Genomic DNA, 54427 nt, shown 5'->3' on the forward strand with positions numbered 1-54427 from the left:
CGCTGACACTCACGCTCACCGAACGCCGCATCGGCGTCGTCGGCCTCAACGGCTCCGGCAAGACGACCATGGCGCGGATGATCAACGGCCTGGTCAAGCCGACCACCGGCACCGTGACGGTCGGCGGGCTGGATACGGTGACGGACGAGGTGGCCGCGCGTGGAAAAACCGGCTTCATCTTCCAGAACCCGCAGCACCAGATGATCCTGCCGATCCTCGCCGAGGACATCGCCTTCGGCCTGAAGAACCGCAAGCTCGGCAAGGCGGAGATCGCGGAAAAGACCGAGGCCGTGCTGGCGCGATTCGGCATTTCGCACCTCGCACGCCGCCGCGTGCACGAGCTTTCCGGCGGAGAAACGCAGCTCGGCGCCATTGCCAGCGTGCTTGTCACCGGCCCGGACCTGCTCATCCTCGACGAGCCGACCAACCAGCTCGACCTGAAAAACCGCGCGCTGATCGAACGCACCATTGCCGGCCTGCCGGAACAGGTGCTCGTCATCACGCATGACCTCGCCCTGATCGAGAGTTTCGACCGCGTGCTGGTGTTCCACGAGGGCCGGCTGGCGGCCGACAGCGGACCGGCAGAGGCGATCCGCACCTACCGGGAGATCGCCGCGTGCTGAACGGGCTCGACTTCGACGGCGATTCGGTTCTCCACCGCATGCCGGTGCGCGGCAAGCTGATCGCGCTTTTCGTGGCGGCGATCGGGCTCTTCCTCACCGCGGACCTGCGGCTTCTCGTCCCGGCGCTGGTGTTGTCGGCCGCGCTCTACCTCTCGACCGGGATCGGCCCTCGCGAGGCGTTCCGGCGCGTGCGCTTCGTGCTGTTCACGGTTCTTCTCGTCGCGGCTGCGAACTATCTGTTCCACTCGCTGCACGAAGCACTCGCCGTCTTCTGCCGCCTCTCCACGCTGGTCCTGCTCGCCGCCGCCATCACCGCGACGACGGGCATTTCCGCCTTCATGAACGAGATCACCCGGCTGCTGACGCCGCTGGAACGATTCGGTTTCGTGCGGGCGGCGGATGCCAGCCTGGCGGTCGGCCTCGTCATCCGTTTCGTGCCGGAAATCTTTGCCCGCTATGGCGAAATCGCCGATGCCCACAAGGCGCGCGGCCTGCCGGTGCGGCCGCTCACCACCCTCGTGCCGTTGATCATCCTGACGCTGAAGGATGCGGATACGATCGCCATGGCGATTGACGCGCGCGGATTTCGGCGGCACTAACCCATTTATGTCCATTCGGGAAAGCTGACATGACCACCAGAGACATCGTCCTCGTCGCCCTCTTCGCCGCGATCATCGTGGTGCTGGGCCTGCTCCCGCCGATCACGCTCGGCTTCATTCCGGTGCCGATCACCGCGCAGTCGCTCGGTGTCATGCTCGCCGGCTGCATTCTCGGCGCCAGGCGCGGTGCGGCGGCGGTGCTGCTCGTGCTGCTGCTGGTCGCGATCGGCCTACCGGTTCTCTCCGGCGGTCGCGGCGGCCTTGCGGTCTTCGCCGGCCCGGGAGCGGGTTATCTCATCGGCTTCGTTCCCGGCGCCTTCGTCTGCGGCCTGATCGCCGAGCGCTTCGTCAGGGAGGAACAGGGCGAACTCACGCAGTTCCTCGCCTTCCTAGCTGCTGCCGTCGCCGGCGGCATCGCCGTGGTCTACCTCTTCGGCGTTCCGTGGCTCGCCTATATGAGCGGCAAGGCCTTCTTCGAGACGACGCTGGCAGCCCTCGTATTCCTGCCGGGCGATCTCATCAAGGCCTTCGTCGCCATGCTCGCCGGCCGCGCGGTGCTCGCCGGTTATCCGCTGCTTCCGCAGCGCGCCTGAGCCGATGCCGCTGGCCGGTGCCCTCGAACGGCACGCCGCGCAACATCCAGAAAACCCGGCCTTCCACCTGGAGGACCGGGTTCTGTCCTACGCGACGCTCGTCGCCACCGCGCGGCACCTGCATGCGGCCTTCGCCGGCCTCGCGCCATCGGGCCGAAGCGCCATCGGCCCGGAAAACCGGCTGGTCGCGCTCGTCACCGGCAACCATGCCCTCTTCCCCGCCGCCTTCGCGGCTGCAACAGCCGGAAACACCTGCGCCGCCCTGATCGATCCGCATTTGCCGGAGGCAGTCCGCCGGCGGCTCCTCGAAAAGCTCGACCCCGACCTGATCGTCATCGCCGAAGGGGCGGAGCTTCTCGCCCACAATCCGCGGAGCGGCGCGACCCTCGTCCTCGCCGAAAGTGCCGCCTTCGACGCACCGCCGCTGCCGGAAGGCCGCGACGACGACCCGTTCCTCATCGTCTTCACCTCCGGCACGACGGCCGATCCGAAGCCGATCATCCGCGACCGCCATTCCTGGCGCATCAGCCTTGCCACGGGCGCGCCCTTCTTCGGCCTCGATGCCACGACCAGCACCTATGCCCCCGGCCCGCTGGCCCACGGCCTTGCGCTCTATGCGATGACGGAGACCCTGCTTGCCGGCGGCGCCTTCCATTCCGCCCGGCATTTCGATGCGGCGCAGGCGCTGGAGACGATCCGCACAGCGGACATCCGCCGGCTCGTGCTGGTGCCGACCATGCTGCGCCGGCTCTGCGAGGGCGCGCCCGTCGATACCATCGCGGCCATCACGGTTGCCGGCGCAAAACTGACCGCGGCCGACCATGCGCTCTGCGCCGCGCATTTCCCCAAGGCGGCCGTGCGCGAATATTATGGTGCCTCGGAGCTCGGCTTCGTCACGGTCACCGCGCCGGGCGACCCCGCCTCCTCCACCGCCGTCGGCACGCTTTTTCCCGGCGTGCGGCTTTGCGTGCTGGACAAGGATGGTAAGGCGCTTGCCGCGGGCGAAACCGGCACGATCTTCGTCGAGAGCCCACTTGTCGCGACCGGCTATCTCGGTGCCGGCGACGGCGCGGGTCTCGCCCGCTTCGGCGCGCTCGCGACCGTCGGCGACCTCGGTTTCCTGGAGGCGGATGGCACGGTGCATCTGCTCGGCCGCGCCGGCGGCATGGTCCTCTCCGGCGGCAACAATATCTATCCTTCCGAGGTGGAAGCGGCCCTGCTCGGCCTTCCCGAAATCCGCGCCGCCCATGTCTTCGGCGTCGAGCATGCGGATCTTGGCAGCGAGCTTATCGCGGTGATTGAGCCAAGCGGGAAAGACCTGACGCCGGAGAGCCTGAAGGCGGCGCTGGCAAAAACGCTGCCGCGCTACAAGCTGCCGCGCCGGCTCTGGCTGTGCCGCGCCATGCCGGTGACGCCCTCCGGCAAGGTCGAGGCGAAGACGGTGCGGCAATGGGTGGCGGAGGACAGCGATGCGCTCGAACGGTTCTACTGATCCCGCCCGCATCCCCGTTATCGCGGCCGCCTTCCGCACGCCGATCGGCCGCGTCAACGGCACGCTCGCCGCCATCGAGCCGGCAAGCCTTGCAGCACCTCTGATCCGCCGCATCCTCGCCGAGACCGGGCTTTCGCCCGCGGCGGTGGACGACGTGATCCTCGGCAATGCGGCCAACAGCGCCGGCAATCTCGCGCGTCTGGCAGCGCTGGAGGCGGGGCTTCCCGTCTCCGTGCCCGGCCTGACGGTGGACCGGCAATGCGGCTCGGGGCTGGAGGCGATCATGCTCGCCGCCCGGTTGGTGCAGGCGGGTGCCGGGCGCTTTTATCTCGCCGGCGGCACCGAGAGCTCAAGCCGTGCCAACCTGCGTTTTCGCCCGCCCGCAACAGCCGGCGGAGAGCCGCAACCCCTGCGCCGCGCCCGCATGGCGCCCGATACGGTCGGCGACCCGGACATGGGCATCGCCGCGGAAAACGTCGCCACCCATGCCGGCATCAGCCGCGAGCGGCAGGATGCCTTCGCGCTGGAAAGCCATGTTCGCGCGGTGGCGGCGGCGAAGGCCGGGCGTTTCGATCGCGAGATCGTTCCGGTGGAAACGCCCGCCGGGCTGGTTTCCCGCGACGAATGCCCGCGGGAAAACACGTCGCTGGAAAAACTCGGCGCGCTGAAGCCCGTCTTCCGGCCCGATGGCACGGTGACCGCGGGCAATGCCTGCCCGGTCAATGATGGCGCTTCGGTCGTGCTGGTCACCTCGCTTGTGGCGGCGCAGGCGCTCGGGCTTGAGCCCCTGCTCGAAATGGTCGACAGCGCGGTGGCCGGCGTCGATCCGAACCTGCTTGGCCTCGGCCCCGTGCCGGCCATCGCAAAACTCGCCGCGCGCAATGCCGGGCTCGATGCAACGAGAATACCCTTCGTCGAATTCAACGAGGCCTTTGCATCGCAGGTGCTGGCCAGCCTCGATGCGCTCGGCATCGACCCCGCGCGCGCCAACCGCGACGGCGGGGCGCTGGCGCTCGGCCATCCCTATGGCGCGTCCGGCGCGATCCTCGTCACGCGGCTTTTTGCGCAAATGCGGGGCGTCGAGACGGGGGCGGAGGGCGTTGCCATGATGGGCATCGGCGGCGGCATGGGCATTGCGGCGCTGTTTCGAAAATTGTGAGGGTGAGATGAAAAATTATTCCGGCGGCTGCCTGTGCGGCGCCATCCGTTTCGAAGCGACGGGACCTGCGGAGAAGCCGCATACCTGCTCCTGCCGCTTCTGCCAGCAGCATACCGGCGCGCCGACCGCTGCCTGGGTGGAGTTTCCCGCCGAACGTCTCGCCTGGACGGGCGCAAAACCCGCGACCTGGCGCTCCTCGGACTATTCCAGCCGCGCCTTCTGCCCGGCCTGCGGCAGCTCCATCGGCGCGATCGACGACGAGCCGGTCGTGGCCCTGCTCATCGGCGGTTTTGACGATCCGTCCGATCGGGCGCTTCAGCCGCAATACCATTCCTTCGAGGATTGCCGGCCGGTATGGCTAAAGGTCGAGACGGCTTCAGGCGAGGAATGATTTCAGCCAGTCGCGCACCGGCTGCGGCACGTTGACGGGCTGGCGTGTCGAGGGATCGACCGCCACCCAGACGATTTCCAGATCCGCCACCGCTGCACCTTTGGAAGAGATCGCGACGGCGAAGCTGAGCGAGGTGGCGCCGATGCGCGTGACCGACACCTTGAAGCGGACCAGATCATCCAGCCGCAGGCCGCGATGGAAGGTGCAGCCGGATTTGCGCACGAAATAGACCGGGTCGTCCCGACCCTCGGGCCTTTCGCGCCAGAGGCCGGCGACGGCGGCCTCGGCATGGGCGTAATAGGCGGCATTGTGCATGTGGCCGTGCATGTCTATATCGCGAAAGGGTATGCGGACCTCGCTCACCGTGATGTCTGCCGTCTGTTCCACGTCGACCCCCGGGATAAAACCATGCTTCGTGCCGTTGTTAGAGCGTTCGGCGATCCCCGGCAAGTGATCGCCCTGGAAGAGGCCGAGCGCGTGGCCCCCGGCCCGGGCGAAGTCGAAATCCGCATCCTGCGCGCCGCCATCAACCCTTCCGACCTCATCCCCATCACCGGCGCCTACCGCAGCCGCACCACCCTGCCCTTCGTGCCCGGCTTCGAGGGGGTCGGGGAGATCTTGCGTCTTGGCGAGGGCGTGGGTGGACAGCCATACCCCCCTCTGTCCTGCCGGACATCTCCCCCTCAAGGGGGGAGATTGGATGGGGCACCGTCTCGGTCATCTCAGGCGTTGCAAGAGGGGAAAGAGCCTTCAAGCTTGCCAATCTCCCCCCTTGAGGGGGAGATGTCCGGCAGGACAGAGGGGGGTGAGCCGTTGGCCGAAGCCGCCAATGGAGTGGGCTTCGCAATCGGCCAGCGCGTGCTGCCGATTGGCATGAGCGGTCTTTGGCAACAATATCTCGTCCGCCCGGCGGACCGGTGTTTTGCGGTGCAGGATGATCTTTCGGACGACCAGGCTGCGATGGCCTATGTGAACCCGCTGACGGCGTTCCGGCTGGTCGATGCGGTCCGTGAGCACTTCGGCAATACAACGGGCCAGCGCGTCGGCGTGACCGCGGCGGCCTCTGCCATTGGAAAAATGCTGCTGGTACTGCTTGCGGAAGCGGGTTTCCAGCCAGTCGCCCTTGTACGCAGCCCGGCGACGGCTCTGCGACTGGCGGAAAGCTTTTCCGGCGAGATCGTCGCGCAAGCGCCGCTGCCGCCGCTTGATGCGGTGCTTGATGCCGTCGGCGGCGAGCCGGGCAATGGGCTGTTCCGCCATATCCGGCGCGGGGGCGCCTTCGTGCAATATGGCGCGCTGAGCGGGGCGCAGCTCGATCCGATGCTGGTGGCCGCACGGCGCGACGAGGTCGCCTTCTCCTTTCTGTGGCTGCGCAACTGGGTGCATTCTGCGTCCCGCGCGGCGATCGAAGCGGCGTTCGAGGATAGTTTTGCGGGTATCCGCGCCGGCCATCTCGGCTCTGCCGTCGATGGCGTCTTTGCGCTCTCGGACCTCCCCGCGGCGCTAGCCCGCCAGGACGACCCGTTGCGCGTCGGAAAACTGCTCCTTGCGCCGTGACGGTTGAAAAGGCGTGGACACTCGCCCATTTCCCGTGGACCTCGCCAACCGCAATAGGTAGCTTCCGGCCATGACGACGTTTCTCTTCGAGAACCCGATCTTCCTCGAGCACCACACGCCGGAGGGCCACCCGGAGCGGTCGGACCGTATCCGGGCGATCAACCTCGCGCTGGAGCATGAGCGCTTCTCGCCGCTCGTGCGCGAGAAGGCACCGCAGGCGAACGAGGATTTCGTGCTGCTCGCCCATCCGGAAAGCCACCTGCGCGCCGTCATGGACGAGATGCCCGAAGAGGGCATCAACCAGGTCGAGGCGGATACCTATGCGAGCCCGGCGAGCCTACAGGCCGCGCTGACCGGCATCGGCGGGGCGATCGGGGCGATCGACGCGGTCTTTTCCGGCAAGGCGGACAATGCCTTCGTCGCGGCGCGCCCGCCCGGCCACCATGCCGAGCGCAACAAGGCGATGGGTTTCTGCTTCTTCAACAATGCCGCGATTGCCGCCCGCCATGCGCAAAGGGCGTATGGTGCGGAGCGCGTCGCCATCGTCGACTGGGACGTGCACCACGGCAATGGCACGCAGGACATTTTCTTCGACGACCCGTCCGTGCTGTTCTGCTCGACGCACCAGATGCCGCTTTATCCCGGCAGCGGCGCGAAGGACGAGACGGGGGCCGGCAACATCGTCAACGCGCCACTTTCGGCCAATGACGGCAGCGACCATTTTCGCGAGGCTTTTCGCTCGCGCGTGCTGCCGCGTGTCGCCGATTTCCGACCGGACGTGATCATCATTTCCGCGGGCTTCGACGCCCACCACCGCGATCCTCTGGCGCAGATCAACCTCGTCGCCGACGATTTCGACTGGGCGACGGCGAAGATCATGGAACTTTCCGAAAAATCGGCGAACAACCGGGTGGTCAGCCTGCTGGAAGGCGGCTACGACCTCGAAGGCCTCGCCGAATCCGCCGCCACCCATATCTACCGCCTGATGAGAGGCTGACCATGACCAACGCCGCCCCTGCCGCCGCCGCCCCGGATGTCTCCGCCCTCACCTTCGAACAGGCCGTCGAGGAGCTGGAAAAGATCGTTGCAGCGCTGGAGCGCGGCGACGTGCCGCTCGACCGGTCTATCGAGATCTACGAGCGCGGCGAGGCGCTGAAGAAACATTGCGAGACACTGCTTTCGGCCGCCGAAAACCGCATCGAAAAGATCCGCCTCGACCGCGCCGGCAAGCCGCAGGGCACGGAGCCGCTCGACGGGGCCTGATCCTTATAGTTGGTCTGCGATCGCGGCCTTGTCGATGATCGACCAGACATTGCGGATGCGCCCCTCCTGAAATTCATAAAAGACGTTTTCGCTGAACGCGACCTTCCTGCCATTGACGGGGAGGCCGAAGAGTTCGTCTACGGGCGTGCAATCGAACAGCAGGCGGCTGGCAATGCGCGGCGGGTCCGCCATCAGGAAATCTATGTTGAAACGAAGGTCAGGGATCGCCCGAAAATCGCCTTCCAGCATGGTGCGGTAGCCTGACAGGCCGATGCGCTTGCCGTTGTAGTGCGCGTCCTCATGCACGAAATTGCCGAGGTTCGGCCAGTCCTGTGCGTTCAGGCAGGCGATATAGCCGTGGTAGAGCGCCGAGAGATCGTCCTTCGTCATGCATCCGTTCCTGTGTGCCTGCCCTCAATATGGGGCAACGGGCGGCGAAAGCCAGACGGGCTGAAAGCTTGACCACAGCGTCAACAGGATCGCGCTATCCGCCTCGCCCGCCGCCCGCTAACATCCGCCCATGAACCAATGACAGGAGGGCGTGATGAGCTTTTTTCCCGGCAAGGACCCGGAGGCGGGTGACGCGGCGGCCTGCGATGCGCTGGAGCATCTGATCATTCCGCGCACCAGCGATATCGGCGGGCTTGCGGTGCGCCGCGCGCTGCCGACGGCCAAACGCCGGCTCGTCGGGCCGTTCATCTTCTTCGACCGCATGGGGCCGGCGCTGTTGCGGGCGGGCGATGCGATCGACGTCAAGCCGCATCCGCATATCGGGCTCTCCACCGTCACCTATCTCTTCGATGGCGAGATCAAGCATCGCGACAGCATCGGCACCGAAATGGTGATCGCGCCCGGCGACGTGAACCTGATGACGGCGGGACGTGGCATCGTGCATTCCGAGCGCTCGCCGGAAAACCTGCGCGGCAGGCCCATGTCGATTTCCGGGCTCCAGACCTGGCTGGCGCTGCCCGACAGCCATGAGGAGATCGCGCCTGTCTTTGCCCACACCACGAAGGCCGAACTTCCCGCCTTCTCGGCCGATGGCATAACCGGACGCACCATCATCGGCCGCTATGAGGGCCATGCCTCGCCCGTCGATGTGCCGACGGACACGCTCTATGTCGACCTGACGCTTGCGCCCGGTGCTGCTGCACCGTTGCCAGCAGAATGGGAGGAGCGCGCGGTCTATGTGCTCTCCGGCACGCTGGATGTGGCCGGCGATCTGTTCGAGGCGGACCGGCTGCTCGTGTTCCGCGCGGGCGACGCGATCACGTTGAAGGCGGGGCCGCAGGGCTGTCATATCATGCTGTTCGGCGGGGCCGCGCTCGGCTCCAAGCGCTACATCTGGTGGAACTTCGTTTCCTCCTCCAAGGAGCGCATCGAGCAAGCCAAGGAGGAATGGCGAACCGGCCGTTTCGACATCGTGCCCGGCGACGAAGAGGAATTCGTGCCGCTGCCTGCCGGGTGATGCATAGTCACAAAGGTATATGAGATGAGGACGCAAAGGAGCGGCATGCTCCGTTGCGCGCTCACGTCTTGGCAGATTCGCTCCTGCTTCCACCGTCATGCTCGGGTCAAGCCCGAGCATGACGGAGGAGAGGTGGACTTGACACATCCATAGCCACGCAGCTATACGTTATTCATAGTCATTGAGGTATGGATCAAGTGGCCGAAGCGCATGACATGCTGTTCCGCACGCTGGCGGACCCGACCCGGCGCGCGCTCTTCGAGCGGCTGTGCCGCGAGGGCGAAAAGACCGTGGGGGCGCTGACGGCCAAGGCGGGCGTCTCGCAGCCGGTCGTCTCCAAACATCTGAACCTCCTCAAGCAGGCAGGCTTTGTGCGCGACCGGCACGAGGGACGCCAGACGCATTACAGCGCCCAGCTCGGTGCGCTCGCGCCGCTCGTCGACTGGACCAGCCAGATGGCGCGGTTCTGGGAGACGCGCTTCGACGATCTCGAAAATTTGCTGAGGAGAATGGATCAATGAGTGACGCAACACCCGAGACGCGCGCCGTCGTCGTCGAGCGCGAGATCGCCCATCCGCCGGAAAAGCTTTGGCGCGCGCTGACGCAGCCGCATCTCATCTCGGAATGGCTGATGAAGACCGACTTCGCGCCCGTCGTCGGCCATGATTTCACGCTGCGTGGCGATTGGGGTAGTGTCGATTGCCGCGTGCTGACGGTCGAGCCCGGCAGGATGCTGAGCTATACGTGGGATCATGTGCACGACGACCCGGCCTTCGACCTTAGGAGCGTGGTGAGCTTCACGCTGACGCCGACGGCCACGGGAACGCATCTGCGCATGGAGCAGACCGGCTTCCGGCCGGAGCAGAAGCAGGCCTTCGGCGGCGCACGCCATGGCTGGCAGGAGCACTTCACGAACCTGGAGCGGGTTCTGGCGGGACTTGCATAACGCGGAGCGGGGATCATGACCGGCGAGACCACCAAGAAGGCGCCCAGGAAGCAGGCCGGGCAGCCGGTCCTGCTTTCGGGCGGCAATCCGCAGATTGCCAAGGGTTATGGCGACGGGCCGATTCAGGCCTATATCGCCGCCATGCCGGGCTGGAAGAGCGACATGGGCCGCCGGCTCGATGCGCTGATCGAGAAAACCGTGCCCGGCGTGTACAAAGCGGTCAAGTGGAACTCGCCGTTCTACGGCATCGAGGGTGACGGCTGGTTCCTCGGCCTGCATTGTTTCAACAAATATATCAAGCTCGCCTTCTTCCGCGGCACGGCGCTCGATCCGATGCCCCCGGTCGCTTCCAAGACCGCAGAGACGCGCTATTTCCACATCCACGAGGAAGGCGTGCTCGACGAAGCTCAGCTTGCGGACTGGATCCGCCAGGCAAGCCGGCTTCCCGGCGAGCGCATGTGACGAACGAAAAAGGATGGCAACCATGGACCAGGCCAAGAGTGAAACGGAATCCCCCTCCCGTCTGATCGACAAGAGGATCGAGGAGCTTCCCGACTGGCGCGGCGAAACCCTGGCCCGGTTGCGCGCCATTATCAAGAAGGCCGATCCCGACATTGTCGAGGAATGGAAGTGGCGTGGCGTTCCGGTCTGGGAGCATGACGGCATCATCTGCACCGGCGAGACCTACAAGACGGCGGTGAAGATGACCTTCGCCAAGGGCGCATCGCTGCCCGACCCGGCCCACCTGTTCAATTCCAGCCTGGAGGGCAACACGCGCCGCGCCATCGACGTGCACGAGGGCGAAGCGATCGACGAGGCGGCGCTCACCGCGCTGGTCCAGGCCGCCGTCGCCCTGAACACGGCGAAACGCCCGAAGAAGACGTAGGAATCACGACAAATTGAGCGCGGGCGGCCGGCGTCCGCAAAATGCCCCAATTGCCCGGGAGAACTCGGGCAGTGCGTCGGTTTGTGCGGTATCAATCCGGCGAAATACGCTCTAGACTTGCCGAAACGGTTGAAATCGCGCGCCGCATTCTGCATGTGACAGGCTAACGCGGTCAAAGCCGCATGCCCGGGTCGGGCTCCACAGCGGAGTTTTCGGCACGCGGGCGAGAACACGAGGCATGAGAGTGACACAAGCACCCGCCACACCGCTGCTCGACAAGGTCCACATTCCGGCGGACCTGAAGGCCGTGGACGATCGCGACCTGCCGCAGCTGGCCGCCGAACTGCGCGCCGAGATGATCGACGCCGTGTCGCGCACCGGCGGGCATCTGGGCGCGGGCCTCGGCGTGGTCGAGCTCACGATCGCCATCCACAAGGTGTTCGACACGCCGAAGGACCGCCTGATCTTCGATGTCGGCCACCAGTGCTATCCGCACAAGATCCTGACCGGCCGGCGCGACCGCATCCGCACGCTCCGCCAGGAAGACGGCCTGTCCGGCTTCACGCGGCGCGCCGAAAGCGAATACGACCCCTTCGGCGCCGCCCATTCCTCGACCTCGATTTCCGCTGGCCTCGGCATGGCGGTTGCGGCCGATCTTTCCGGCGAGAACCGCAATGTCATCGCCGTCATCGGCGACGGCGCCATGTCGGCCGGCATGGCCTATGAGGCGCTGAACAATGCCGGCGCGCTCGATGCCCGCCTCATCGTCATCCTCAACGACAACGACATGTCGATCGCCCCGCCGACCGGCGCCATGAGCGCGTACCTTGCGCGCCTTGCCTCCGGCCGCACCTATATGGGCTTCCGCGACCTCGGCAAGAAGCTGACGGCCTATCTCGGCAAGAAGGTCGACCGCGCGATCACCCGCGCCGTCGAGCATGCGCGGGGTTATGTGACCGGCGGCACGCTCTTCGAGGAAATGGGTTTCTACCATATCGGCCCGATCGACGGGCATTCCTTCGAGCACCTGCTGCCGGTGCTGCGCAATGTGCGCGACAATTCCAAGGGCCCGGTGCTGATCCACGTCGTCACCCAGAAGGGCAAGGGTTATCCGCCGGCAGAAGCCGCCGCCGACAAATATCACGGCGTCAACACCTTCGACGTCATTACCGGCGCGCAGGCGAAGGCCAAGCCCAATGCGCCCGCCTACACCGCCGTCTTCGCCGATGCGCTGGTGCAGGAAGCCGGCTTCGACGAGAAGATCGTCGGTGTCACCGCGGCCATGCCGAACGGCACCGGCCTCGACAAGCTGGCGGCGGCCTATCCCATGCGAACCTTCGACGTGGGCATTGCCGAGCAGCATGCGGTGACCTTCGCCGCAGGCCTCGCGTCCGAAGGCTACAAGCCGTTCTGCGCGCTCTATTCCACCTTCCTGCAACGCGGCTACGACCAGGTCGTGCACGACGTGGCGATCCAGGGCCTGCCGGTGCGTTTCCCGATCGACCGCGCCGGCTTCGTCGGCGCCGACGGCCCGACGCATGCCGGCTCCTTCGACACGACCTACCTCGCCACCCTGCCCGGCTTCGTGGTGATGGCGGCCGCCGACGAGGCGGAGCTGAAGCACATGGTGCGCACCGCCGCCGCCTATGACGACGGCCCGATCTCCTTCCGCTATCCGCGCGGCGAAGGTGTCGGCATCGACATGCCGGCACGCGGCGAAATCCTTCAGATCGGCAAGGGCCGTGTCGTCAAGCAAGGGTCGAAGGTGGCGCTGCTGTCCTTCGGCACGCGCCTGGCCGATTGTCTGCTCGCCGCCGAGGATCTCGATGCCGCCGGCCTTTCCACCACGGTCGCCGATGCGCGTTTCGCAAAGCCGCTCGACCACGACCTCATCCGCCAGCTCGCCCGCCACCACGAGGTGCTGATCACCATCGAGGAAGGTGCCGTCGGCGGCTTCGGCAGCCATGTGCTGCAATTCCTCGCCATGGAAGGCCTGCTCGACCACGGCCTGAAGGTGCGCCCGCTGGTGCTGCCGGATATCTGGATGGAACAGGCCAAGCCCGACGCCATGTACGCCAAAGCCGGCCTAGACCGCGCCGGCATCGTGTCCACCGTCTTCAAGACACTCGGCCAGAAGGCCGTGGGTGTGGGCGCAGCCGGCTGACCTTACCCTATTCGATGAAGCCCGCGCCGCCCTCTTCTACTGCGCGGCGCTTGGCTTCAGCAGCAGGATATCGATCTCGTTTGCGGGCGTGAAATCCTTCGCCTTCATCTCGAAGGTCGTCGGCCCCGTCTTCTTGATGCCTTCGCCGCAGAAGCTGACGAGGTTTTCCGGTGCGCCCTTGTCGATCGTCAGCGAAAAATCCTTGATCGGGCCGGACCAGTTGGCACCCGTCGTCAGAATGTAGGAAATCCAGTTCTCAAAAAGGTAGGGTTTTCCGGCCTGCATGTCCTTTTCCGACTGCTGGGCGCGACGCACGATGTTTTCCTCGATACAGTAGCGCTTCACATAGTCCTCATAGCGCTCACCCTTCGCCGCCCCCTCCTCCAGGAAGCTGATGCCCACCGTGCCGCCGACGCTCGGCTTGTAGCGGTGCTGGACCTTCACCTCCTTGCCCGCCGGGAAGGTCGTGCGCCACCAATAGACGGATTTCAACGACCAGAGCGGCGTGCGGTAGTCCTTCATGCCGTTGCCGTCATTGTCGTAGGTGTCGATGAAGATCAGCCCGCGGGCGATCCAGTCGGCCGCCACATCCTCGGGGAGCTTTTTCAGCGCGTCCTTCGTCGTCGTCGCGAAGGGAAGCAGCGGAACGCCGCTGGCCTTGAGGTCTTCGGTCACGTCGATATCCGAGGCATAGGCGCGCTGCTGGAGATTGACGGCAACGGCCTTGCCGTCCTGCGATGCCGTAAAGGCGAGATAGTTGTCCGTCTCGAAATCGCCCATCGCGACATTCGCATAGGGATCGCCACCGATATCGGGCATCGGGAAGGCGACGAGGCCGGAGACATCCTTCTGAGACGTGTTGGTGAAGACATAGTCGACGCGGATTTCCTCCGGCGAGATGAAGAGGGCCTCGCTCGTCATCTCCACCTCCGGTGTGCGCACGAAGGTCAACCCGCCGGTCTTCAGCTCCGCCATCGTGTCGTTGGCAAGCGCCGGCGCTGCAAGCAGCGCGAGAAGCAGCGGAGCAAGGCGGAGAGTGGCGTTCATGGATGTCCTCGCAAGATGTCTGTCGGCCGCGATATCAGCCGAAACGACACCGCGCAGCAAGCGCGAAACGCAGTCACGCTTTCTCAACCATCCCGTTTTGCAACCGCGTACCCACATCCCTTGGGCGTTCCGAAACCTCCGGCTGCTAGTTTCCGGCTCAACGAAAAGAAAGACCGGACAGGGATTTTCCATCATGCGTTTCGCGCTGCTTGCGGCTCTCGCCGCCACGCTTTGCCATGCCTCCATCGCGGCGGCCGAGGACCGGCCGTCGCACGACCCGGCCATCGAGGCCGCAGCGCTGGCCATTTTGCAGAAGAAGCTGCCGGAGATCCGCAAATCACACGACATCCGCCGCGATCCGGTGATCGTGCGCGCGGCGCGGCCGGAAGCGGAGCCGCAGGGTATTTCCGCCCTTATCGACATCGATTCGCTGCAGAATTTCCCGGGCCGTATCATCTGGCTCTGACGGCGACGGGCACATCAGGGCTTGCCACCTGCGGCGCGAGGCGTCATGAGAGGCGATGTCCGAACCCACAGAAACCATCCGCCTCGACCAGCTCCTGCTGAATGCCGGTCTCGTTGCCAGCCGTTCGCGGGCGCGCGACGCGATTTCGCGCGGCACCGTCAAGGTGAACGGCCGCACCGTCACCAAGCCGAGCTCCACCTTCCCCGCCTCCGCCGTTATCGAGATCGATGATCCGGCGCAGGCCTATGTCTCGCGCGCGGCGCTGAAACTGAAGGCGGCGCTCGACGCATTCGGCCTCGATCCCGCGGGGTTCGATTGCCTCGACATCGGCGCCTCGACCGGCGGCTTCACCGATATCCTGCTGGAGCGCGGCGCCAGCCACGTCATCGCGGTGGATGTCGGCCACGACCAGCTTCACCCGCGACTGCGCGCGGACGAGCGCATCACCAATTATGAAGGGCTGAACGCGCGGGTGCTCGACGAGGACCATCTCGAAGGGCGCGAAATCGGCGCCGTCGTCTCCGACGTCTCCTTCATCTCGCTGAAGCTGGCGCTGCCGCCGGCCCTTGAAATGGCCGAGCCCGGCGCCTTCTGCGTGCTGCTGGTCAAGCCCCAGTTCGAGGCCGGCCGCGAGGCGATCAGCAAGGCGGGGCTCTTGAAGGACCCGGACAGCGCGCCTGCGGTGGCGGCGGAGCTGGAGCGCTGGCTCGTTGAGGACATGGGCTGGAAGAGCCTCGGCCTCCTGCCCTCGCCGATCACCGGCGGCGACGGCAATGTCGAGTTCCTGCTCGGGGGCCGCAAGCCATGACGACGGAGACGCTGACCATCGCGCGGCTCGGCTCGGGCGGCGACGGCATTGCGGAGGCGCCCGGTGGGCCGGTCTACGTGCCCTTCACGCTGCCCGGCGAGACGGTCGCCGTGGCGCGCGTGAAGAACGCTGGCACGGTCATGTCGATGTCGGTCGCCTCGCCCGAGCGGGTCGAGCCGCCCTGCGTGCATTTCGGCCCGGAGGGCAAGAACGGCACCTGCGGCGGCTGCACGCTGCAACATGCGGGCGATGCGCTTTACCACGCCTTCAAGCGCGAGCTCGTGGTCAATGCGCTGAAATCCAAGGGCCTGACGCCGGAGGTGGCGCCGCTCGTCATCGCCCGGCCGGGCGAGCGGCGGCGCGTCGTCTTCACCGCGCGCAAGACGGAAAAGGCCGTGCTGCTCGGCTTCAACCAGGCCAGCAGCCACCATATCGTCTCCATCGACCACTGTCCGATCTCCAGCGACGGCATCATCTCGCGGCTCGACGCGATCCGCCGGGTCGCAGGCGCCATCGCCACCAGCAGCGAACCGTTTCGCGTGACGGTGCTGGAGACGCTCGCCGGCCTCGACCTCGCCTTCGAGGGCATCAAGAAGGTGGGCGACAAGGAACGCCGCGCCGTCACCGCCTGCGTGCTTTCACTGCCCGGCATCGCGCGGGTTTCCAGTGATGGCGAGATCCTGATCGAGCCGCAGCGGCCGGTGATCGATTTTTCCGGCGTGCGCGTTTCGCCGCCCGCCGGCGGCTTCACCCAGGCGACGAAGCCGGCCGAGGACGCGATGGCCGAGTTGGTGCTTGCGGCGCTCGGCAAGGCCAAGCGCGTCGCCGACCTCTTTGCCGGATCTGGCACCTTTGCGTTGCGTATCGCCCGGCAGGCCAAGGTGCATGCCGTGGAGGGCGAGGAGAAGGCGCTGAAGGCGCTGGACCAGGCCGCGCGCAACACGCAGGGCCTGAAGCCCGTGACGGTGGAGAAGCGCGACCTCTTCCGCCGCCCGCTGATGACCTCCGAACTCAAGGTTTTTGATGCCGTGGTCTTCGACCCGCCGCGCGCCGGCGCGGAAGACCAGTGCAAGGAACTTGCCCGCTCCAGCGTGAAAACCATTGTGGCCGTCTCGTGCAACCCCCTCAGCCTCGCGCGCGACCTTTCGATCCTGACAGCCGCCGGCTACCGCATCCGCCTGGTGACGCCGATCGACCAGTTCCTCTGGTCGGCCCATGTCGAGGCGGTGGCGGTGCTGGAGAAGTAGGCGGACCTAGAGCATTTCCGGTGACCCGGAAATGCTCTAGGTTTTTGTTTTTGGCGCATTATCCGACGCCGAAGCGATGCCGCTTCGGCTGGAAATGCTCTAGCCGGGGAACACCCCGCCATGATCCGCATCCAGCACGATGGAGAGCGACACGTTGCGCGGACGCGTGACGGCGAACAGCACGGCCTCCACCACATCCCGATTGGTGGCGCGCGCGCTCTTGGCCCGCCCAGGCGCCTCCGCCCATGCCGGTTCGCCCGGCTGGATGTCGTCCAGATCCGGCGGGTGCAGGATGATCGAGCGGACGGGCGTTCCCGACAGCATTTGCCGCAACCCTTCCGCAATCGCCGTCTGGCCGCGCTTGGCCGCGTAGAAGGGAACGGAAACACCGTCGAGCATTGCATTCGCCAGGCCGCTTACCGAGCCGATGGTCACGATATCCGGATTGGCGGAGCGCCGGAGAAGCGGCAGAAGGCCCTGGCTGAACAGGAACGTGCCGGTGACGGCGGAGTTGATGACGCCGAGGACCGTCTCGGCCGGGAGCGGTTCGTCGCGCGCCTCCAGCCACATCGCGCCGTTGTTGATCAACAGGTCGATATGCTCATGCGCGCTGGTGATCGTCTCGACCGCCTGGCGCACGTTTTCGCTCTCGGCGAGGTCCATGGCGATGCAGGCGGGGCGGCGGCCCGTGGCGCTGGCGATTCCGTCCGCCTGGGCTTCGAGTGCTGCAAGGTTGCGGGCGCAAAGGACCAAGTTGCACCCCGCCTCCGCCAAAGACGTGGCGAGGGCTGCGCCCAGCCCGCGTGCTGCACCCGTGATGACGACCGTGCGCCCCTGCAATTCACCCATTCTTCGCGTCCTCGTATCTGCCATGCGGAATCGAATTGTACCCGCTAAGACCTTGACCGGAAATGCCAAAACAAAAAGGCCCGGGAACGATCCCGGGCCTTTTTCTTCGCTTGAGGCCGACGATTACGCCGCGCGGCGGGATGGCGTGGCGGCGTAGCTTGCGCCGCCACCCAGCCGGAATTGCGCCAGCAGCGCGTTGAGGGCGGCTGCCTCGGTGGCGAGGCCGTGGCTGGCGGCGGTCTGTTCTTCCACCATGGCGGCGTTCTGCTGGGTGCCCTGATCCATGGTGTTGACGGCGGTGTTGATCTCCTGGAGGCCGGTCGATTGCTCGCGGGCGGAAAGAACGATGGCGTTGACGTGGCCGTTGATCTCCTGAACCTCGCGAACGATCGCTTCCAGCGCCGCACCCGTCTCGTCGACCAGCGCCACGCCGGAGCGCACCTGTTCGCCCGACGCGGTGATCAGCGCCTTGATCTCCTTGGCCGCATTGGCCGAGCGCTGGGCGAGTTCACGCACTTCCTGCGCCACGACGGCAAAACCCTTGCCGGCTTCGCCTGCGCGGGCGGCCTCGACGCCGGCATTCAGCGCCAGCAGGTTGGTCTGGAAGGCGATGTCGTCGATGACGCCGATGATGTTGGAGATTTCGCCAGAGGACTTTTCGATGCCCTGCATGGCCGAGACGGCGCGGCGCACCACCTCGCCGGACTTTTCGGCACCGGTGCGGGTGCGCGAGACGAGCGAGCCGACCTCTTCGGCGCGGCGCGTCGAGTCCTTGACCGTCGTGGTGATCTCTTCCAGCGCGGCGGCGGTTTCTTCCACGGAAGCGGCCTGCTGCTCCGTGCGGCGGGCGAGATCATCGGCGGCCGAGCGGATTTCCGTGGCACCGGCATCGATGGCGCGGGCGTTCTGGCCAACCGTCGTCATCGCCGTGTGCAGCTTGGTGACGGAATGGTTGAAGTCGGTGCGCAGGCGATCGAGATGGCCGGCGAAGGGCGCGTCGATGCGGTGGGCGAGATCGCCGTCGGCAAGACGGCCGAGACCGTCCGCCAGCGCCTCGACAGCGTGCTGGATTTCGGCCACTTCGCGGGCCTTCAGGGCTTCGCGGTCGCGGCGTTCGCTTTCGGAAAGCACGCGGCCCTCCTCGGCGGCGTTTTCGAGGCGCGTGCGCTCGATGGCATTGGCGCGGAAGACGGCGACGGCGGCGGCCATGCGGCCGATCTCGTCGGTGCGTTCCTGGCCGGGGATTTCGGCGCGGACATCGCCGGAAGCGAGCTTGTCCATGGCAGAGGTCATGTCCGTGACCGGGCGCACGACGAGGCGCGAGAGCACGGTCGCGAGGAAGCCCATCATGACGACGACCGCAAGGATGGTGGCGATGGTCGCCGCGATGCGGAACTGGTCGATCGCCGCATAGGCCATGCCGCTATCGATGGTGAAGCCGAGATACCACTCGACCGACGGCAGGCCGGTGACCGGCACGAAGGAGACGAGCACCGGCTTGCCGGCATAGTCCGTATGCGTGATGCCGCCGCCGATGGCCGGTGTCGTCTGCGGGAAGGCATCGGCGAGGGTCTTGGTGACCAGCGCCTTGTCCTGGTGCACGAGGATCTGGCCGTTCTTGTTGACGAGGAAGGCAAAGCCCGTGCCGCCGAGATCGACAGAGTTGACCATGTCGACCAGCGACTTCAGCGAGAAATCGCTGCCAGCGACACCCAGCAGCTTGCCGTCGCGCTTGACCGGGGTCGCGGCGCTGATGATCAGGTCATTGGTGGAGGCGTCGGTATAAGGCTCAGTCAGCACGCTGCCATTCGCCTTCACGGCATCCTGATACCAGGGGCGCTGGCGCGCGTCGTAGCCTTCCGGCATGTCCGACTTCGGCCACATGGTGAAGGTGCCCGCCTCGTCGCCGACATAGGTGGTCATGAACTGGTTGACCAGAACGTCGTTCTGGAGAACCGCCTCGATGCCGGCGGCGTCATTGGCCTTGCCGGCGGCGTTGCCGGCCATTTCGGTCAGCGCCACGCGGGCGTTCAGCCAGTTGGCGATGCTCTGGGCGGCCTGCTTGCCCGAACTGTCGATGCTTTCCTCGACGGAGTTGGTCAGCACGCCGCGCTGCAGGCTGTCGATATAGAGGGAGAAGCCGGTGAAGGCGGCGACGACGACGAGCGACGCGACGACAAGGATGCGCGTCATCAGATTGGAGCGCTTGGACATGGGCGCGATGTTCCTTCGGAAGCGCCTCGCCAGGACGGCGGGCGCATGGTGCTGAACGGCATGCCGGAATGGCGAGTGTCGGGCGCATCATGCGGCCGCCGGCACGGAGCACCGGAGAATGGCCGCACCCTAGGAAAACGTGTTTAAGGCCCTCTTAAAATTGATAGACCACAAATTGCAGCCGACCCCTTTCGGCCACGGAAATCCGCTCAGCGGCGCGCCATGAAGGCCTCGAAGGCGGCGCGCGCTTCCGGGCTTTTGAGCTGTGCCGCGAAATGGCCCGCCTCCTCGTCGATGCGCGTGGCCACTTCGCCGCGGTCGCCGCGGATGAGGTTGCGGGCGATCGCGAGCGCCTTCGGCGGCTTGGCGGCGAGCCGCGTTGCGGCGGCAAGCGTCTGTTCTTCGACTGCACGCGGTTCGACGACGGCATAGACGAGGCCCGCATCGCGCGCGGCAGTCGCGGAAAATCCATCGCCCGCGGCGAGCAGCGCGAAGGCGCGCTGGTGGCCCATCAGCCGCGGCGCCAGCAGGCTGGAGGCCGCCTCCGGCACCAGCGCCAGGTCGACGAAGGGCGTGCGGAATTCCGTGCGGATCGAGGCATAGGTCAGGTCGCAATGCAGGTGGATCGTCGTGCCGATGCCGATCGCCAGGCCATCGACGCCTGACACCAGCGGCTTGCCGTGGGCGGCGAGCGCATGCAGGAAGTCGATCACCTCACGGCCCATCGTGCCGCCCATGGCGAAGGCCATGAAGTCGTTGAGGTCGTTGCCGGCGGAAAAGCAGCCCTCGGAGCCGAGGAACACGGTCGCCCGCACGGCCTCGTCCGCGTCCCCCGCCGTCAGCGCATCGGTCATCGCCTGGTACATGGCGCGCGTGATGGCGTTCTTCTTGTCGGGGCGGTTGAGGCGGATCACCATGACGCCGGGGGCGTTTTCCGGGCGTTCGATCAGGATGTGGTCGGTCATTGTGTCCTCTTCTTGCGAATGATGTCCGTGCCGCCCTCGGCAGGTTTCCCCCGGCAGGCCGGGCGCGTCGTTTCGATTTGAGCAGGGTTCCAACTCGCTGCCAATCTCCCCCATCAGGGGGAACGCTGGCAGGCAGAGGGGGTAGCGGCTGCCTCAGCCCAGAACCGTCCGCGCCGCCGCGAGGCTCGCGGCACCCGACATCACGCGATCCCGCAAAGCCGCCGTCTCGCCGATGATGTTTTCGGCAGCGAAGCGGCAAAGGGCAGCGCGTTCGGCGTTGCGGCCGTCGCCGCCGTCGGCGAGTGCGCCCTTGGCGAGGTAGGCGCCCGTCAGGACGAGGCCGAAGAGGCGCTGGTAGGGCGTGGCGCCGGCGAGCGCCTCGGCTTGCTTTCCTTCCGCGAATGTCGTGAGCAGCCATTCGGTGGCAGCTTCGAGGTCGGCGATGCTGGCCTCCAGGCGCGCGCCGGTTTCGCCGAGTGCCGGCGTGTTGGCGGCCTCAGCCTTGGCGGCAATCTCGCGCAGTTCCGCGATGAAGCCGCGCACCTGGGCGCCGTCCGACAGCGGCAGTTTGCGCGTGACGAGGTCGATCGCCTGGATGCCGTTCGTGCCCTCGTAGATCGGCGCGATGCGGGCGTCGCGGAACAGGCGGGCAGCCCCCGTCTCCTCGATGAAGCCCATGCCGCCATGCACCTGCACGCCGAGCGAGGAGACGTCGACGCCGGCATCGGTGGCAAAGCTCTTGGCGATGGGCGTCAGCAGGCTGGCGCGCTCGCTCCAGTGTCTTGCCTCCTCGCCATGCGCGCGGTCGACGGCGTGGGCGCAGGCATAGGTGATGGCGCGCGCACCCTGGGTCAGCACCTTCATGGTCAGCAGCATGCGGGCGACGTCCGGGTGTTCGATGATCGGGCTCATGCCCGACCCCTGCCAGCCGGGCGCCTTGCCCTGGGTGCGGTCCTTCGCATAGGCGAGCGCCTTCTGCGTCGCGGCTTCCGCGATCGCCACGCCCTGCATACCGACGGCAAGCCGGGCATTGTTCATCATGGTGAACATGCAGGCGAGGCCGCGGTTTTCCTCGCCCACCAGCCAGCCGATCGCGCCGGCCTCCTCGCCAAAACGACCGTCGCCATAGATCATGGTGCAGGTCGGCGAGGCGTGGATGCCGAGCTTGTGTTCGATCGAATGACAATAGGCATCGTTGCGGGGGCCGAGCGAGCCATCCTCGTTGACCAGGAATTTCGGCACCAGGAAGAGCGAGATGCCGCGCGTGCCGGCCGGCGCATCCGGCAGGCGGGCGAGCACGAGATGCACGATATTGTCGGTAAAATCGTGTTCGCCATAGGTGATGAAGATCTTCTGGCCGAACAGGCGATAGGTGCCGTCGCCGCGCCGTTCCGCACGGGTCTTCATGACGCCGAGATCCGAACCGGCGTGAGGCTCGGTCAGGTTCATCGAGCCCATCCATTCGCCCGAGACCATCTTCGGCAGATAGATGGATTTCAGGTGGTCGGAACCGTGCACCGTCAGCGCCTCGATCGCGCCGATCGTCAGCGTGGGGCCGATCGCGAAGGCCATCGAACCGCTGTTCCACATTTCGAGCGCCGCGACATGCAGCATGTGCGGCAGCCCCTGCCCGCCGAAATCGGGAGAGGCGGTCAGCGAGTTCCAGCCACCTTCCGCCCAGGCCTTGTAGAGCGCCGGCCAGCCGTCGGGCATTTTCACCGCGCCGTCGGCAAAGCGGGCGCCCTGCCTGTCGCCGATCTCGGCGAGCGGGGCCACCTCCTCGGTGGCGAAACGGCCGGCTTCGGAGAGGATCGCATCGACGAGGTCATCCGTGAGGTCGCCGAGATGACCGCCCTCCAGCGCGGGTGCCAGCCCCGCCACATGTTTTAGCGTGAACGCAATCTCCTCGACCGGCGCCTTGTACATGTCTATCCTCCTCCACGACGTGCTGGCGGGCAGATTATTGATTTTTACGTAAACGTCAACTTTTCCGACTCAAATCCCCAAACGGAAACAGGCCGGCCGGTGGTTAGACCGGTCAGCCTGCTCACTGTGCCGGGGGGACCGTCCGGCACTTTAAAATCAACCCTTAGCTATAGGGCGAGATGCACTGGCGACGCGGGCCACCATAGGGCTGGTACGTGTTGTCGTAGGCGCGATACGAACGGTAGCGGTTTGCGCACCAGTTTACATGCGAGCCGCCACCACCGACATAGCCGCGGTCGTTGGCGATCGCACCGCCGATGACGGTGCCCACGCCGAATGCGGCGAGCGGGAACCAGAAGCCATTGTGGTAGCGATAGCCGTTGCGCTGGTAGCGGTAGCCGCGGTGGCCACGATACCAGCCGTTGCGGTAGCCGCGGTCGCCACGCCAGCCGACATCACGGTCACGGCCGCGCCAGCGGCGGCTCTCACGGGAGTAGCGACGGTCGTTGCCCCAGTTGCGGCCGCGGTCAAAGCGTTCAGCGCGCCAGGTGCTCCCCCCGCGCCGCCAGATACGGCGATTGTGATCGCGCACGAGCTGCACCGAGGTGCCACCTTCGGTGGCGGTCGTCTGGATCTTCGCGACGGGAAGCGGCATGGCGCTTGCCGGCACGACCGGCGTGGCGGCGAAAAGCGCCGACATCGCCACCGCAAGGACTTTATTGATAAACTTCATGACAATTCTCCCTAGGCGTGCCCTTCAGCATTTGCTCGAATGGCAATTTGAACGCGAAACGCACGAGAGTCCCTTTCGTTCCATATGCGGTCTTCCCGCGCGCGTTTCAATGGCTCGGCTCGTCACAAATTCGGGAGCCTTGTTCTGGAACCTTGGGCGGATTAGCGCTCCGTTAACCATGTCTCGTTCACCATGCTCGCTTGATCCGGCGCGGGATTCGAACAGGAGCGTCCATGAACCCGAAGCATCTTTCCGGCCTGGCGGCCCTCATCCTGCTGGCGGCCCTGCCCTTTTCGGCCCGCGCGGTCGATGTGGAGCCGTGGAGAAAGCCGGAAAACGCCATCGTCATCGACGCCTATGAGCTGAACGAGATCGACTGGTCAGAGATGCTGTCCGACAAGCGCATCGCCGGCTTCATCTCCAAGGCCTCCGACGGCCTGCCGGAAAGCTACAGCTGCAAGGGCGAGCACAGCGGCGATACGGTGGCGCACTGTAAGACCATGTGGCGCAAATATGCGGTGAGCCGCGAACTCTATGAGACCCGCCGGCTGCTCGCGCGCTCGAAGGGCCTGCTCTGGGGGGCCTATCACCTCGCCCGGCCGGGCAACCCGGTCGATCAGGCCAACCACTTCCTCGATTATGCCAATCCGCAGGACGACGAGATGATGGTGCTGGATATCGAGGGCATCGATCCGGACAGCTACATGTCGCTTGCGGATGCGCAGGTCTTTGCCGGCCATATAAAGACGCGCACGGGCCGCTATCCGGTGCTCTACACCAACCATTCGACGGCACGCTACATCGCCGCCCATCGCGACGAATATCGCATCCTGTCGCGCCTGCCGCTCTGGTATGCCCGCTACAAGCCGGGCATCGAGGGCGCCTTCCCGATGGGCAACTGGGACAATTATGCGCTCTGGCAGTTTTCCGCTGGCGTCAATTGCTCGAAGCGCCGCTGCCCCTACCGCGTGAAGGGCGCACTCAACGACATCGACGTCAACGTCGCGCCGATGAGCAAGGCCGCACTCGGCAAAGCCTGGGCCTTCGGCGGCCTGGTGCCGGAAAAACCCTTCGAGCCCGTGGACCAGATGCTCACCGCCTCCATCCCCACCGGCGGCGCGCTGAAGGCGACCGTCGAGGCCGCAGCCTCCATCGGCGCCGAGGCACAGACGACCGGCGCCGTCACGCTCGCCTCCGGCACGACGACGTCGTTCCCTGTAACGGTAACCGCCGAAGTCCGCGCCGGCCTCGCCGCCAAGGGCGCCGCGGCTGCGACACTTGGGCAGCGAGTGGTCGACGTGACGCCGTTGAATTACCAGGATTTTTGAGTTTTACGCCTCGATCGACACATCCCCGATCGGCCGCGAGCAGCAGGCGAGGATGTAGCCTTCCTCGATTTCGTCGTCGAGGATGCCGCCGTTGTGGCGCATGTCGACCTCGCCGGAGACTTTCATGACCCGGCAGGTGCCGCAGAGGCCGCCCTCGCAGGCCGCGCCGATGCGCACGCCGGCTGCGCGGGCGGTTTGCAGGATGGTCTGGCCGGGCGGGCATTTGGCGTCCTTGCCGGCCATGGTGAAGGTGACGGTCGAGATCGCCTCGGCGTCCACTTCGCCCGCACCGCCGCGAATGGCGAGCTCTTCGGGCGCGGGGGCAGCGGCCGGCTGGAAGCTCTCCTCGTGGTAGCGTTCCATGTTGAAGCCGCAGACCTTCAGCATGTCCCGCACGCCGCGCATGAACGGTTCCGGGCCGCAGCAGAAGACGGTTCGGTCGCGGAAGTCCGGAGCGAGCAGCGAGAGGCGGGCGGCATCGATGCGGCCGCGCAGGCCATGCCAGCCGTCGCGCGGATTGTGGCCCTCGACCACGAAGCCGAGCGCGAGGTTCGGCATGTGGGCGGCGAGACATTCGAGCTCCGCCTTGAACAGCAGGTCCTCCGGCTTGCGCGCGCAGGTGACGAAGGCGACATCCGACTGCGGCGCGCAGTCAGACATCCAACGCGTCATCGACATCATCGGCGTCACGCCGGAGCCGGCCGAAATGAACAGGTACTTTTCCGCCGGATAGCGCACGAAGGAAAAATCGCCGAGCGGGCCGAAGGCCTTGAGCTTCACGCCGGGGCGCAGGTTGTCGAACATCCAGCGCGTGCCGATCGAGTTCTTCTGCACCTTCACCGTCACGGAGACGGCGAAGGGGCGCGAGGGCGTCGAGGACAGCGTATAGGTGCGCATCACCGGATCGTCCGGCGCCACCGGCAGTTCCAGCGTGACGAACTGGCCCGGCAGATAGCGGAACCAGTTGTCGCGATCCGAGCGGAAGGTGAAGGTCATCACATCCGTCGTCTCCGCCGTCACGGCGATGCATTCCAGCAGGTGCTGGCGATCGTTCCACGGATGGAGTTCGTCGAAATGGTGGAAATGGCTCGCGACCGTCATGTCAGGCCACCCGCGAGAGCGGCTTTTTGGCGCCGTCGAGCCGTTCGATCATGAAGTTGGCGTACCATTCGACGAACTGCATGACGCCGCCCTCGTCCTCCGGCGAATAGGGGCCGGGCTGGTAGGCGGGCGAGCGGATGCCGAAGGCATTTTCCTCGACGATCCGACGATCCTGGTCGTTGGTCTCGGTCCAGACATGGGTGAGCTCGTCGAGGCGATAGTCGATGCCTTCCACCGCATCCTTGTTGACGAGCCACTTGGTGGTGACCTGCGTCAGCTCGGGGCCGAGCGGGATGACGCGGAAGGTGATGGCGTGGTCGGCCAGCACATGGTTCCACGTCGTCGGATAGTGGAAGAGCAGCAGCGTGCCGATATGGCTTTCCAGCACATCGCTCGACAGCGGGCGCTGGACGGCGCGCGCACCGGACATGGTGTAGCTCTCGGCGTCCTGGATGAGCGGCATGCGCGCGGCGCGGAACTGGCCCGTCGGCGACATCCTGAACTCGCTCGGCAGGCCCACCGCCTCGCACTTCGCCCAGTGCTCGGCGATCACCGGATCGTCCTTGGCGCCCTGCACGCCGGTGGCGCTAGGGGCTTCCGGATAGGTGCGGCAGAGTTCCGGATGATTGGCGGCGCAGTGGTAGCACTCGCGGTTGTTTTCCCAGACGAGCTTCCAGTTGCCCTTCTCGATGATCGTGCTTTCGAAGGCGACCTTGGTTTCGCCGAGACGATGGCGGGCGAGATAGGGCTCGACCAGGTTGCGGAAGGCGGAGAAATCCGGCGCCTGGTCGGCCAGGCAGATGAAGATGTAGCCGCCGACGGTCTCGCAGTGGATCGGCTTCAGGCTGTGCTGCGTCTTGTCGAAATCCTCCGCCATGTGGCGGGCGAAGAGCAGCGAGCCGTCGAGTTCGTAGGTCCACTGGTGATAGGGACAGACGAGTTTTGCCGACGTTCCCTTCTGCTGGTTGCAGACGCGCGAGCCGCGGTGGCGACAGGAATTGTGCAGCGCGCGCACCGTGCCCTTGCGGTCGCGCGTGATGACGACGGGATAATCGCCGACCTGGACGGTGAAATAATTGCCGGCCTTGGGGATCTCGCAATCATGGCCGATGAACAGCCAGTCGCGATACCAGATCGTCTCCATGTCGAGCTTGTAATGGTCGGGGTCGATGTAGAAGGCCTGCTCGAGGCTGTAGCCATCGCGCCGGTTCTTGAGCTTGCGGAGCACGTCGCTGCGAATGTCCATGCCGGATCCTCGGATAATCTAAATTGGGGCTGAGGCGCACGGAAGAAGACGGCATCCGGGCAGCGAACCGCACCGAATGCACGCTTCCCAGCCGCCCGCCGCAGCCAGTCACGATCGTTTCTCCAGGCTGGTTTCCGGGCTGAGGAGCGTTCTGCGTGGCATGACCTTGTCGGGTCATTCCTCTTCGAACCGTCGCGGCGCCTTCCCAGACCTCCCGTCCAGTGACGTATGCCGCGTCTTGCTCCAACACCGTTGCGGGGGCAGCGCCGGATTTTAACCGGCTTCCCAATTCTCCAGGCTCCTTTCGGGAGCGTGGCACCTTGAGTGTGCTTATCTAACCGCAAGAATCGTCGCGCGACATGTCGAAAAACGACATGCCATCATGATTTGGCGACAGGATTTTTGCGTGGTTAAAAAGCGGGGCGGCAAGATTTCTGCATATATGTCAGGGTGATATGCCTAGCTTTGCGGCAGGGTGCCCATCCCCTCGGCAGTTTGCTGCCCACGATCATACTCTTGTCATATTGCGACCCGGTGCCCTTGCCTGCGAGGAATGGGGAGCGGACCGGAAAGGATTGTTTAACGTCGTTTGCATAAACTTCCCAGCGATCAAGGCGCTAGGATGGGGTGCTCGCCAGGTGCAGCAGACGAAGTTCCGATATTACGACGCCGTCGCCTACAAGCGCGCGAACCCGCCCAAATCCGCCGTGCACACGGAATTCCTGCGCACCGGCCGCATCGATCGCAACCTCGACTGGCTGCCGAGCGAGAAGCGCTACCTCACCTACCAGGAGGTGGCCGAGCGCACGGGCCGCAAGCTCGAACGGGCGGGCACGGTCACCCACGACCGCATCAACAGCTTCCACCGCTCGATCCAGTTTCCAAAGCTGATCTTCCACCGCACGCTCGCCAACACGCCGCATCTCGGCTATTGCCACATCACCGTCGCCAATTCGCGCTTTGCCGAATTCGAGAGCGTGCAATGGGCCTTCTACATGGCGAACTTCTTTGCCGACATCGGCGACGAGGAGCAGTTCTTCGCCGGCATTTCGCAGAAGCCGGGCCGCATGTATTTCGCCGTCGCCATCGTGCCGGGCGAGGAGGAAGGCCGCCTGCGGATCGATCGCAAAGTGCGCGGCAACGGCGTGATTTTTCGCACGGACGACCCGGCCCTTGCCATGAAGAACGTGCTGATGCTCGGCGCGCGCGACGAGGCGCTCCGCAAGATCATCCGCGCGATCTAGGCCCGATAGAGCAGCCATTCCTTGCCAGCCGGCACTTCATCACCGCGGCCGTAGACGATCACGAGATCACCGCCCGCGCCCTTAGCCTCCGCAAGCGCCCGCTCGCAGGCGGACGACAGGTCGAGCGCGCTGTCGGCGCGGTCCGACATGCAGACACCGGCCGAAAGGGTCAGGTGGCCGAGGTTGCGGCCGGTGCGCGGATCGCGCAGCGCCATCGTCTGGAAGGCGGCACGCAGCAGGTCGATCAGCCGCGTCGCTTCGCTTTCGTCGGCGGTGTGGAACAGAAAGCCGAAACGCAGGCCATCGATGCGCACGGCAAGCTCGCCGGCCGGGAAGACCTGGCGGATCAGCCCGCCGTAAAAGCTCACGAGATGCTCGGACAGGGCTTCTATCTGCGCGGGTGAGAAGCGACGGTCGGCATCGACCTCCGCGACGGCGACGCCGCACAGCATCGGCAGGTCCGGATTGGAATAGATGCGGGCGAGCGCCTTGTTGAAGGCGCGGCGGTTGCCGAGCTTGGTCGGCGGATCGACGAATTTCATCACCTCGAACTCCGCCATCTCCTTCTGGATGCCGTCCATGACGGCCGACTGCGCGGCGACCTTTTCCGCCATTTCCGCCGTGTGGGTGACACGCAGCTCGGTCGCCCGCTGCAAAGCTTCGAGCGACGAGCCGAGCGCGCCCTCGCCCGCCGCACTGCGGATGACCTGCGAGGCCTCGCCGATCAGGCGGCCGTAGTCGGACAGCGACGAGCGCTCCTGGCTGAGCAGCTCCATGAAATTGCCCATCTCGCTGCTGATCGCACCGGCGGAGCGTTGCAGCACGCTCGCCTCATGCTGGTGCGGCAGGTACTTGCGCCCGAGTTCGTCGAGGGCGGCCTGCGTCTTGTATTTGCCGAGCGCGATGAAATCGCGCACCAGATCCGGGTTGGCACCGGCATAGGCCTCGTAGACCAGCTCGTAATTGCGCGGCAGGCCGTCGATGCCCATCTGCTTCATGGCCGTTGCAACGCGGAGCGCGATATCGGTCGTCGAGGATTTCTTGTGAGCCATCAATGCGGGACCTGTGTGCGGGACTTTTCACCCCTTCGTAACAGCGCCCGCTTTCGGTGGCTCTAATCGGGTCGCTTGCATTTTAGGCAAACCGCCGGCCCTTGGCATTTCGCGGCAAAGAACGGTAAAGGAGGCCGGGAGCGACGGAAGGGTGAGATGGCAGATATCGTGGATACGCGGACGGAACCGGAGGCAGGGCTTGCCCGGGCGTGCGAGGTGCTCAGCCGCGGCGTGCCGGTCGCCATTCCCACCGAGACGGTCTATGGCCTCGCCGCCGACGCCACCAATCCGCTGGCCATCACCCGCATCTATGAAATGAAGGGCCGGCCGCGTTTCAATCCGCTGATCTGCCACATGGCCGATCTAGCCATGGCGGAACGGCATGCCATCTTCGATCCCCTCTCGCGGCAGATCGCCGAGGCCTTCTGGCCCGGCCCGCTGACGCTGGTGCTGCCGATCCGGCCGGACAGCGCAATCCATCCACTCGCCCGCGCCGGGCTGGACACCGTCGGCATCCGCGTACCGACGGGTTTTTCGAGCCGGCTGCTCGCCGCCTTCGGCCGGCCGCTGGCGGCCCCGAGCGCCAATACGTCCGGGCGCATCAGCCCGACCACCGCCCGTCATGTCGCCGAGGATTTTGGCGCGAAGCTGGAGCTGGTGCTGGATGCCGGGCCTGCCGTCGTGGGGCTCGAATCCACCATCCTCAAGGTCGAGGGCGAGACGATCCGGCTGCTCCGCCCCGGTGGGCTCGATGCCGCAGAGGTCGAACGCGTTACCGGCCGCCCGGTGCTGCGCAACGACAAGGCCGGCGCGACGATCGAGGCGCCGGGCATGCTCGCCTCGCATTATGCGCCCGATGCACCCGTGCGACTCGATGCCCGCGAGGTGCGGCCGGGCGAGGTGCTGATCCGCTTCGGCGGCACGCCGCTGCCCGGCGAGGCCGACGCGACGCTCGTGCTGGATCTGAGCCCGGACGGCGATCTCGCGGAGGCGGCCGCCAATCTCTTCGGCTATATGAAACAGGCGGATGCGACGGGTGCTGCCGCCATCGCCTTTTCGCCGATCCCCTCGACCGGCCTCGGCGAGGCGATCAACGACCGTTTACAGCGCGCCGCCGCACCCCGCGGATAAAGGAAACACGATGGTCCAGGCAAAGCTATCCCCCGATCTCATCGCCCGCTTCGCCGCCATCACCGGCCCGGCCTATGCGCTTGTCAAGGACCGGGATATCGCGCCCTATCTCGTCGAAAGCCGCGGGCTCTACCACGGCACGTCGCCGCTGGTGCTGCGCCCCGGTTCGGTCGCCGAGGTTTCCGCCATCCTTGCGCTCGCGACCGAGACACGCACGGCGATCGTGCCCCAGGGCGGCAATACCGGCCATGTCGGCGGTGCAGCGCCGCGCGAAGGTGAAGCCGATGTCGTGCTGTCGCTGTCGCGCCTCAACCGCATCCGCGATGTCGATCCGGTCGGCAATGTCATCGTCGCCGATGGCGGCGCGGTGCTGGCGGAGATCCAGAAAGCGGCCGAGGCGGTCGACCGGCTGTTTCCGCTGTCGCTTGGCTCGGAAGGCTCCTGCCAGATCGGCGGCAACCTTTCCACCAATGCCGGCGGCACCGCGGTGCTCGCCTATGGCAACATGCGCCAGCTCTGCCTCGGGCTGGAAGTCGTGCTGCCGACCGGCGAGGTCTGGAACGGGCTGCGCCGCCTCAAGAAGGACAATACGGGTTACGACCTGCGCGACCTCTTTATCGGCGCGGAAGGCACGCTCGGCGTCATCACAGGGGCGGTTCTCAAGCTCTTTCCGAGGCCGCTCGGCCATGAGGTGGCCTTTGCCGGGGTGAAATCCGTCGCGGACGCGCTCACCCTTTTCGAACGCGCCTCCAGCCGCTGCGGCCATGCCCTTACCGGCTTCGAACTTATGCCGCGTCTCGGCGTCGAGTTCACCACGCGCCACATTCCCGGCGTGCGCGATCCGCTCGCCAGCCCGCACGACTGGTATGTGCTGGTCGACATCTCGACCTCGGATGCCGCGGAAACGGCGACGCGCATGATGGAATCGCTGCTGTCCGAAGGCATCGAGGCGGGGCTGGTGGAGGATGCGGTGATTGCCTCGAGCGAGGAGCAGCGCCGGGCGCTCTGGCACATGCGCGAAAACATGTCGCCGGCGCAAAAGCCCGAGGGCGGCTCGATCAAGCACGACGTCTCCGTGCCGGTCTCGGCCATTCCGGCCTTCATGGCTGAGGCGGATGCGGCGGTGATGGCGGCCATTCCGGGCGCGCGCATCTGCTCCTTCGGCCATATGGGCGACGGCAACATCCACTACAACATCTCGCAGCCCGTCGGCGCCGACAAGCAGGCGTTCCTCGACCGCTGGAGCGAGATCAACCACCTCGTGCACGGCATCGTGCTCTCCTACAACGGCTCGATTTCCGCCGAACACGGCATCGGCCAGCTGAAGCGGGACGAACTGGCCGCGGTGCGCGAGCCGATCGAGATGGACCTGATGCGACGGGTGAAACGCTCCTTCGACCCCGCCGGCATCATGAATCCCGGCAAGGTCGTCAAGGTTTAGGAGCCGCCGGTGCGCAGTTGTGCCAGCGACATCATCAGGTCGGCGCTGATGCCGGCGGAGCCGGTGCCGTTCAGCACCGACAGGGCCGGATCGACGGTGGTCTGGTTGTCCAGGTCGTAGAGCACGGCGAACTTGACGATCATCTTGGAGACCTTCTCCGGGTCCTGCAGATACTCAAGTTCCAGATAGCGCTCGATCATGCTGGCCTGGGCGTCGATATCGGCGCTGCCGATTTCATCCGGAAGCTGGTAGATCGTCTTGAAGACCTCGAACAGCGCATCGTCGGCGAGCAGGTCGTAGGGGCTTGAGATGGTTTCCGCCTTGCGCTCGAAATAGAGCGCCAGGCGCACGCCGGCATTGTCGTTGCCGGCCTCCTCTTCCAGTTTCTGGCGCACATAGCTGTCGAGCGTCTCGTAGATGCCGCGGCGCGACTGGATCTGCGCGTCGTCCGGACGCTCGACCAGGCCCTCGGCATTGAAGTTGAACGAGGCGACAAGCTTGCGGTAGTCGCGATCGGCCTGCTGGTTGACGAAGCTCTTGGGGTCGTCGAGGTCGGAGGTGAAGATCTTTGCCATGAACTCGGCGTCGACGCTTTCCGGATCGATGCCGTTGGCCGTCAGCACGAAGGCGACGAGGCGCGGGTCGGCGAGGAATTCCTTGACCGATTCCACCTTCTGCATCTGCACGGAGTAATATTTCGCCTCTTCCTCGGCGAGCGTGCGGTCGTCCTCCGTTCCGAAACGGGATTTCTCCACCACATAGGCGCGCGACATCACCAGGATCTCGGCCTCGGATTGTGCCAGCTTCGGCACGGTGATGTTGCCGTCCGACCCGAAATTGAACGCCTTGGCGAGTTCGACGTAGCGCTCGTCCTTCAGCTGGTACACATAGCTCCTCGGATCGTTGAGGTCGCTTTTCAACACGTTCTTGATCGTCAGCGGCGTGACCTTGGCCGGATCGAGGCCGAAGGCTTTCAACGCGAAGTCGTAGATGGTCGCCTCGCCGACGAAATCCTGCACGGTCTTCACCGCGCCGATCTGGCTCTTGAAGCGGTTGACCGCGAGTTCGTCCGCCTCGTCGTCGACGTCGTTGTAGCGGATCATGTAGTTGTTGGCGGTCGTGGTTGTCTGTGCGGCCGTCTGCGGCGTGTCGCCGGGCGCAAGCGTGCCGTCCTGCTGGAAGTTGAACGCGGCGCGCAGCGCCTTGTACTGCTCCTTGCTGGAACCGCCGAACAGGTTGATGTAGCTCGTCGGATTGTTCGGGTCCGGATCGCTCTCGATGATGTTGCGGATCGTCAGGTTGGTGACGGCGGGCTTGTCGAGCCCGAAGGCGACCTTGAGATAGGAGACCAGGCGCGGGTCGTTGGCGATCTCGTCGGCCGTGGTGATGCTGCCGATCCGGCTTTCGAAATAGTCCCGGTGGATCAACGCCGCCGCCGTCGTCACGCGCGGATTGGAGAGCGTGTAAAGCTCCTTCGTGCTGGTCTTCTGGCTGTCGGTCTGCACCGTGCCGGCGACCGCCGTGCCATCCGTTTCGAAATTATAGGCGGAGGCGAGCACTTGGTATTTGTCGACATTGGCAAGCACGCCGTTCTGGCTGGCGATCTCCGCCTTCAGCGCAGCGATGCGCGCGGCAGCCTGCGAGCGCGGAACGAGCACCGCATCGAGATCGGCGACGGCGACCTGCTTGTCCGCCAGCTCCGTCTGGTATTCCGCCCGCCGGGTCTGGAAGAGCGTGATCTCCGCCCGCTTGCCGTCGATGATTTCCTCCAGCTCCGCAGCCGGCAGGCCGTTCGGATTGGTGGAGAGCGTGGCGATCTCGGCTTCCAGCGCCGTGATGCGCGTCTGCATGGCGGGAATGTCGGTTTGCAGTTTGGTGATGCGCTTCAGATGGGATTCGCGCAGTTCCAGCGGCTCCAGCGCGTCGCTTGCCGCCTGGCGCGCCGCCAGGGCATCCGCCGCCCGGCCGCCGAACTGGGTGTTGAAGAAGCTGTTCGGATCGTCGAGGTCGCTCGTCAGCACGTTGCGGATCGTCTGGCGCGAATAGGTATCCGCATTGATGCCGAAGGCCGTCAGCATGTAGTTGCGCAGGCGGTCGTTGTTCAGCAATTGGTCGACGCTCGTCACGCCGTCGATGACGGCATCGTAATAACGCGTTTCCTCCTTGATCGCCGTGCCGGCATTGGCGGCAGTCGAGGAATAGAGCCCGATGATCTCGTCAAGCTGCACTTCGGTCTGCGCCGTGGCGGCCGTCGAGGCCTCGAAGCTGAAGGCATTGGCGAAGGTGCGGTAGCGTTCGTCGGTCAACAGGTTGACGAAGCTGTTGGCATCGGAGAGGTCGCTTTCCAGCACCTTGCGCATGAAGGCCTTGGCGTAGGTCATCTCCTCCAGGCCGTGGGCTTTCATGGCGTAGGAATAGAGCCGGTAGTCGTCGAGGAACTCGTCGACCGAGGTGACCTTGCCGATCGCCTCCTTGTAATAGGCGGTGTCGCGCGCATTGGTCGTTTCGTTCGCCGTGCGGTCCAGCGACGTCAGCATGTCGCGCGTGATGAGGTTGTAACTCGTATAGGTGGACAGCATCGAAAGCTCTCTTTTCCGGGCGCGGGCAGGCCGATCAGATGCCACTTTCGCGCGCGAGGCTTGTCCCGGCCTGTCGGGGGCGTGGCACAGATTGGCCGGCCCGCGTTCACCTCTCCTAAACCCTGCGCCGTGGAGTTTTGCTAACCATCAGGAACTGCAAAGTTTTCTTAACCGCAATTTTTAAGCGGCTCGGAAGGGGCCGCGCCTATTCTCGCCCTCAGAGGACGAAAAGTCCCGATGAGAAGACCGGACACCGGCTCTCAAGGAAAACAAGGGCGAAAGACATGCTGAATACCGTTTCCAAGCCGGCCTGGGCCGGCACCACGCTCCGGCTCGACCCCAAGCGCTTCCCGCAGCAGGTGACATTCGAGCTGCGCGCCGAGGGAACCAATGCCACGATCACGCTCGACGAACGCGGCGCCGTGCTGCGCAAGGTGCTGCCGTCGAGCGGCCTGCCGCTCTCGATAGCCCTGCCGCCCCGCGCCTTCAAGGGCGTGGCCGCCCGCGCCATCGATCACGGCAACGGCCAGGTCACCGTCACCCTCGAACTGCACCACGACGACCCGGACCTCTGCATCCCGCTGCTCGTGGCGCACGATCTCTGCGATATCGCCGCCGACTGGCGCAGCTGGGCCGAGGCCTATCGCATTCCCATGCTGATGGTCGAGGCCGACGGCATCGCCCGGCCGCTCGACGACAACCTGACGGTCGGCGCCCGCCCGGCAAAACCGCGCCGCCGCCACTCCTTCTTTGCGGACCGCCGCCCGCGCTTCCTCGTGCGCCGCACGACCGGCAAGCTCGGCGTGCAGATGAAGATCAACGGCCGGGAGATCACCGCCCGCAGTTGAGCCTGCAATGAAAGAATGACCTCCAAGAAGCCGGCCGTCCCCTGCGGCCGGCTTTTTCGTGTCCGTCCCCCTGTTCCCTCAGGAACACTTTTCACGCCGCCATCGTGGGAAACAGCTTCCAACAGACCGGTCCAGACCGGCACCGCGAAGCAAGGGACAGATCGCCATGGCAAAGTTCATCACCACCCTCCTCGGCCGCATCCGCACCGTCGAGAGCGCCACCACCGAGCGCGCCCGCCCGCCGCGCCGCGGCTTCGAGATCGCCCCGCACCCCTCCATCCTCCGCCGCCTGGAAGATCGTCCGCAGACGGGCGCAAGGGCGCCGCGGCACCGTTAAAGCAATTCCAGCAAAAGTGCGTAGCGGTTTTGCGTCCGGAATTGCGTAAGAACAAAGAGAGAGCGTTTTCGCGATTCGAAGAAAAGCGGAAATGCTCTAGAGGTCAGGCAAACGGGATCGCGATCGTCAGGGCCAGGAAGAGGCAGAGGCCGACGATGCCGTTGAACTTGAAGAGTGCCAGGCACTGTTCCGGGTCGTCGATGTCGAGGGTGGCGATCTGCCAGGCGAGCATGAGGGCGGCGATGGCGAGGCCGAGCCAGGCGACGAGGCCGATGCCGGCGAGCCAGAAGGACAGCGCGACCAGCACGACGGTCAGGCCGTAGAGGCCGATCAGCCATTGCGCCGTGCGCTCGCCGAACAGGCGCGCGGTAGAGCGCACGCCGATCAGCGCATCGTCTTCCTTGTCCTGGTGGGCGTAGATCGTGTCGTAGCCGATCGTCCAGGCAATGGCGGCGATGTAGAGCGCGACGGAGGCGCTCGACACTTCCGCGAATTCCGCCGCCCAGCCCATCAGCGCGCCCCAGGAAAAGGCCATGCCGAGGAAGAATTGCGGCCAGTCGGTAAAGCGCTTGGCGAAGGGATAGATCGCGACGATGGCGAGCGAGGCGACGCCGAGCAGGATCGTGAAGAGATTGAACTGCAGGAGCACGACGAGGCCGACGAGGGCCTGCAGGCCCATGAAGATCTTCGCCTGCCGGCGCGTGACGCGGCCGGACGGCAGCGGGCGCGAGCGGGTGCGGGCGACGGCCTGGTCAATCTCGTGGTCGACGAGGTCGTTATAGGTGCAGCCGGCGCCGCGCATGGCGACGGCACCGACGAAAAACAGGAAGAGCTGCGTGAGGAAGCGCACCGTATCGAAGGTGCCGATCGCTGCCGAGACATTGGCCGCCAGAGCCGTCGACCAGAGGCAGGGCAGAAGCAGGAGCTGCCAGCCGATCGGCCGGTCCCAGCGCGCGAGCTGCGCATAGGGCCAGGCGCCGCGCGGCAGCACGCGGTAGACCCAGTTTCTGGACGGCGCGTCGGCGACGCGGCCGGAATCGGAGGGAGAGCTGATCATATCCCTCAATCGCAAGCGGCACCGCGCGGGTCAAGCCGGCGCGGTGCCGCAGCGCTCAAGGCACCGTAAAATCGAAGCGGTAGGTGGCGGACAGGCCGATCAGAAGCTGGTCGCGGTCGCCGCGCTCTTTGACCAGGCTGGACTTGGCCGCGTCGCCGACGATGCGCTTGTATTCGGCAAAGGCGCTCGTCTCGATCTTCTCGTTGACCTGCCAGGTGATCGCCGCACCCGCGCCGACGGAATGGATGCCGCCGTCCGGATCGTAGGCGGCGAGGTCGGATTTGGCGACCTGGTTGCGGTTCACGCCGTAATAGGTGTCCATATAGTCGTTCGAGGCGAGCGTTACGCGGGGACCGGCGGAAATGCGCACGTCCGGCCGCACGTCGACGAAGGCGTCTGCCGCGACATCGGCGACGATGCCGTCATGGCTGCGGATGCCGTGGCGCACTTCGCCGCGCACGCGCAGCCAGTCGGTCGGGTAAGCTTCTGCGAAGCCGCCGAGTTCGCCGCCGAACTTCACCGGCGTCAGGCCGCGCAGGTCCTTCGAATCGTCGTCGTCGCGCGGCATGATGAGCTTGCCGGTGGCGCCCGCACGAAAACCGCCATTGTCGATCAGCGCGAAGGACGGGTTGTCGTTGCGCGAGGAGAAACGCACCGTGCTGCCGGCCTTGCCGAGCGAGATCATCGGGGTGACCTGGAACAGGTATTTTTTCGCGCCCTCGTAGCGCGGCGCGGCAAAGCCGGCAGCGCCGACCTTCAGATACCAATCCCCCGACCAGAAATAACCGCCTTCGCCGGCAAGGGCCGAAACAGGCGCAAAAAGGAGAGCGGCCGCAGTCATTGCGGTCGAAACACGGATACTCAAAACACAATCCTCGCTTCACCGGCAGGCCCGCCGCGGGCTGCCGAAACCTTTGATTGCGTCAACATTAGCCCCCTTTCATTACCGTTTCGCTAACCATCCGCCGGGGCGGCCCGTAGGAACGATTCGCCCCAGTCTGCGTTTTCCGCGTGATGAAACAAGGAGTTTCCCGATGACCGTCAGCACGATGGAACTGAAGCTGCAGGCAATCCGCTCCGACGAGGGGCTTTCGCGCAAGGAGAAGATCGCCCAGCTGGAAAAGCTGCGCACCGAGGCCCGCGCCCTGCAACGCGCCGCCAGCGAAAGCGCGATGGTGGAGGATGACGGCTGGTACGAGGACGTGCACCTGATCGACACCGAGCTCGAAAATCTCGGCCGGGGCACACCGGAAAAGGGTGCGGCGACGCTCTGAAGCCGCGCAACCCTTGACCTTTCATCCCCATCCCCTTAACCCGCCAACAACCAAGCACGGATCGAGGGTATGGGCATGAAGGTTCTGTTGATCGGATCGGGCGGACGCGAGCACGCGCTGGCCTGGAAGCTGGCGCAATCCCCCCTCCTCACCACGCTTTATGCCGCCCCCGGCAATCCCGGCATCGCCGAATGCGCGACGCTCGTCTCCCTTGACATCGACGACCACGCCGCCGTCTCTGCCTTCTGCAAGGAAAACGGCGTGACATTCGTGGTGGTCGGGCCGGAAGCGCCGCTCGTCGCGGGCATTGCCGATGCGCTTCGCGCTGACGGCATCGATGTCTTCGGCCCCTCGGCGGCCGCGGCCCAGCTCGAAGGCTCCAAGGGCTTCACCAAGGACCTCTGCGCCAAATACGACATCCCGACCGGCGCCTATCAGCGCTTCACCGATGCCGCCGCCGCCAGGGCCTATATCGAGGCGCAGGGTGCACCGATCGTCATCAAGGCCGACGGGCTTGCCGCCGGCAAGGGCGTGACGGTCGCCATGACGCTCGACGAGGCGCTAGCCGCCGTTGCCGACTGCTTTGATGGCGCCTTTGGCGCGGCGGGTGCGGAAGTCGTGGTGGAAGCCTTCCTCGACGGCGAGGAGGCGAGCTTCTTCTGCCTCTGCGACGGTGTGAACGCGCTGCCGCTGGCCTCCGCGCAGGACCACAAGCGCGTCGGCGACGGCGATACCGGCCCGAACACCGGCGGCATGGGCGCCTATTCTCCGGCCCCCGTCATGACGCCCGAGATGGTGGCGCGCACCATGCAGGAGATCATCGAGCCAACGATCCGCGGCATGGCGGCGGATGGCCATGCGTTCCAGGGCGTGCTCTTCGCCGGGTTGATGATCACCGCCAAAGGCCCCGAGCTGATCGAATACAATGTGCGGTTCGGCGATCCGGAATGCCAGGTGCTGATGATGAGGCTCGAAAGCGACCTGCTGCCCATCCTGCATGCCGCCGCGACCGGCCGGCTCGACACGGTTTCCGCCGCCTGGCGGGACGCTCCGGCGCTCACCGTCGTCATGGCCTCAAAGGGGTATCCTGGCGCCTACGAGAAGAACACGCCGATCCTCTCGCTGCCGGCCGACGACGCCGCCACGAAAGTGTTTCATGCCGGCACAGGCCTGAAAGATGGCCAGCTCGTCGCGACCGGCGGGCGCGTGCTCAATGTCACGGCCGTCGCACCGACTGTCGCCGAGGCGCAAAAGGCGGCTTACCAGGCGCTCGACCGGGTCGAATGGGAAAACGGCTTCTGCCGCCGCGACATCGGCTGGCGCGCCGTCGAGCGTGAAAACGGCTGAATCCCGCCCATAAAAAACGCGTGGTCGTTCAAAGTTTACCATTTCCCCTGACGGGACCGTAACCGGCGGGCGCTATTCTTCCCTCAACCCTGAGGGAGAACCGTTTCATGCGTACCCTGCTGCCGACCCTTGTCCTGATGCTTCTCGCCGCCCCGGCCTTTGCGGGTTCGATCGAACCGCTTGCCAGCGCCACCGCCGACGGCACCAGCGTCGCGACGATCCGCTGCGAGGATTGCCCGGCGCTGAAGCCGAAGGCCAAATCCGCCACCTACCATGTCGACGCCATCGAGCCCGGCACGCAGAAGGTGGAGATCCGCGAGCAGAACGGCGAGCGCAAGATGTTCCGCACGGAAGCCTGGATGGGCGGCTCGCCCGTGCTCTTCGTGAGCAAGGCCCCGGCCGAGACGGTGCAGGCTGCCGACGCCGAAACGCCGCTGGACGAGAAGGCGACGGCAACGGAAACCGTCGATGCGGGCGCCAAGACAGGCGCGCTCGACGGAACCGCCGCCCATAACGCGGCGACGGCCGCGATGGCGACTTCACGGGAGTTTGATCCGGCAGGGTTTGAACTTCGGCTCAACTGACCGCATACTGCAGACCCCTGCCTCTCAGTCCCTCCAGGCTGACAGGAATCCGCGAAAGCGGACGTTTTGCGCCCCTGACCTCAAGCGGGGGCGCAATCGTGTCGGCCGGCCTCTCCCAAATCGCTGACGAGTTGGTCGACCTCACGGTCGGAATAGACGGCGATGCCGTTTCGGCGCAACAGCGCTGCCGTCACCCCCTGCCCCGCGTGCCTGATACCTGAAAAGCTGCCGTCATAGACGAAGCCGGAGCCGCAGGACGGGCTGCCGTCGATCAAGAGCGCATGCGAGCAGCCGTTTTCCCGCGCCACATCGAGCGCGATGCGCGCGCCGTCGATATAGGCCGCCGAAACATCCCCGCCCGAGATTTCAAGCACGCGCGCCCGCCCTTCGAGCACGTCCTCGCCGTCGAGACCCGCTTCGATCTCCGCCGGCGGACGCGGCACCTGGAAGCCGCCGGCAAGCTCCGGACAGAGCGTCACCAGCCGTCGCTCCGACCGCCAGCGATCGACGGCGTCATGCAGGAGCGGTTTCGCCGACCCGTTGTAGCGGACCGGCAGGCCGGCAAGGCAGGCGCTGATGAGGATTTTCCCCGGCATCAGCACCCTTTCCTTATCCCGCGATCTTCGAGAAATCCGCCACCGTGCCCGTGGCCGCGCGGATGGCCGCGAGGAGCGCGAGGCGGTTGGCGCGGATGGCCGGGTCCTCGTCGTTGACGAGCACGTCGGTGAAGAACTGGTCGACCGGCGCACGCAGCGCCGAGAGCGCTTCCATAGCGGAGCGGAAATCTTCGCGGGCGACGGCGGCGGCGGCCTCCTTCGAGGCGGTTTCCACGGCGGCATAGAGCGCCTTTTCGGCTTCGAGCTTCAAGAGGTCGGCCGAGACCGCGCCTTCGACGACGGTGCCCTTCTTCTCTTCGGCGGCAAGAAGCTGTGTCGCGCGCTTGGTGCCGGCAAGGAGGTTCTGGCCGTCTTCCGAGGTGATGAACGCCGTCAGCGCCTCGACACGGCGCGCGACCATCAGCAGATCGTCGGCCTCCGGCGTCAGCACGGCGTCGATCAGGTCGTGGCGCGCGCCCAGATCACGGAGGTAGACCTTGAGGCGATCGTGGAAGAAGGCGATGAGGTCCGCGTCCTTCGCGACCGAGGCGAGCGGCAGGCGGATGTTCTTTTCGAGCAGCATGCGGATGACGCCGAGTGCGGCGCGGCGCAGCGCATAGGGGTCCTTCGAGCCGGTCGGCTTTTCGTCGATCGCCCAGAAGCCGGTCAGCGTGTCGAGCTTGTCGGCAAGCGCCACGGTCACGCCGATCTTGTCGCCCGGCAGGCGGTCGGAGGGGCCGTTCGGCTTCCAGTGGTCCTCGATCGCCTCGGCGACCGCGGCGTCCTCGCCCTGGAGGGCTGCATATTTGCGGCCCATGATGCCCTGGAGCTCGGGGAATTCGCCGACGGCTTCGGTGCGCAGGTCCGCTTTCGCGAGCACCACGGCACGGTCGACGAGCGCGGCATCGGCACCGGTCACCTTGGCGAGTTCGGCGGCGAGCTTGCGGATACGTTCGACGCGCGCACCCTGCGTGCCGAGCTTGGCATGGAAGGTGACGTTCAGCGCATCGAGCTTGGCCATGCGCTGGTCGAGCGGCTTTGCGAGATCGAGGCCGAACTTTTCGGCCGATGCCTTCAGCGTATCGAGGTCGGGCAGGTCGCGCTGGTCGCGCTGCCAGAAATGCTTGGCGTCCGACAGGCGGGCGCGCACGACCTTGCCGTTGCCGTGCACGATCTCCTTGCCGCCATCCTTCGCCTCGATGTTGGAGACGAGGATGAAGTGGTTGGAGAGCGTGTCGGCGCCCGGCTTGCGGGTGACGAAACATTTCTGGTTGGTCTTGATGGTCAGGCGGATGATTTCCGACGGGATCGCCAGGAATTCCTCCTCGAACGTGCCCATCAGAACCTGCGGCCATTCGACGAGGCCGGAGACTTCTTCCAGCAGGCCCTCGTCCTCGACCAGCTCAAGGCCGTTGGCGAAGGCGATATTGTTGGCGTCCGTCGCGATGATCTGCTTGCGGCGCTCGGCATCGAGCACGACCTTGGCCTTTTCGAGATTGGCGGAATAGTCCTCGAAGCGGCGCACGGTGATCGCGTCCGGCGCATGGAAGCGGTGGCCATAGGTGACGTTGCCGGCCACGAGCCCATCGACCTCGAAGGGTACGACGCGCGTCTCTTCCGTCTCCGAGCCGAAGGTGCAGACGATCGATTGCAGCGGGCGCACCCAGCGCAGCGCGCCCGGCCTTGCCGAGGCAGCACCGGAGCGCATCGACTTCGGCCAGGGGAAATTGCGGATGATGCCCGGCATCACCTCGGCGATGATCTCATCGGCCGGGCGGCCCGGCTTGACCGTATGCGCGACGTAGAAATCACCCTTCTTGGGATCGCTGTGCACATGGGCCTCAGTGACCGAGGCGAGGCCCGCCTTGCGCAGAAAACCCTGGATCGCCTGCTCGGGCGCCGAGGTCGCCGGTCCCTTGATATCCTCACGCACATCGCTGGAGCGGGCATTGAGGCCGCGAATATCCAGCGTCAGGCGCCGCGGCGTCCAATATTCGCGCGCACCCTCATAGGTCAGGCCCGCCTCCACCAGCGCGTCCGTGACGAGTTTCTTCAGATCACCCGCCGCCTTGCGCTGCATGCGGGCGGGGATTTCCTCGGAGCGGAGTTCAAGCAGAAGATCGGGCATAAGGGTCACTGACTGGTGGAGTTTTCGACTGGCGGGGACTTAGCAAGCCCCAGCGCAATTGTCATCCGTCCAATCCCGAAAAGTCGGGCCAAAGCGACGATCGCCTACCACCCGCCTCCCCCGCCACCACCACCGCCTCCCCCCGAGGAGCCGCCGCCGCCGCCGGAGGAGAAGCCGGAGGAGGAGCTTCTTGGCGGGTCGGGGAGTGAGGAGGTCATGGTGCTGGCCATGGAGCCGGCGAAGCCGCCCATCTGGTCGGAGAAGCGGCCAGAGGAGAAGCTGTCGCCGTGATACCAGGCGGGCTGGTAGGCGGCAGCGGCGGCACCCGCCGCGGCTGCGGCGAGAAGCCAGCGGTCGAAGGTTTGCGACCAGGGTTTTTCGACGCCGAGCGCCACGGCATAGGGCAGCAGTGTTTCGAAATGGCGGGGCGACATTTCCGGCGCGCCGGCCATGTTCATGCGGTCCTTTTCGGCGAGCGTCAGGTATTGGCGCAGGCCCTCGATGCCATCCATCAGCTTGCGGCCGAGCGGCGTGGGCGCGCCCATCAGGAAGAAGAAGACGAGATTGGTGACGATGATGCCGCCGACGGCGGCAAAGAGCGGCATCTGGCCGGCGGCAGCGGTCGTCAAGAAGATCGCGACGGTGATGCTGCCGAAGACGGTGAGCGACACGAAGCCGACGAAGGCGGCGATGGCGACGGCGAGGATGCGCGCGCCGAGCGAATTCGCCCGCTTGAAATTCTGCCCGAGCGCCACCGCGAAGATCGACACGAAGACCGAGGCGAAGAGCGGCAGGATGACCAGTGCGATGCTGTCCTCCGGCAGCCCGCCGAAGATCAGCAGGCTGGCAAGACAGGCGAGCGACAGGAGGATGCCGCCGATGATCTGGGGCCAGTTGGCGAGATAATATTTGCGCCGGTGCTCCTTCTCCATAGCATCGCGAAAATCGCCGCCCAGCGTCTGCACGCGCTTGCCGTTGGACTTGTCTATGACGAGGCTGGCGCCGGGGCTTTTGAGCGCGTTGAGCAGCACCTTCTCGCCCGTCGGCAATTCGCCCTCGACAGGTTTTTCCGTGCGGGTGACGGTGAGCGAGTTTTTCAGGTCCTGAAGCTCGACCAGTCCCTTGACCGCGAGGTTGAGGAAGGAGGCCGACACCGCCGTCCAGCCGCGCCCGCCAAAACCCTTCTCCTCGATATAGTTGACGAGGGCGGGCGACATGCCCTCCGGCGAATCCCAGCGTGGCACGACGACGCCCTCCGGCGGATCGCGGCCGACAGAGAGCCAGGCCCAGAGATAATAGCCGACGACGAGGACGAGACCGCCGAAGGCGAGGATGAGGCTGCGGTTGTCCTTGAAGAAGAGCGCGCGCTCCTCGGCCGCCGTCGGCTTGTCGATGCTGCCGGCCGGCATTTTCACGCCGATCGTCAGGCCCTCCTGCGGCCCAAGCTCCCGCGTCGTCTCGAAGGTCGCCTGGTTGCCGCGGTTTTCGGCGCGCGCATTCTTGTCGGTCGCGCCGAAGGGACCGGTGAAGAAAGTCAATTCCTCCGCATTCACCCCCTGCGGCAGCGTGACCGTCGCGCTCGCCCGGTAGATCGGAAAGGCCCACTCAGTGCCGGTGACGTTCCAGAACAGTTCGTCATGCGTGTCGAAGAAGCGGATCTGCCGCGTCGTCTCGTAGGTCAGGCGGTATTGGTGGAAGCCGGGATCGATGAGCACGTCGGCGGAGCCGAAATAGATGCGGATGCCGCGGCGGATGCTCTCCGTGCGGTAGGGCTCCGGGCGGCCGTCGCGCTCGACGCTGAGGATCTTGAAGCCGACCTCGCGCTCCCTCCCCTCGGCGTCGACGAAGGTCAGCGGGAAATCGCGGTAGATGCCGCGGCGGATCTGGTTGCCCTCGGCATAGACGCGGATCGCCTCCGTCACCGTCAGCGTGCCGTTCTTCGCGACCGCGATATCGGAATGGTAGCGGTCGAAATATTCTTCCGCCCGGGCCGCGCCCCCGACCAGAAGGCAGAGCCACAGCGTCAGGAGGGCGGCAATCCGCATCATGGAGGACTCCAGGTCTAGAATTTCACGGTCGGCACGGCCCTGTCAGCCGGGTTCTCGATCTCGAAATAGGGCGCCTTCAGGAATTTGAAGAGGCCGGCGACGAGGTTCGACGGGAAACTCTCGACCTTGACGTTGAGATCGCGCGCCGCACCGTTGTAATAGCGCCGCGACATCTGGATCTCGCCTTCCAGCGTTTCCAGCGTCTGCTGCAATTCGGCAAAGTTCTGGTTGGCCTTGAGGTCCGGATAGGCTTCGGCGAGCGCGAAGATGCGGCCGAGCGCCTGGCTCAGCATGCCTTCCGCCTGGGCGCGGCCGGCGACGTCGCCTGCGGGCACGGCCTGCGCGCGGTTGCGCAGGTCCACGACGTTTTCCAGCGTCTCTTTTTCGTGCGCGGCGTAGCCCTTCACGGTTTCGATGAGGTTGGGGATGAGGTCGGCGCGGCGCTTCAGCTGCACGTCGATGCCGGACCAGGCCTCCTCCTTCACCTGCCGTGCGCGCACGAGGCCGTTGTAGATGATGATGGCGTAGATGACGACCACCGCCGCGATTGCCAGACCGATCATGAGGTTCTCCGCTCCTTCAGTGCGTTCGGCGCGAGCTTAGCATCCGCGACGCCGCAGGAAAGCCCCGCAAGGCCGCATGAAGCGTCAATTTTCCCAAAGACATCAGCGTCCTGTCACCCCGGGAACCGCGGGAGGACGGGCTTTCATCGATAGTCGCTTCATCAACAACACGAACCCCGAAGCAACCGCCATGAAAGCCCTCGTTCTCACCATCAACGTTCTCGGTTTCACCGCCCTCTTCCTCGCCTACACGATGGGTGCAGCGGTCGACCGTCCGAAGGGTGTACGCCGGGCTCTCCAGACCTATGCCGGCCAGCTCCCCACCGGCACCTTCCCCACCCTGAAGCCCGTCTGGGAACTCGGCGTGAAGGCTTCGACGCTGGCTTGAACGAAAACGCCTCCCCGGCGGGACCGGAGAGGCGAGACAGTCGCAATGTTTGCCGTGTCAGATCGAGCGGGTGATGCCGCCGTCGACGCGGATGTTCTGGCCGGTGATATAGCCGGCGCCGTCGGAGGCGAGGAAGGCGACCGTGGCTGCGACCTCCTCGCTCGTGCCGTAGCGCTTCATCGGCACGCCGTCACGCCGCTCGTCCGTCGCCGGCAGGCTGTCGATCCAGCCGGGCAGCACGTTGTTCATGCGGATGTTTTCGGCCGCGTAGGTATCGGCGAAAACCTTGGTGAAGGAGGCGAGGCCGGCGCGCGCGACGGCGGATGTCGGGAACATCGCGCTCGGCTCGAAGGCCCAGGCGGTCGAGATGTTGATGATCACGCCGGATTTCTGCTTCTGCATGATCGGGGTGACGAGGCGCGTTGGGCGCACGGCGTTCAGGAAATAGACGTCGATGCCGGCATGCCAGTCCTCGTCAGTCAATTCGAGGATCTGCTTGCGCGGGCCGTGTCCGGCGCTGTTGACCAGCACGTCGATGCGGCCCCAGCGTTCCAGCGCGCCGTCGACGAGGCGCTTCAGGTCGTCGTTCGACTGGTTGGAGCCGGTGACGCCAAGGCCGCCGAACTCTTCCGCCAGCGCCTCGCCCTTGCCGGAGGAGGAGAGCACGGCGATCTTGAAGCCATCCGTCGCCAGCCGCCGCGCCGCAGCCGCGCCCATGCCGCTGCCGCCTGCGGTGATGATTGCCACTTTTTCTACTGCCATCTTCCATCTCCCTGTCGAGAATACGTTGCGGGCGAACCGCCTTTCTTCGTGATGTTCCAAGTGATACCATCGGCCGGCCAGGAGCGCGAGCCAGTTCCACGCTCATCATCCAGTAGAAATTCTATCGCATGTCCGACGCCATACGCCGCCTCCCCTCGCTGAATGCCTTGCGTGTTTTCGAGGTGGTGACGCGCCATCTCAATTTCCGGCTCGCCGCCGAGGAGCTCGCCGTCACCCAGGGTGCTGTCGCCCAGCAGGTGCGTGGGCTGGAGGCGGAGCTGGGGTTAAAGCTGTTCGATCGCCAGCCGCGCACGCTCGCGCTGACGGAAGCCGGGCGCAGCTATGTCGCCAATGTCCGCCGCGCCTTCGAGCTGATCGCCGAGGCGACGGAGGCCCTGCGGCCGGAGCCGCAGCACCTGACGATCAGCGTCACGCCGACCTTCGCCTCGAAATGGCTGATCCCGCGCCTGCCCGAGTTCACCGCCGCCCATCCCGATATCGACCTGCGCATCCTCGCGACCGACCGGATTTCCAACTTCCAGACCGATGCCGTCGATCTGGCGGTGCGCTACGGCCGCCCGCCCTTCGGGCCGGGGCTCGACGTCGACCTGCTGTTCGAGCAGGTGGTGGTGGCGGTGGGGAGCCCGCTTCTCATCGAAAAGCTTGGAAGCCCGGCGCAGGCGGAGGCCTTCGCGCGCTACGCGCTGCTGCACGACGCACATGATTTCTGGCCGCAGTTCCTCGAACAGGTCTTTCCGGAAGGGGCGCCCACCGCGCCAAAAAACATCCGCTTCAACCAGACGGCGCATGCCATCGAGGCGGCGATTGCCGGCCAGGGGCTGGCGCTGGCGAGCCGGCTTTTCGTCGAGGGGGATATTCGCGATAGCCGGTTGACGCGGCTGTTTGCAGTGGAAATGCGGGCGGGCGCGGATTTTTATGCCGTCTCGCCCCGCAAGCCGCGCCATGCCACATCCGTCGCGGCGGTGCGGACCTGGCTTGCGACCGCCGACGGCCGCAAGCGCTAGGAAGCGATCAGGCCGCGTCCTTCGTCCAGTTCACGCCGCCGGCATCCGTCAGCAGGAAGGCCTCACCGCAGGCCTTGGCCAGCGTGCGCACGCGCAAAATATAGCTCTGGCGTTCGGTGACCGAGATCACGCCGCGGGCGTCGAGCAGGTTGAAGACGTGGCTCGCCTTGATGCATTGGTCATAGGCCGGCAGCACGCATTTGTGCAGACGCTGGTTGTCGGCATCGCCCGGCGCACCGGCGGCCAGAAGCGCCTGGCACTCCTTTTCCGCATCGATGAAATGGCGGTGCAGCATGGCAGTGTCGGCGAATTCGAAGTTGTGGCGAGAATATTCCTGCTCGGCTTGCAGGAAGACGTCGCCATAGGTGATCTTCTCGTCGCCCTCGCGGCCGTTGAAGTTCAGGTCGTAGACGTTGTCGACGCCCTGCACATACATGGCGAGGCGCTCGAGGCCATAGGTCAGTTCGCCGGCGACGGGCGCGCATTCGATGCCGCAGACCTGCTGGAAATAGGTGAACTGCGAGACTTCCATGCCATCGCACCAGCATTCCCAGCCCAGCCCCCAGGCGCCGAGCGTCGGGCTTTCCCAGTCGTCTTCGACGAAGCGCACGTCATGCAGTAGCGGATCGAGGCCGATCGCCGCCAGCGAGCCGAGATAGAGCTCCTGGAGGTTCGACGGGTTCGGCTTCAGGATGACCTGGTACTGGTAATAGTGCTGGAGGCGGTTGGGGTTCTCGCCGTAGCGCCCATCCGACGGGCGGCGCGAGGGCTGCACATAGGCGGCGCGCCAAGGGCGGGGCCCGAGCGCGCGCAGCGTCGTTGCCGGGTGGAACGTGCCGGCGCCCACTTCCATGTCATAGGGCTGAAGCACCGCGCAGCCCTTGTCCGCCCAATAGTTGTGCAGCGTCAGGATAAGCCCCTGGAAGGAGCGCGTCGGGTTCATATGGTCAGGCAGGGCGGCTGAGGTCATCGGTTTCGTCCGGGCATTCTTTGAAAAAGCTGGCGGACTGGTGCCACGATGCGCCGGAAGGGTCAAGGGTTTCGGGCGGCTCGCCCCAAACCTCTCAGTGCCGTTCGAGCGAGCGGAACAGGCCGGAGCCGGCGGCCTGGGTGACGGCCTGCACGCGCTGGGGCGCCAGATCCGGCACCTGATGCAGCTGCCGGCGCAGGCCTGCGGGCACGCGCGCGCCATACCAGGCGGCGAGCATCGGAAGCTCGCGGCGCAGCGAGCTCTTCGCCTGCCAGCCGAGCGCCTTCAGGGCACGCGTATCGAGCGGCGGGCGGCCGACATTGTCCGGCCGGCCGGCGGTGAAGCTCACGCCGGAGATCGGGTCCTGCACCGCATCGAGCACGAGGCGCGCGACGGAGAGGATGTCGTGCAGGTCATCGCCGGCAACATTGTAGGTGGCGTTTTCCGCGCCGCCGGTCACGACCGTGCGCAGGGCCGAGCAGAAATCCGTCATGGTAACGAAGGCGCGCGTCTGCATGCCGTCGCCATGCACCGGCAGCGGGCGGCCGACGGTCGCGAGCTCCAGGAAGCGCGGCAGAAGCTTTTCGGTGTTCTGGCGGGTGCCGACGATGTTGACCGGGCGCAGCACGCGGATATCGAGTCCGAAGGAGCGGCGCAGGCCCGCGATCAACATTTCGGCGGCGGCCTTGGAGGCGCCGTGCGGATTGTCGGGAAGCAGCGGCGCAAGCTCGCCGATCAGCCCGCCACTGCCGGCGCCATAGACCTCCGCCGAGCTGATATGGATCATCAGCGGCACGCGGCGGCGGCCCATCGCCTCCACCAGCACCTGAGTGCCGAGCGCATTGGCGAGCGTAAAACGTTCCGGCACGGAAAAGGCGCGTTCGACATGGCTTTCGCCGGCCGCATGCACGACGAGATCGGCATCCTTCAGGACCTCGGTGACGAGGTCAAGATTGCCGACGTCGCCTTCCTGCAGCGTTACGCGGCCCGTGCGGAAGGCGGCGTCGAGATGCGACATGTCGGCGGCATAGGTGAAGGAATCGAGCACGCGCACGCGGGCATTCGGGCAATGCTGGAGCAGGTCGTCGACGATGTGCGAGCCGACGAAGCCGGCACCGCCCGTCACGACGATGGTGCGGATCCGATCGAGATCGAGCGAGGCCATGGTGTACTCCGTTCATCGCAGGCGCTTTTCAGGACGCCATCATGGCGACCCTTGCCGTTAGATCGGGCTTCCTGCCCGCGCGGGCAACGCCAACCTTGGGATGCAAAGGAATAAATGCGGCATTAACCTTACGACGCTTGGTTAATGTCCCGGCGCGGCACGGCGCGAGCCGCAGGCCGCTCCCGCGACGGCACGAAAGCGTGCCGAAAGGCTACTCGTCGTCGCGGCGCAGGCGGTATTCGCCGGTTTCCGGATCCTTGACGAGCGTGCCGGTTGCCCCGGTGCGGCGTTCCTCCTCGCTGCGCTTGCGCAACTTGCTCAACCGCTCGGCATCCGCCACGAACTTGCGATAGCCGAACCAGGCAAGGCCGACGACCAGAAGCAGAAAGATGATCTGGGCCATCGCCCCTCCCCTATTCTTTTATTGTGTGCGCGATCAGGAAAGGCCGAAGCGGCCCCAGAGCGCCTTTTCTTCCGCGAGACCGGCCACGGCGGCCACGCCGGCCGAGCTTATACGCTCCGCCATGTCACCGGAAAGCCCCCCGATGCCCGGCGCCTTGCGGCCGAACAGCCCCTTGGGCGCCGAAACCAGCTCCAGCCGCGTCTTCGGCCCATAACGCCGCTTCAGTTCCGAGCGCATGTCCGAAAGGCCATCGACGAGGCCGAGTGCGACGCCGCGCCCGCCCGTCCAGAACAGGCCGGAAAACAGGTCCGGATCGTCGGCGAGCTTCGCGCCGCGGCGGTCCTTCACCATGTCGATAAAGACCTGGTGGATTTCGAGCTGGAGGGATTTCAGATATTCGATCTCGTTTTCGCGCTCCGGCTGGAACGGATCGAGGATCGCCTTGTTGGTGCCCGCGGTATAGACGCGCCGCTCGACGCCGATCTTCTTCAGCATTTCCGGAAAGCCGAAGCCGCCGGACACGACGCCGATCGAACCGACGATCGAGGTCGGATCGGCAAAAATCTCGTCACCGGCGAGCGCGATCATATAGCCGCCGGACGCCGCGACATCCTCGACGAAGACCAGCACGCGCTTGTTCTTTTCCGCCGCAAGCTCCCGGATGCGCTGGAAGATCAGCCGCGACTGCACCGGCGAGCCGCCGGGCGAATTGATGGAGATCGCCACCGCCGGCGCATCACGATAGGCGAAGGCCTTTTCCAGTGCCGGCGCGGCAGTCGAAAGATTGAGCGGCGGACGGAACTGGCTACCCGCCGCCATGATCGCCCCTTGCAGCCGGACAACGGGGATCGCGACCCCCTCCTTGCGGAACCTCTTCGGCACCAGCGACTTCAAAAATCCGGCCATCGCGCGATCCTGTCTCCTGTTTCGTTGCCCGGCTGATGTATGCACGACCGGGGAAAACACAAGATTCAGCGGCATAAATCGTCGAAACCTATGGCGCCTCGTAATCCGCGTCGTCATCGATCGGCGGCCCGGGCTCGACCTGGCGACCGTGGCGAACAAGCAGGATCAGGACGGCATCGACCGTGAGTTCATAGTCTATGCGATAGTCGCCGAGAACGATGCGGTAGATGCCTTCGAGTGGGATATCCTGCCGCAGGAACCCCGATTGCGGGAAGCGGGCGAGTTGCCTGCCGAGCCGCGCCACGCTTGCGCGAAACGCCGCGGCGGCAGCGGGGTTGCGGTCGCGCAGATAGCGGATTTCCTGCTCGACGAAAGCTCTGGCCGGCGGCGCAAACAGCACCTTGCGCATCAGGCGGCATTGCCGGGAAGGTTGCGGTCCATTTCTGCAAGCAGATCGCCCAGTTCCGTCGCGCCTTCGTCTGCGGCCGACTGCCTGGCCCGGTCGAGCTCGACGATTTCCCGCCCCTCGCTCGCAAGATAGGCCTTCATCGCCCGCACCATGACCCAACTGCGGGTGCGGCCGGAGATGCGCGCAATCGTCTCGATTTCGGCCAGCACGTCACTCGGCAATCGAAGCGCGATAGGGTCGGAGAGGTTCTTTTGATTTTCCATGGAAAACCCCGCAATTTGTAATACAAGGTCTTCGATTACCGCTAAATTGTCAACGCCGCAGCCGCGGATAGCTCGCGCGGCCATTGTTGAGATCGTCTACGAAGGGCGTGAAGGCGTGGTGTGGGCCGTCGTGCATGACGAGGGGCATGCGCAGCGCGAGGCGGGCGCGGGAGCCCTTGATGGCGGTGATGAGGATGCGCAGCGCGCTTTCTCCCGCGCGGGGGTGGATGGGGGTGATCTCGATGCCGCCGAAACGGCGGCCGCAGGCGACGATGATCTCGGCGATCGATTCCGGCCGGGCGATGAGCGAGAGCTGGCCGCCGGGTTTCAGGATGGCGCCGGCGGTGCGGATCCAGCGCTCGAAGAGGTCGTCCTCCATGGCATGCGCCTCGGCCTTCAGCGCATCCGGCGTGCGCCGGTCGGCGCCATCGTTGAAGGGCGGGTTCATGATGACGTGATCGTGTGCGTCGTCGGCAAGGCCGGCAGCGACGCGCGCCCTGCCGGCGAGCGAGACGTCTGCTTCGATGACCGAGACACGGCCGGCGAAGGCGGCGTTCAAGTCCAGGGCCAGCGACTTGCGGGCGAAATCGGCCATCAGCGCAGAACGCTCGACGAGCAGCACCTCGGCCTTTTCGAGGCGCACGGCGACGGCGAGACCGGCTGCACCGGCACCGGCGCCAAGATCCGCCACTCTTATCGGCCCGTCGCCGGCAACGAGGGCCGCGAGCAGCATCGCGTCCATGCCGGAGCGGTGCCCGATGCCCTTCGGCTGGACGACATGGAAACGGCCGCGGTGGAAGGCGTCGACGGTTTCGGCGATGGCCGTCCGCGCATCCGCCTGCTCCTGGCTCACGGCCGCAACTCCGCCGCCAGCCCAGCGTCCTTGAGGATGCGGCGTGCCTCGTCTTCCCGGTCGGCTTCCACCAGGAAGCGGCGCGGCAGCATGCCGAGCGAGCCTTCAAGGATGCTCATCGCCTCGTCGGCGATCAGGCAGTGGATGCCGGCCTCCTTCATCAGGCTTTCCGCGAAGGAAAGCAGGACGACGTCGTTGGTGCGGATCAATTCGATCATACGGGTTCTTTTTCCAGCCATAATTGCCGAGGCGGGACAATTCGCCTCTTGCCGCAGGAAGCCCCGCTTTCTATTGTCTTTCAACAAAAATGAACAGGAGTCCGGGCATTTGGGCGTCGTGATACCGCTTGAAGAAGGCAAAAACAAACAGGCATCGGTGAAGCCGCTCGTCGATCTGACAAAGGCCGACATGGAGCGGGTGAACCAGCTTATCCTGTCGAAAGCCGGCTCCGACGTGCAGATGATCCCGGAGGTCGCCAACCACCTGATCTCTTCGGGCGGCAAGCGGCTGCGCCCCATGCTGACGCTCGCCGCCGCCTCGATGTTCGGCTATGACGGCGACCATCACATCAAGCTTGCGACCAGCGTCGAGTTCATGCACACGGCGACGCTGCTGCATGACGATGTGGTGGATGAAAGCGACCTTCGCCGCGGCAAATCCACCGCGCGCATGATCTGGGGCAACCAGGCAAGCGTGCTCGTCGGCGACTTCCTGCTCGGCCAGGCCTTCAAGATGATGGTCGAGGTCGGGTCGCTGGAAGCGCTCGACGTGCTTTCCACCGCCGCCACCGTGATCGCCGAGGGCGAAGTGCTGCAACTGTCGGTCGCCAAGAACATGGAGACGACCGAGGACGACTATCTCCAGGTCATCCGCGCCAAGACGGCGGCGCTTTTCGCGGCCGCCGCGGAAGTCGGCCCGATCATTGCCAGCACCAACCGGGCCGAGCGCAACGCGCTGAAATCCTACGGCATGAATCTCGGCCTCGCCTTCCAGCTCGTCGACGATGCGCTGGACTACGGCGGCAAGGCGGCCGACCTCGGCAAGAACACCGGCGACGATTTTCGCGAGGGCAAGATCACGCTGCCCGTCATCCTCGCCTGGCGGCGCGGCACGACGGAAGACCGCGCCTTCTGGCGCGAGGCCATCGAGGGCGGCAAGAGCGACGACGCCAACCTGGAGCGCGCTTTCAACCTTATCACCCGCTATGGCGGCCTGACGGACACGATCGCCCGCGCCCAGCACTATGGCATGATCGCCCGCGATGCGCTGGCCCCCCTGCCGGCGAGCCCGTGGAAGGATGCGCTGCTCGAGGTCATCGACTTCTCGATTGCCCGCGTGAGCTGAGCCACGGAAGGTTGAATTCGGTCCGGCAGGATTTTCTTGCCGCACCGCGCCAAAAAAGCCATTCTCTACCGTCATGAGTCCGTGACTGATTTGGGCCTGATCGTGGCCGGATTTGGCGCGACCGGCCTCCGGGGCGAACTCTACACTTTCTGGCGAAAGGCATTTTGATGCGGCATTCCCTTCTCCTTCGGCTTCTCTCCGGCGTGGCGATAGCGGCCAGCATCGTGCTTGCCGGTCCCCTGGCCGGCCCCCAGGCGGCCTATGCGGAGGACAAGCCCGCAGCGGCAGCCGCCGAAGACACGCCGTTCGATCCCTTGAGCGTCAACACCTTCTCCGGCGCCTTCCTGGCCGCCCGCACGGCGGATTTCGACAAGGACTACGAGACCGCCGTCGCGCTCTACAAGATCGCGCTGCAGTTCGACGCCACCAACACCGACGTCAAGCAGCGCCTGATGGTGACGCAGCTGATGAACGGCGACTTCGAGGAGGGCGTGAAGCTCGCCGATGCGCTGCGCAACGACCCGGCCGTCGAGCGCATCACCGCCGTGGTGCGCGGCATGGAGGCAATCCGCAAGCGCGAATACAAGAGTGCGGAAAAGATTCTCGTCTATAACGGTCCGAACGATCTGGACCGCATGA

The 54427-nt window shown here is 65.6% G+C and carries 58 protein-coding genes, 1 pseudogene and 1 riboswitch (2 of these 60 running past the window's edge); of the genes and pseudogenes, 32 read left to right on the forward strand and 27 right to left on the reverse strand.

Annotated elements, in window-relative coordinates:
• The 6 genes in view from J2Y63_RS19220 to J2Y63_RS19245 are tightly spaced (at most 29 nt apart) and all read left to right on the forward strand, a layout consistent with a single transcriptional unit that may run on beyond the window.
• Nucleotides 1-623, forward strand: partial view of an energy-coupling factor ABC transporter ATP-binding protein gene (locus J2Y63_RS19220; protein ID WP_435267410.1) — the 3' portion only. Its footprint begins 58 nt before the window's first position; only the last 623 of its 681 coding nucleotides appear in the window; the start codon falls outside the window, past its left edge; it ends in the stop codon at nt 621-623.
• On the forward strand, nt 617-1222 hold the full coding sequence (locus tag J2Y63_RS19225) for an energy-coupling factor transporter transmembrane component T family protein (RefSeq protein WP_435267411.1): 606 nt from the start codon (nt 617-619) through the stop codon (nt 1220-1222). The genes J2Y63_RS19220 and J2Y63_RS19225 overlap by 7 nt, the downstream gene beginning before the upstream one ends.
• 29 nt (nt 1223-1251) lie before the next feature.
• Nucleotides 1252-1815: a biotin transporter BioY gene (locus J2Y63_RS19230; protein ID WP_435267412.1), complete on the forward strand. Its 564-nt coding sequence runs from the start codon at nt 1252-1254 to the stop codon at nt 1813-1815.
• Between the two features lie 4 nt (nt 1816-1819).
• A complete protein-coding gene (locus J2Y63_RS19235) occupies nt 1820-3307 on the forward strand; it encodes a class I adenylate-forming enzyme family protein (RefSeq protein WP_435267413.1) in 1488 nt (495 codons plus the stop codon).
• On the forward strand, nt 3285-4466 hold the full coding sequence (locus tag J2Y63_RS19240; protein ID WP_435267414.1) for a thiolase family protein: 1182 nt from the start codon (nt 3285-3287) through the stop codon (nt 4464-4466). Before J2Y63_RS19235 ends, J2Y63_RS19240 begins: the two co-directional genes overlap by 23 nt.
• Nucleotides 4467-4473: 7 nt before the next feature.
• A complete protein-coding gene (locus J2Y63_RS19245; protein WP_435267415.1) occupies nt 4474-4857 on the forward strand; it encodes a GFA family protein in 384 nt (127 codons plus the stop codon).
• Here J2Y63_RS19245 and J2Y63_RS19250 read toward each other — a convergent pair.
• Nucleotides 4843-5244 (reverse strand): acyl-CoA thioesterase, encoded by a 402-nt coding sequence (locus J2Y63_RS19250; protein ID WP_435267416.1) that lies wholly within the window; start codon nt 5242-5244, stop codon nt 4843-4845. The genes J2Y63_RS19245 and J2Y63_RS19250 overlap by 15 nt on opposite strands.
• 21 nt (nt 5245-5265) lie before the next feature.
• On the opposite strand from J2Y63_RS19250, the pseudogene J2Y63_RS19255 reads away from it, so the two are divergent.
• The 4 genes and pseudogenes from J2Y63_RS19255 to J2Y63_RS19270 all read left to right on the forward strand — a co-directional run.
• Nucleotides 5266-5436, forward strand: a pseudogene (locus J2Y63_RS19255) (oxidoreductase); the annotation flags it as partial.
• A gap of 204 nt (nt 5437-5640) precedes the next feature.
• Nucleotides 5641-6414 carry a zinc-binding dehydrogenase gene (locus J2Y63_RS19260; RefSeq protein ID WP_435267497.1) on the forward strand — a complete coding sequence of 258 codons (774 nt, stop codon included), beginning with the start codon at nt 5641-5643 and terminating at the stop codon, nt 6412-6414.
• Nucleotides 6415-6484: 70 nt separating this feature from the next.
• Entirely contained in the window at nt 6485-7411 is a 927-nt protein-coding gene (locus J2Y63_RS19265) for a histone deacetylase family protein (RefSeq protein ID WP_256118587.1), read from the forward strand.
• A gap of 2 nt (nt 7412-7413) precedes the next feature.
• Nucleotides 7414-7677, forward strand: a complete 264-nt coding sequence (locus J2Y63_RS19270) for an exodeoxyribonuclease VII small subunit (protein ID WP_435267417.1) — start codon at nt 7414-7416, stop codon at nt 7675-7677.
• A 3-nt stretch (nt 7678-7680) separates the two neighbouring features.
• On the opposite strand, the gene J2Y63_RS19275 is transcribed toward J2Y63_RS19270, so the two are convergent.
• On the reverse strand, nt 7681-8067 hold the full coding sequence (locus J2Y63_RS19275; RefSeq protein ID WP_435267418.1) for an ester cyclase: 387 nt from the start codon (nt 8065-8067) through the stop codon (nt 7681-7683).
• Nucleotides 8068-8221: 154 nt separating this feature from the next.
• On the opposite strand from J2Y63_RS19275, the gene J2Y63_RS19280 reads away from it, so the two are divergent.
• From J2Y63_RS19280 to dxs, 6 genes are all read left to right on the forward strand, one after another.
• Complete coding sequence (locus J2Y63_RS19280) at nt 8222-9145, forward strand: pirin family protein (RefSeq protein WP_435267419.1); 924 nt, start codon at nt 8222-8224, stop codon at nt 9143-9145.
• Nucleotides 9146-9333: 188 nt separating this feature from the next.
• A complete protein-coding gene (locus J2Y63_RS19285) occupies nt 9334-9666 on the forward strand; it encodes an ArsR/SmtB family transcription factor (protein ID WP_435267420.1) in 333 nt (110 codons plus the stop codon).
• Nucleotides 9663-10091: an SRPBCC family protein gene (locus tag J2Y63_RS19290; RefSeq protein WP_435267421.1), complete on the forward strand. Its 429-nt coding sequence runs from the start codon at nt 9663-9665 to the stop codon at nt 10089-10091. The genes J2Y63_RS19285 and J2Y63_RS19290 overlap by 4 nt, the downstream gene beginning before the upstream one ends.
• A gap of 15 nt (nt 10092-10106) precedes the next feature.
• Nucleotides 10107-10553, forward strand: a complete 447-nt coding sequence (locus J2Y63_RS19295) for a DUF1801 domain-containing protein (RefSeq protein WP_435267422.1) — start codon at nt 10107-10109, stop codon at nt 10551-10553.
• 22 nt (nt 10554-10575) lie between these two features.
• Nucleotides 10576-10977 carry a DUF1801 domain-containing protein gene (locus J2Y63_RS19300; RefSeq protein WP_435267423.1) on the forward strand — a complete coding sequence of 134 codons (402 nt, stop codon included), beginning with the start codon at nt 10576-10578 and terminating at the stop codon, nt 10975-10977.
• 238 nt (nt 10978-11215) lie between these two features.
• Nucleotides 11216-13141, forward strand: a complete 1926-nt coding sequence (dxs, locus tag J2Y63_RS19305) for a 1-deoxy-D-xylulose-5-phosphate synthase (RefSeq protein ID WP_435267424.1) — start codon at nt 11216-11218, stop codon at nt 13139-13141.
• Between the two features lie 36 nt (nt 13142-13177).
• Here dxs and J2Y63_RS19310 read toward each other — a convergent pair whose 3' ends face one another.
• Entirely contained in the window at nt 13178-14188 is a 1011-nt protein-coding gene (locus tag J2Y63_RS19310) for a DUF4424 domain-containing protein (protein ID WP_435267425.1), read from the reverse strand.
• On the opposite strand from J2Y63_RS19310, the gene J2Y63_RS19315 reads away from it, so the two are divergent.
• From J2Y63_RS19315 to J2Y63_RS19325, 3 genes are read left to right on the forward strand one after another with little or no spacing between them, the layout of a single operon-like run.
• Nucleotides 14178-14654 carry a hypothetical protein gene (locus J2Y63_RS19315; RefSeq protein WP_435267426.1) on the forward strand — a complete coding sequence of 159 codons (477 nt, stop codon included), beginning with the start codon at nt 14178-14180 and terminating at the stop codon, nt 14652-14654. The genes J2Y63_RS19310 and J2Y63_RS19315 overlap by 11 nt on opposite strands.
• Before the next feature lie 55 nt (nt 14655-14709).
• Nucleotides 14710-15462, forward strand: coding sequence for a TlyA family RNA methyltransferase (locus tag J2Y63_RS19320; RefSeq protein WP_435267427.1), 753 nt, complete (start codon nt 14710-14712; stop codon nt 15460-15462).
• Nucleotides 15459-16709, forward strand: coding sequence for a class I SAM-dependent RNA methyltransferase (locus J2Y63_RS19325; RefSeq protein WP_435267428.1), 1251 nt, complete (start codon nt 15459-15461; stop codon nt 16707-16709). The genes J2Y63_RS19320 and J2Y63_RS19325 overlap by 4 nt, the downstream gene beginning before the upstream one ends.
• A 99-nt stretch (nt 16710-16808) precedes the next feature.
• On the opposite strand, the gene J2Y63_RS19330 is transcribed toward J2Y63_RS19325, so the two are convergent.
• The 5 genes from J2Y63_RS19330 to J2Y63_RS19350 all read right to left on the reverse strand — a co-directional run bounded on the left by J2Y63_RS19330 (nt 16809) and on the right by J2Y63_RS19350 (nt 23396).
• Nucleotides 16809-17558, reverse strand: coding sequence for an SDR family oxidoreductase (locus tag J2Y63_RS19330; protein WP_435267429.1), 750 nt, complete (start codon nt 17556-17558; stop codon nt 16809-16811).
• A gap of 123 nt (nt 17559-17681) precedes the next feature.
• Nucleotides 17682-19772 carry a methyl-accepting chemotaxis protein McpU gene (gene mcpU / locus J2Y63_RS19335; RefSeq protein ID WP_435267430.1) on the reverse strand — a complete coding sequence of 697 codons (2091 nt, stop codon included), beginning with the start codon at nt 19770-19772 and terminating at the stop codon, nt 17682-17684.
• Nucleotides 19773-19981: 209 nt separating this feature from the next.
• The gene (locus tag J2Y63_RS19340) at nt 19982-20737 is read right to left on the reverse strand and encodes a crotonase/enoyl-CoA hydratase family protein (protein WP_435267431.1); all 756 of its coding nucleotides are present in this window, start codon (nt 20735-20737) and stop codon (nt 19982-19984) included.
• A gap of 153 nt (nt 20738-20890) precedes the next feature.
• Nucleotides 20891-22663 (reverse strand): acyl-CoA dehydrogenase, encoded by a 1773-nt coding sequence (locus J2Y63_RS19345; protein ID WP_435267432.1) that lies wholly within the window; start codon nt 22661-22663, stop codon nt 20891-20893.
• A gap of 163 nt (nt 22664-22826) precedes the next feature.
• Nucleotides 22827-23396 (reverse strand): BA14K family protein, encoded by a 570-nt coding sequence (locus J2Y63_RS19350; RefSeq protein ID WP_435267433.1) that lies wholly within the window; start codon nt 23394-23396, stop codon nt 22827-22829.
• Between the two features lie 233 nt (nt 23397-23629).
• Between J2Y63_RS19350 and J2Y63_RS19355 the strand changes: the two genes are divergently transcribed.
• Nucleotides 23630-24724, forward strand: coding sequence for a glycoside hydrolase family 25 protein (locus tag J2Y63_RS19355; RefSeq protein WP_435267434.1), 1095 nt, complete (start codon nt 23630-23632; stop codon nt 24722-24724).
• A 3-nt stretch (nt 24725-24727) separates the two neighbouring features.
• Here J2Y63_RS19355 and J2Y63_RS19360 read toward each other — a convergent pair whose 3' ends face one another.
• Entirely contained in the window at nt 24728-25825 is a 1098-nt protein-coding gene (locus J2Y63_RS19360) for a 2Fe-2S iron-sulfur cluster-binding protein (RefSeq protein WP_435267435.1), read from the reverse strand.
• A 1-nt stretch (nt 25826) separates the two neighbouring features.
• Nucleotides 25827-27071, reverse strand: coding sequence for an aromatic ring-hydroxylating oxygenase subunit alpha (locus J2Y63_RS19365; protein WP_435267436.1), 1245 nt, complete (start codon nt 27069-27071; stop codon nt 25827-25829).
• Between the two features lie 108 nt (nt 27072-27179).
• Nucleotides 27180-27409, reverse strand: a riboswitch (cobalamin riboswitch).
• Between the two features lie 300 nt (nt 27410-27709).
• Between J2Y63_RS19365 and J2Y63_RS19370 the strand changes: the two genes are divergently transcribed.
• Nucleotides 27710-28315 (forward strand): DUF6656 family protein, encoded by a 606-nt coding sequence (locus J2Y63_RS19370; protein ID WP_435267437.1) that lies wholly within the window; start codon nt 27710-27712, stop codon nt 28313-28315.
• Here J2Y63_RS19370 and J2Y63_RS19375 read toward each other — a convergent pair.
• Nucleotides 28312-29367: a diguanylate cyclase domain-containing protein gene (locus tag J2Y63_RS19375; RefSeq protein ID WP_435267438.1), complete on the reverse strand. Its 1056-nt coding sequence runs from the start codon at nt 29365-29367 to the stop codon at nt 28312-28314. The genes J2Y63_RS19370 and J2Y63_RS19375 overlap by 4 nt on opposite strands.
• A 156-nt stretch (nt 29368-29523) precedes the next feature.
• Here J2Y63_RS19375 and J2Y63_RS19380 point away from each other — a divergent pair, with 156 nt between their 5' ends.
• Both J2Y63_RS19380 and J2Y63_RS19385 read left to right on the forward strand, forming a co-directional pair.
• The gene (locus J2Y63_RS19380; RefSeq protein ID WP_435267439.1) at nt 29524-30498 is read left to right on the forward strand and encodes an L-threonylcarbamoyladenylate synthase; all 975 of its coding nucleotides are present in this window, start codon (nt 29524-29526) and stop codon (nt 30496-30498) included.
• A gap of 10 nt (nt 30499-30508) precedes the next feature.
• Complete coding sequence (locus J2Y63_RS19385) at nt 30509-31939, forward strand: FAD-binding oxidoreductase (protein WP_435267440.1); 1431 nt, start codon at nt 30509-30511, stop codon at nt 31937-31939.
• Here J2Y63_RS19385 and J2Y63_RS19390 read toward each other — a convergent pair.
• Complete coding sequence (locus J2Y63_RS19390) at nt 31936-34518, reverse strand: DUF1217 domain-containing protein (protein WP_435267441.1); 2583 nt, start codon at nt 34516-34518, stop codon at nt 31936-31938. The genes J2Y63_RS19385 and J2Y63_RS19390 overlap by 4 nt on opposite strands.
• Nucleotides 34519-34802: 284 nt before the next feature.
• Between J2Y63_RS19390 and J2Y63_RS19395 the strand changes: the two genes are divergently transcribed.
• Nucleotides 34803-35366: a DUF6101 family protein gene (locus J2Y63_RS19395; protein WP_435267442.1), complete on the forward strand. Its 564-nt coding sequence runs from the start codon at nt 34803-34805 to the stop codon at nt 35364-35366.
• Nucleotides 35367-35532: 166 nt separating this feature from the next.
• Entirely contained in the window at nt 35533-35703 is a 171-nt protein-coding gene (locus J2Y63_RS19400; RefSeq protein WP_435267443.1) for a hypothetical protein, read from the forward strand.
• 103 nt (nt 35704-35806) lie between these two features.
• Here the strand turns inward: J2Y63_RS19400 and ubiA are convergent, their stop codons facing one another.
• Nucleotides 35807-36760: a 4-hydroxybenzoate octaprenyltransferase gene (ubiA, locus tag J2Y63_RS19405; RefSeq protein ID WP_435267444.1), complete on the reverse strand. Its 954-nt coding sequence runs from the start codon at nt 36758-36760 to the stop codon at nt 35807-35809.
• A 55-nt stretch (nt 36761-36815) separates the two neighbouring features.
• Nucleotides 36816-37619: a MipA/OmpV family protein gene (locus tag J2Y63_RS19410; protein WP_435267498.1), complete on the reverse strand. Its 804-nt coding sequence runs from the start codon at nt 37617-37619 to the stop codon at nt 36816-36818.
• 175 nt (nt 37620-37794) lie between these two features.
• Here J2Y63_RS19410 and J2Y63_RS19415 point away from each other — a divergent pair, with 175 nt between their 5' ends.
• The 3 genes from J2Y63_RS19415 to J2Y63_RS19425 all read left to right on the forward strand — a co-directional run bounded on the left by J2Y63_RS19415 (nt 37795) and on the right by J2Y63_RS19425 (nt 39965).
• Nucleotides 37795-38034 (forward strand): hypothetical protein, encoded by a 240-nt coding sequence (locus tag J2Y63_RS19415; RefSeq protein WP_256118557.1) that lies wholly within the window; start codon nt 37795-37797, stop codon nt 38032-38034.
• A gap of 75 nt (nt 38035-38109) precedes the next feature.
• On the forward strand, nt 38110-39381 hold the full coding sequence (gene purD, locus J2Y63_RS19420) for a phosphoribosylamine--glycine ligase (RefSeq protein WP_435267445.1): 1272 nt from the start codon (nt 38110-38112) through the stop codon (nt 39379-39381).
• A gap of 107 nt (nt 39382-39488) precedes the next feature.
• The gene (locus J2Y63_RS19425; protein ID WP_435267446.1) at nt 39489-39965 is read left to right on the forward strand and encodes a plant virulence effector HPE1-like domain-containing protein; all 477 of its coding nucleotides are present in this window, start codon (nt 39489-39491) and stop codon (nt 39963-39965) included.
• Nucleotides 39966-40045: 80 nt separating this feature from the next.
• Here the strand turns inward: J2Y63_RS19425 and J2Y63_RS19430 are convergent, their stop codons facing one another.
• From J2Y63_RS19430 to J2Y63_RS19445, 4 genes are all read right to left on the reverse strand, one after another.
• Nucleotides 40046-40561, reverse strand: coding sequence for a DUF523 domain-containing protein (locus J2Y63_RS19430; RefSeq protein ID WP_435267447.1), 516 nt, complete (start codon nt 40559-40561; stop codon nt 40046-40048).
• A gap of 13 nt (nt 40562-40574) precedes the next feature.
• Complete coding sequence (gene glyS, locus J2Y63_RS19435) at nt 40575-42689, reverse strand: glycine--tRNA ligase subunit beta (protein WP_435267448.1); 2115 nt, start codon at nt 42687-42689, stop codon at nt 40575-40577.
• Nucleotides 42690-42793: 104 nt separating this feature from the next.
• Nucleotides 42794-44737 carry a DUF2207 domain-containing protein gene (locus J2Y63_RS19440; RefSeq protein WP_435267449.1) on the reverse strand — a complete coding sequence of 648 codons (1944 nt, stop codon included), beginning with the start codon at nt 44735-44737 and terminating at the stop codon, nt 42794-42796.
• A gap of 14 nt (nt 44738-44751) precedes the next feature.
• Nucleotides 44752-45300, reverse strand: coding sequence for a LemA family protein (locus tag J2Y63_RS19445; protein ID WP_256118549.1), 549 nt, complete (start codon nt 45298-45300; stop codon nt 44752-44754).
• Nucleotides 45301-45490: 190 nt separating this feature from the next.
• Here J2Y63_RS19445 and J2Y63_RS19450 point away from each other — a divergent pair, with 190 nt between their 5' ends.
• Complete coding sequence (locus tag J2Y63_RS19450) at nt 45491-45688, forward strand: hypothetical protein (protein ID WP_256118548.1); 198 nt, start codon at nt 45491-45493, stop codon at nt 45686-45688.
• A 57-nt stretch (nt 45689-45745) separates the two neighbouring features.
• Here the strand turns inward: J2Y63_RS19450 and J2Y63_RS19455 are convergent, their stop codons facing one another.
• Complete coding sequence (locus J2Y63_RS19455; protein WP_435267450.1) at nt 45746-46450, reverse strand: SDR family oxidoreductase; 705 nt, start codon at nt 46448-46450, stop codon at nt 45746-45748.
• A gap of 128 nt (nt 46451-46578) precedes the next feature.
• Between J2Y63_RS19455 and gcvA the strand changes: the two genes are divergently transcribed.
• Nucleotides 46579-47475 (forward strand): transcriptional regulator GcvA, encoded by an 897-nt coding sequence (gene gcvA, locus J2Y63_RS19460; RefSeq protein ID WP_435267451.1) that lies wholly within the window; start codon nt 46579-46581, stop codon nt 47473-47475.
• Between the two features lie 7 nt (nt 47476-47482).
• On the opposite strand, the gene J2Y63_RS19465 is transcribed toward gcvA, so the two are convergent.
• The 8 genes from J2Y63_RS19465 to J2Y63_RS19500 form a co-directional block, all read right to left on the reverse strand.
• Entirely contained in the window at nt 47483-48445 is a 963-nt protein-coding gene (locus J2Y63_RS19465) for a glycine--tRNA ligase subunit alpha (RefSeq protein WP_256118545.1), read from the reverse strand.
• A 94-nt stretch (nt 48446-48539) separates the two neighbouring features.
• Complete coding sequence (locus J2Y63_RS19470; RefSeq protein ID WP_435267452.1) at nt 48540-49610, reverse strand: dTDP-glucose 4,6-dehydratase; 1071 nt, start codon at nt 49608-49610, stop codon at nt 48540-48542.
• 211 nt (nt 49611-49821) lie between these two features.
• Nucleotides 49822-50013 carry a hypothetical protein gene (locus J2Y63_RS19475; RefSeq protein WP_064329246.1) on the reverse strand — a complete coding sequence of 64 codons (192 nt, stop codon included), beginning with the start codon at nt 50011-50013 and terminating at the stop codon, nt 49822-49824.
• Nucleotides 50014-50046: 33 nt separating this feature from the next.
• Nucleotides 50047-50919 carry a S49 family peptidase gene (locus J2Y63_RS19480; RefSeq protein WP_435267453.1) on the reverse strand — a complete coding sequence of 291 codons (873 nt, stop codon included), beginning with the start codon at nt 50917-50919 and terminating at the stop codon, nt 50047-50049.
• Between the two features lie 88 nt (nt 50920-51007).
• Complete coding sequence (locus J2Y63_RS19485) at nt 51008-51328, reverse strand: type II toxin-antitoxin system RelE/ParE family toxin (protein WP_435267454.1); 321 nt, start codon at nt 51326-51328, stop codon at nt 51008-51010.
• Nucleotides 51328-51591: a CopG family ribbon-helix-helix protein gene (locus J2Y63_RS19490; RefSeq protein ID WP_435267455.1), complete on the reverse strand. Its 264-nt coding sequence runs from the start codon at nt 51589-51591 to the stop codon at nt 51328-51330. Before J2Y63_RS19490 ends, J2Y63_RS19485 begins: the two co-directional genes overlap by 1 nt.
• A gap of 49 nt (nt 51592-51640) precedes the next feature.
• The gene (locus J2Y63_RS19495; protein ID WP_435267456.1) at nt 51641-52444 is read right to left on the reverse strand and encodes a tRNA1(Val) (adenine(37)-N6)-methyltransferase; all 804 of its coding nucleotides are present in this window, start codon (nt 52442-52444) and stop codon (nt 51641-51643) included.
• Entirely contained in the window at nt 52441-52662 is a 222-nt protein-coding gene (locus J2Y63_RS19500; RefSeq protein ID WP_435267457.1) for a DUF2007 domain-containing protein, read from the reverse strand. The genes J2Y63_RS19495 and J2Y63_RS19500 overlap by 4 nt, the downstream gene beginning before the upstream one ends.
• 109 nt (nt 52663-52771) lie before the next feature.
• Here J2Y63_RS19500 and J2Y63_RS19505 point away from each other — a divergent pair, with 109 nt between their 5' ends.
• On the forward strand, nt 52772-53788 hold the full coding sequence (locus tag J2Y63_RS19505; RefSeq protein ID WP_256118541.1) for a polyprenyl synthetase family protein: 1017 nt from the start codon (nt 52772-52774) through the stop codon (nt 53786-53788).
• Nucleotides 53789-53955: 167 nt separating this feature from the next.
• Nucleotides 53956-54427: the start of a tetratricopeptide repeat protein gene (locus tag J2Y63_RS19510; protein WP_256118540.1), read on the forward strand. The gene runs 1382 nt beyond the window's last position; 472 of the gene's 1854 nt are visible here — the first part of the coding sequence; it begins with the start codon at nt 53956-53958; its stop codon lies beyond the right edge, outside the window.

Origin of the sequence: Shinella sp. BE166 (assembly GCF_051201095.1) — a bacterium.
Taxonomy (GTDB): Bacteria; Pseudomonadota; Alphaproteobacteria; order Rhizobiales; family Rhizobiaceae; genus Shinella; species Shinella lacus.

Excerpts from the sequence above, each read along its gene's own strand:
- J2Y63_RS19230 (WP_435267412.1), top strand. The coding sequence starts at position 1,252 with ATGACCACCAGAGACATCGTCCTCGTCGCCCTCTTCGCCGCGATCATC.
- J2Y63_RS19235 (WP_435267413.1), top strand. The coding sequence starts at position 1,820 with ATGCCGCTGGCCGGTGCCCTCGAACGGCACGCCGCGCAACATCCAGAA.
- J2Y63_RS19240 (WP_435267414.1), top strand. The coding sequence starts at position 3,285 with ATGCGCTCGAACGGTTCTACTGATCCCGCCCGCATCCCCGTTATCGCG.
- J2Y63_RS19245 (WP_435267415.1), top strand. The coding sequence starts at position 4,474 with ATGAAAAATTATTCCGGCGGCTGCCTGTGCGGCGCCATCCGTTTCGAA.
- J2Y63_RS19260 (WP_435267497.1), top strand. The coding sequence starts at position 5,641 with ATGTCCGGCAGGACAGAGGGGGGTGAGCCGTTGGCCGAAGCCGCCAAT.
- J2Y63_RS19265 (WP_256118587.1), top strand. The coding sequence starts at position 6,485 with ATGACGACGTTTCTCTTCGAGAACCCGATCTTCCTCGAGCACCACACG.
- J2Y63_RS19270 (WP_435267417.1), top strand. The coding sequence starts at position 7,414 with ATGACCAACGCCGCCCCTGCCGCCGCCGCCCCGGATGTCTCCGCCCTC.
- J2Y63_RS19275 (WP_435267418.1), bottom strand. The coding sequence starts at position 8,067 with ATGACGAAGGACGATCTCTCGGCGCTCTACCACGGCTATATCGCCTGC.
- J2Y63_RS19280 (WP_435267419.1), top strand. The coding sequence starts at position 8,222 with ATGAGCTTTTTTCCCGGCAAGGACCCGGAGGCGGGTGACGCGGCGGCC.
- J2Y63_RS19285 (WP_435267420.1), top strand. The coding sequence starts at position 9,334 with ATGGATCAAGTGGCCGAAGCGCATGACATGCTGTTCCGCACGCTGGCG.
- J2Y63_RS19290 (WP_435267421.1), top strand. The coding sequence starts at position 9,663 with ATGAGTGACGCAACACCCGAGACGCGCGCCGTCGTCGTCGAGCGCGAG.
- J2Y63_RS19295 (WP_435267422.1), top strand. The coding sequence starts at position 10,107 with ATGACCGGCGAGACCACCAAGAAGGCGCCCAGGAAGCAGGCCGGGCAG.
- J2Y63_RS19300 (WP_435267423.1), top strand. The coding sequence starts at position 10,576 with ATGGACCAGGCCAAGAGTGAAACGGAATCCCCCTCCCGTCTGATCGAC.
- dxs (WP_435267424.1), top strand. The coding sequence starts at position 11,216 with ATGAGAGTGACACAAGCACCCGCCACACCGCTGCTCGACAAGGTCCAC.
- J2Y63_RS19310 (WP_435267425.1), bottom strand. The coding sequence starts at position 14,188 with ATGAACGCCACTCTCCGCCTTGCTCCGCTGCTTCTCGCGCTGCTTGCA.
- J2Y63_RS19320 (WP_435267427.1), top strand. The coding sequence starts at position 14,710 with ATGTCCGAACCCACAGAAACCATCCGCCTCGACCAGCTCCTGCTGAAT.
- J2Y63_RS19325 (WP_435267428.1), top strand. The coding sequence starts at position 15,459 with ATGACGACGGAGACGCTGACCATCGCGCGGCTCGGCTCGGGCGGCGAC.
- J2Y63_RS19330 (WP_435267429.1), bottom strand. The coding sequence starts at position 17,558 with ATGGGTGAATTGCAGGGGCGCACGGTCGTCATCACGGGTGCAGCACGC.
- mcpU (WP_435267430.1), bottom strand. The coding sequence starts at position 19,772 with ATGTCCAAGCGCTCCAATCTGATGACGCGCATCCTTGTCGTCGCGTCG.
- J2Y63_RS19340 (WP_435267431.1), bottom strand. The coding sequence starts at position 20,737 with ATGACCGACCACATCCTGATCGAACGCCCGGAAAACGCCCCCGGCGTC.
- J2Y63_RS19345 (WP_435267432.1), bottom strand. The coding sequence starts at position 22,663 with ATGTACAAGGCGCCGGTCGAGGAGATTGCGTTCACGCTAAAACATGTG.
- J2Y63_RS19350 (WP_435267433.1), bottom strand. The coding sequence starts at position 23,396 with ATGAAGTTTATCAATAAAGTCCTTGCGGTGGCGATGTCGGCGCTTTTC.
- J2Y63_RS19355 (WP_435267434.1), top strand. The coding sequence starts at position 23,630 with ATGAACCCGAAGCATCTTTCCGGCCTGGCGGCCCTCATCCTGCTGGCG.
- J2Y63_RS19360 (WP_435267435.1), bottom strand. The coding sequence starts at position 25,825 with ATGACGGTCGCGAGCCATTTCCACCATTTCGACGAACTCCATCCGTGG.
- J2Y63_RS19365 (WP_435267436.1), bottom strand. The coding sequence starts at position 27,071 with ATGGACATTCGCAGCGACGTGCTCCGCAAGCTCAAGAACCGGCGCGAT.
- J2Y63_RS19375 (WP_435267438.1), bottom strand. The coding sequence starts at position 29,367 with ATGGCTCACAAGAAATCCTCGACGACCGATATCGCGCTCCGCGTTGCA.
- J2Y63_RS19380 (WP_435267439.1), top strand. The coding sequence starts at position 29,524 with ATGGCAGATATCGTGGATACGCGGACGGAACCGGAGGCAGGGCTTGCC.
- J2Y63_RS19385 (WP_435267440.1), top strand. The coding sequence starts at position 30,509 with ATGGTCCAGGCAAAGCTATCCCCCGATCTCATCGCCCGCTTCGCCGCC.
- J2Y63_RS19390 (WP_435267441.1), bottom strand. The coding sequence starts at position 34,518 with ATGCTGTCCACCTATACGAGTTACAACCTCATCACGCGCGACATGCTG.
- J2Y63_RS19395 (WP_435267442.1), top strand. The coding sequence starts at position 34,803 with ATGCTGAATACCGTTTCCAAGCCGGCCTGGGCCGGCACCACGCTCCGG.
- J2Y63_RS19400 (WP_435267443.1), top strand. The coding sequence starts at position 35,533 with ATGGCAAAGTTCATCACCACCCTCCTCGGCCGCATCCGCACCGTCGAG.
- ubiA (WP_435267444.1), bottom strand. The coding sequence starts at position 36,760 with ATGATCAGCTCTCCCTCCGATTCCGGCCGCGTCGCCGACGCGCCGTCC.
- J2Y63_RS19415 (WP_256118557.1), top strand. The coding sequence starts at position 37,795 with ATGACCGTCAGCACGATGGAACTGAAGCTGCAGGCAATCCGCTCCGAC.
- purD (WP_435267445.1), top strand. The coding sequence starts at position 38,110 with ATGAAGGTTCTGTTGATCGGATCGGGCGGACGCGAGCACGCGCTGGCC.
- J2Y63_RS19425 (WP_435267446.1), top strand. The coding sequence starts at position 39,489 with ATGCGTACCCTGCTGCCGACCCTTGTCCTGATGCTTCTCGCCGCCCCG.
- J2Y63_RS19430 (WP_435267447.1), bottom strand. The coding sequence starts at position 40,561 with ATGCCGGGGAAAATCCTCATCAGCGCCTGCCTTGCCGGCCTGCCGGTC.
- glyS (WP_435267448.1), bottom strand. The coding sequence starts at position 42,689 with ATGCCCGATCTTCTGCTTGAACTCCGCTCCGAGGAAATCCCCGCCCGC.
- J2Y63_RS19440 (WP_435267449.1), bottom strand. The coding sequence starts at position 44,737 with ATGATGCGGATTGCCGCCCTCCTGACGCTGTGGCTCTGCCTTCTGGTC.
- J2Y63_RS19445 (WP_256118549.1), bottom strand. The coding sequence starts at position 45,300 with ATGATCGGTCTGGCAATCGCGGCGGTGGTCGTCATCTACGCCATCATC.
- J2Y63_RS19450 (WP_256118548.1), top strand. The coding sequence starts at position 45,491 with ATGAAAGCCCTCGTTCTCACCATCAACGTTCTCGGTTTCACCGCCCTC.
- J2Y63_RS19455 (WP_435267450.1), bottom strand. The coding sequence starts at position 46,450 with ATGGCAGTAGAAAAAGTGGCAATCATCACCGCAGGCGGCAGCGGCATG.
- gcvA (WP_435267451.1), top strand. The coding sequence starts at position 46,579 with ATGTCCGACGCCATACGCCGCCTCCCCTCGCTGAATGCCTTGCGTGTT.
- J2Y63_RS19465 (WP_256118545.1), bottom strand. The coding sequence starts at position 48,445 with ATGACCTCAGCCGCCCTGCCTGACCATATGAACCCGACGCGCTCCTTC.
- J2Y63_RS19470 (WP_435267452.1), bottom strand. The coding sequence starts at position 49,610 with ATGGCCTCGCTCGATCTCGATCGGATCCGCACCATCGTCGTGACGGGC.
- J2Y63_RS19475 (WP_064329246.1), bottom strand. The coding sequence starts at position 50,013 with ATGGCCCAGATCATCTTTCTGCTTCTGGTCGTCGGCCTTGCCTGGTTC.
- J2Y63_RS19480 (WP_435267453.1), bottom strand. The coding sequence starts at position 50,919 with ATGGCCGGATTTTTGAAGTCGCTGGTGCCGAAGAGGTTCCGCAAGGAG.
- J2Y63_RS19485 (WP_435267454.1), bottom strand. The coding sequence starts at position 51,328 with ATGCGCAAGGTGCTGTTTGCGCCGCCGGCCAGAGCTTTCGTCGAGCAG.
- J2Y63_RS19490 (WP_435267455.1), bottom strand. The coding sequence starts at position 51,591 with ATGGAAAATCAAAAGAACCTCTCCGACCCTATCGCGCTTCGATTGCCG.
- J2Y63_RS19500 (WP_435267457.1), bottom strand. The coding sequence starts at position 52,662 with ATGATCGAATTGATCCGCACCAACGACGTCGTCCTGCTTTCCTTCGCG.